Source organism: Algoriphagus confluentis (genome assembly GCF_036245625.1).
Classification (GTDB): Bacteria; Bacteroidota; Bacteroidia; order Cytophagales; family Cyclobacteriaceae; genus Algoriphagus; species Algoriphagus confluentis.
On sequence record NZ_BTPD01000019.1, the window covers coordinates 1 to 57671 of the forward strand.

Sequence of the window (57671 nt, forward strand, 5' to 3'; positions counted from 1 at the left end):
TAGGTCGTCTGGATGTACGGCTCCCCCTTGTAGCCCGCATATCCAGGATTCACATGCAGCCCGTTGAATATGTACTGGCTGAACTGAGGCAGCTGCTGGCCAAAACTACTCCCCCAAGACCAAATGCCTAACAAAAGGGTCATTGCTATGATTTTAAAAGTCGTTTTCATGTGCTTGTCTTTTACTTTTCTATGGCCACATGGAATCTCGCATGCGGTCTTACACATCACTTGGTTTGACATTCTTTCCATGCTCGATTTCATAATGCTTTCAATTATTCTTTGATTACCTGAATCCAGCCGGTGAACTCATGGACTCTTCCGCTTCGATCTGTGAGTTTCAAGACATAGAAGTAAGTACCTGCTACTTGACCCGGTGCATTCCAGTCATTTTGATAGTTTTCCTTCTCAAGTACATGGTCTCCATATCTGTTGAAGATCACAATCTCACTGGCTGTAAACTTGCCGAGTCCCTTGATCTCAAAGGTGTCATTGTCACCATCTCCATTTGGTGTGATCACATTCGGGATTCTGAATGGCAATACCTGATTTACATCTGTATCTCGGTTGTCTTGCTCATTCATATCGTCCTCTTCAGAGTCCACCGTTACCACATTCTGGATCTGGCCTGCATCACCAGCTTGGACACGAATTCTCAGAGTAATCACACCATCAGAAGGAATGAACGGCACATTCCAAGTCACCGTGCTTCCACTCACTGTAGGAGTTCCTACCTGAATCTGAGGATTGCTCACACTCACCACTCGGGAACTTAGATAGGTCACACCAGATGGCAGATTATCCACTATAGTCACACCGGTAGCTGGAGTACCTCCGACATTGCTTACGACTATCTCATACTCAAATTCATCCCCTTCGTAAATCTCAGCCTCGAAAGAGGTCTTGGTTACAGACAGATCTACATTGTCGTTGAGAATTCTGAAGAATACCAAGGCATCGTCGTTGTTGTCAGGGAAGGCAGTCTCTCTCAGTACATATCTGAGGGTGTAGTCCCTTACCTCATTTACATTCGGCACCAGACCCAACTCTCCGTTATCATTGATCAAGAGACCAATTATGCCATCCAATTCAGTGAATTCGAAGTCTACATCGGCAGGATCAGGTCGCTGACCTTCAAGTCGGTCGTTGTCCAGGATATTTCCTATCACTCCGCCAAAGCTGATGAAGTGTGAACCAAAGTCATCGTCATTGGCGATGATTTCCACATCTACATTCAAGCATCTCCAGCCGAAATCCATATCGTAATGCTGGGTGACTTGTGGAGTAACTTCTCTGGTGATTCCAGACTCAGTAGTCAGACCACAGCGTTCTTCCACTCGGGTACCATTGATGTCAGTTATTCTGCCTCCAGCATTTGGTAATATCTTAACCTTGCCAGTGGCTGCCATAAAGGAAGCCTGAGCTGCCATCAAATCATCCTCAATCAGTGTTGCGGTATACTCTCCGTAAGGATTCACTCCAGCAGGAGGAGCAAACTTACCATCTTCTTCAAATGGTCTAGTTCTCCAGTAACCAGCGATACCCACAATAATTGTCTCGTCGTATCCTCCAGGACCAGTCACCCGTACGTTTCCGCTGGTATTTTCTACTACTCCGAAGCCAGCCTTGTTCAATTCGCCCTCGTTCTCAGGACCATCATATCTACCGTCACCATTGAGGTCAAACCATTCCCAATCTTCGGCTCTTATCGGACCAGCGTTTGGATCATTCAGGGTAACCTGTCCGTCTTCGTTGGCATCAAACCATTCGTTTTGGATACCATCACCATTCAGATCGTACCAAACAAAGTCTCCCAGAACAATGCCCTCATAGGCCTCGTAGCCAAAGTTGCGAATGAAAGGTGCGCATGCTTCAATGGTAGGGAAGGCCAAGGAGCTACCTGTAGGGAACAATCCCTGTGCAAGGTTGAGATTCACGTCTCTAACCTGTACAGTGTAGGTACCTGGTACGAAATCCTTGAAGGTATATCGACCATCTGCCCCAGTCACTACCAACAGGGCATCACCTGGAGTTCCTGCTATTGGAATTAACACCACTGGTACATTGGCCAGTACTGTCTCCCCTAATTCCGGCTCATAAGTGTTATTTTGATTCAGATCTCTGAAGATGATACCTGTAGCTAAAGTATCGTCGATACATTCCACTGGAACTACCTCTTCTGCTTCTTCAGTTACCTCTTCTTCACTGATAGGGTCTGTGAATGTTGCTGTAGCCACGTTGACGATTGCTTCTTTGGAAGCGATATCCTCGATAGTTACAGTATAGCTAGTTTCAAAGGAAACTGACTCACCAGGATTAAGTATACCAATCACTTCTTCCAATCCGGTCAAAGGATCTTTAACCAATACTTCGGTAAGGGAAGTATTTCCGGAATTAGTCACCACGATGGTATAGTTGATTACTTCACCCTCATTTTGAACAGCTTCCACATCAGCCACTTTGGTGATGGTTATTGCAGAGTTTCTGTCAATAGGTGTTTCGATCTCAGTTTCATCCTCCGGATCTTCGCCGTCAGGGCTTTCACCGGTTGCTAGGGCCGTATTCAATACAAACCCTGTATCCACGTCTTCCTGAGTTACCACATATTCAGTATCTACCGAAGTTGAGGCTCCAGGTGCAAGAGTTCCCACATTCACATCCAGTCCGGTCAATGGGTCAGTAACCAATACATTACTTAAGGTCACATTGCCTGTATTGGTCACAGTCAAGGTATAGGTAATTGTATCACCTTCACCCTCAACCAGAGCTCCATTGTCAGACTTGGTGATCTGGATAGACGGAGTTCGATCAATTGGAGTCTCAATATCTGTTTCATCCTCTGGATCATCTCCATCAGGACTTTCTCCTTTGGTCAAGGCAGTGTTAACCACCAAACCTGCATCCACATCTGCTTGAGTGACTACATATTCAGTGTTCACCGATGTTGAAGCTCCAGGCGCAAGGGAACCTACATTCACATCTAATCCCGTCAATGGATCTTCGATGGTCACATTTGTCAAGATTACATTTCCTGTGTTGGTCACAGTCAATGTATAGGTTATCACATCACCTGCAGAATTGACCTGTGCCCCATTATCAGATTTTACAACTTGGATTGATGCATTGCGATCAACAGGAGTTTCAATCTCTGTTTCATCTTCCGGATCCTCTCCATCAGGACTTTCCCCTTTGGTCAGGGCAGTGTTAAGAACCACACCTGCATTGACATCTGCAAGCGTAACCACATACTCTGTATTCACTGATGTAGAAGCAGCAGGCGCAAGGGTACCCACATTAAAATCCAGACCAGTCAATGGATCCTCGATAATTACATTCGTCAAGGTCACATTTCCTGTATTGGTCACAGTCAGGGTGTAGGTAATCACATCACCCGCACCATCAACTTGTGCACCATTATCAGATTTTATAATCTGAATTGCTGGATTACGATCGACAGGAGTTTCAATCTCCGTATCATCTTCAGGATCTTCTCCGTCAGGGCTTTCCCCTTTGGTCAGAGCGGTATTGACAACAAATCCCGCATCCACATCCGCTTGAGTTACTACGTACTCAGTATTTACCGAGGTAGAAACTCCAGGAGAAAGAGTACCCACATTCACATCCAAACCAGTCAAAGGATCCTCGATAGTTACATTTGTCAAGGTCACGTTTCCAGTGTTGGTCACAGTCAATGTGTAGGTAATCACATCACCCGCACCATCAACCTGTGCTCCGTTATCAGATTTTACAACCTGGATAGCAGGATTCTGAGGAATCACTGTCTCGGTACAGGTCTCACACTCTGTGCTAGAATTCTCTACCGGAGTAGGATCGGAAGACTCGTCTTCTACTTCCACTCCATTTGGTGAAGTTCCTTTGGCCAAGGCGGTATTCACCACGTAGCCATTATCAATATCCTCCTGAGTCAGGACATAAGTCGCCGTGAAGGTGGTGTTGTCGCTTGCTCCAGGTGCCAGGCTGATCGGCCCGCCATTCACCGTTACCAGTGGATCAGTTACCGTGATGTCACTCAAGGTCACGTTTCCGGTATTGGTCACCGTGAAGGTGTAAGTCACAGTCTCACCCACATTGCCGAAGCCATCCTGATTTTCATCCATGAAGACCCCGTCTTTGAGCAACTCAATGGCCGGATTCTGAGGAATCACTGTCTCGGTACAGGTCTCACACTCTGTGCTAGGATTCTCTACCGGAGTAGGATCGGAAGACTCGTCTTCTACTTCCACTCCTTTTGGTGAAGTTCCTTTGGCCAAGGCGGTATTCACCACGTAGCCATTATCAATATCCTCCTGAGTCAGGACATAAGTCGCCGTGAAGGTGGTGTTGTCGCTTGCTCCAGGTGCCAGGCTGATCGGCCCGCCATTCACCGTTACCAGTGGATCAGTTACCGTGATGTTACTCAAGGTCACGTTTCCGGTATTGGTCACCTTGAAGGTGTAAGTCACAGTCTCACCCACATTGCCGAAGCCATCCTGATTTTCATCCATGAAGACCCCGTCTTTGAGCAACTCAATGGCCGGATTCTGAGGAATCACTGTCTCGGTACAGGTCTCACACTCTGTGCTAGGATTCTCCACCGGAGTGGGATCGGAAGACTCGTCTTCTACTTCCACTCCTTTTGGTGAAGTTCCTTTGGCCAAGGCGGTATTTACCACGTAGCCATTATCAATATCCTCCTGAGTCAGGACATAAGTCGCCGTGAAGGTGGTGTTGTCGCTTGCTCCAGGTGCCAGGCTGATCGGCCCGCCATTCACCGTTACCAGTGGATCAGTTACCGTGATGTCACTCAAGGTCACGTTTCCGGTATTGGTCACCGTGAAGGTGTAAGTCACAGTCTCACCCACATTGCCGAAGCCATCCTGATTTTCATCCATGAAGACCCCGTCTTTGAGCAACTCAATGGCCGGATTCTGAGGAATCACTGTCTCGGTACAGGACTCACACTCTGTGCTAGGATTCTCCACCGGAGTGGGATCGGAAGACTCGTCTTCTACTTCTTCCTCATTAGGTGCGGTACCTTTAGCCAAGGCGGTATTTACCACGTAGCCATTATCAATATCCTCCTGAGTCAGGACATAAGTCGCCGTGAAGGTGGTGTTGTCGCTTGCTCCAGGTGCCAGGCTGATCGGCCCGCCATTCACCGTTACCAGTGGATCAGTTACCGTGATGTCACTCAAGGTCACGTTTCCGGTATTGGTCACCGTGAAGGTGTAAGTCACAGTCTCACCCACATTGCCGAAGCCATCCTGATTTTCATCCATGAAGACCCCGTCTTTGAGCAACTCAATGGCCGGGTTGATTTCGAAGCATTCTTCAATAGAATCTTCATCCCTTACTAGGATTCTTCTTTCCCCATCAAGAACTCTGAACGTTTCATAGTATTCAAATTCATCTGCATAAACGGTTGCAATAGCTGTGTTAGTTACACAAAGACCATCAAGCAGCTCCTGAGTGATCTCCAATTGAGTGGTCTCAGTCCATACTTCTTGAGGTGCCAAAGATTGAATTGTCCACATATCGCCAGTCAAGTCATCCTTCACCTCTATGTTGAACAATTCAACATCTCCAGTATTGGTGACTTTGATTTCGTAGGTAATAAAACCTTCAACATCATTGTCAATTTCCGTAACTGATTTCTCAATCGAGATACCTGGAGAGACTACTCTTACTGTAACAATTGCTGTATCACAATTGGTAGGGTTCGGGTTGGTACAGATTCTATATTCCAGCGTATAAATACCTGGAGCAAGTCCTGGCGCAACGCTTACCAAACCTGTATTTGTATCCAAAATCAAGGCACCTGGGGTTGACTGAGTAACCTCAGTAACTGTTACCAGGGTGGTGTTCAATGGTGAAGTACCATCTTGCAGCCTATCGTTATCCAAGACATTGACAATATTGATAAATCCAAAGTCAGGATATACTGGAATCGCAGTCATATCATCATCCACCGCGATTGGAGGATTCGGATTTGGATTACAAGCTTCTGTTGCTCCAGGATAGGATATTTCTACCTGAACAGAAGGGTTCAATTCAAAGATAACGTAAGCGCCGGCTTCTCTTACCTGATGGAAATTGAACTCACCAGATACCCATTGCATATTTTCAAATTTCCAACCTGGCCATGCGCTACCAAAACCACCTGGAATCGTATCAGCACCTGGGAAGAGCATAAAGCCTTCCAATGGTATATCCTCATATACAATCAATGGATTACCGTCTTTGTCATACCAAGTCATTGTCAACGGAGTATCATCACCAGGAGCTAGATCAGCAAGCTGGAAGTTAACTGGGTTCAACAACCATCTCAGGTAAGGTGCATCCAATTCACAATATTCGCCAACCTCAATGACGCCAAGTAAAGGATCAACAGTAACTGTAATAATCGCTTCATCGAAGTTGAGCGGATTACCCACTTCAGTGATTCTATAGGTCAACTGGTAGTCACCTGCCTGTGGATTGGCTGCTATGGTAATTACACCATTTGCGTCCACTGTCAACGTTCCTGTTGGATCTGGAGTCAAAGTAGTCAAGATCACATTTGCAGAAGTTGCCGGACCGCCTTTCAATTGATCGTTATCCAAAGCATTGATTGCAGCAATCTGAGCAGACGTGCTATACTGGAATGTACCCGCATTATCGTCTACCGCAAGAATGTCGTTGAAGCTTGCATCGGCAGTCTCTGTGTCTGGATCAGACTCTATAGGTTCTTCTACCTCACCATCTGTAAAGAAGCCTTTACCTATAGCTACGTTAGTGACAGAACCTTCTTCAAGATCATTTTCATTTATGGTGTAAGAAGCAGTGAAAACAATCTGGTCGCCTGGTTTCAACTCAAGGGTACTATTTGCATCATCAATAGTCCCAATTTTATCGTCTCCCACTGTAAACGGACCAGATAAGGTCACATTTCCAGTATTGGTCAAAGTGTATTTGTAGTCCACTTCATCCCCTACCAAGCTATATGGATCACCACCTGTGATTTCTTTCAAGATGGATAGCTCAGGAGTCTGTGTGAAACAAGCATCTGCAAACGCTTCATCTCTCAGAATGACCTGATATGGTAATTGCTCACCTTGTCCTGGCACTACTCTGGCATCGATGAAGTACTCTCGAATCTCAGCCGTGGCTGTGTTAAAGTAACACTTGTCGTCGATCATTTCCTGAGTGATAGTCACCAGTACCTCTCTTGTGTCAGTATCTCCAGGAGCCAATTCATTGATAATCCAATTATCACCAGTTTCAATGTCTTGGACATAGATATCAAACAGGGTGACATTTCCTGTGTTGGTTACGGTGATGTCGAATGTCACTTGACCATTGACAATATCATTATTTGAAGTTCGAACCTTCTCGATCATCAGGCTCGGACGCTGGGCCGCATTCACGGTCTCATCGTCGCTCACCTCGATCTCCTCTTCATTATAGGTCGTGCTCGCTGTGGCGGTGTTGGTGAAGCTGCCGTTGTCCACGTCTGCCTGCTGCACCTCGTACTCTGCCGTCACGACCGCAGAAGCGCCAGGGGCCAGACTCGCAATCGGACTTCCGCCCGTAATCGTCGCCTGTGGATCGCTTACCACGATGTTGGTCAAGGTCACGTTACCGTTGTTGGTCACCGTGATCTCATAGGTCAATACATCGCCTTCGGAAGCATAGCTGCTCTGGTCGGCTACCTTCTCGATCATCAGGCTCGGACGCTGGGCCGCATTCACGGTCTCATCGTCGCTCACCTCGATCTCCTCTTCATTATAGGTCGTGCTCGCTGTGGCGGTGTTGGTGAAGCTGCCGTTGTCCACGTCTGCCTGCTGCACCTCGTACTCTGCCGTCACGACCGCAGAAGCGCCAGGGGCCAGACTCGCAATCGGACTTCCGCCCGTAATCGTCGCCTGTGGATCGCTTACCACGATGTTGGTCAAGGTCACGTTGCCGTTGTTGGTCACCGTGATCTCATAGGTCAATACATCGCCTTCGGAAGCATAGCTGCTCTGGTCGGCTACCTTCTCGATCATCAGGCTCGGAACGCCACTCACCGGCGTCACTGCTTCGGCAGGTGCCGGATCTGGCAACTGATCACTGGTTACTTCTACCCTATTAACTAGCTGAGAAGGATTAAGCGCAGCTGCATTATCAATATCTGTCTGAATTACATTGTAGGTAAACTGATAAGTCCAAGTCTCTCCTACATCCAATTTGCCATTGGCCGGTAAAATAGACTCTACCACTCCAGTCAAATTAGCAACACTTCCGTCAGGGAAGGTATCTTCAGCTTCAATACCCGTGATTGTGGTATTTCCAATGTTTGTAATTACAACTTCATAGTTGATTACTCCCGGAGAACTTATTGATGTTTGGCCTTGTGCAGGTATCCAGTTTTTCTCAACAGAATAATTAAATTCTCTGCAATACTCCACAATGGTTTTCTCTCCATCAGTTTCAAAAGTCTCACTTACATATTCAGCTCCAGAAAGAGCTTCAAGTGGAGTAGTACCAGCCAAGGCTGTAACCTTGGCTTGGTTTTCGATAAAGCCGGCATCATCAATGTCAGATTGCAAAAGAGTATAGGTAGCAGTAAAGGTCGAACTGCCATTTACCAACAGCTCGGTGGCAGTACTGCCAGGAGTCGCCTCAACAAACTGAATAGAAGGAAATGCCCCGTTCCCCGTAAAGGAAGAAGCTACATCCATCAAAGAAATATTGGTCAGGTTTGCATCACCTGTGTTGGTAACAACAAACGTATAAACGATTTCATCTCCTGCTCTAGGACATCCCCCGATTTGTTCAGTAGAAAGCTCTCCTGTTTTTAAAAGGGAAATGGCACAATTATTAATCGTTAATGTAACTGGAGTTCTTGTCGCACTAAAACAACCTGTGGTTGGGTTGAAGGATTCAGCGTAGTAGATCTTAGTACCGATGGTATTCCATGTTGGATTAGGAACAGCATTTCCACCTGTAGCTGCGTCAAACCATCTTACCTGGAACCCTTGTGGCGCAGTGGCTGAAGCTGTAAGGGTTTGAATAGGATCTGTAGCACAAACTACTTGATTTCCTCCTGAGTTTGGTGCAGCAGGAATCTGGGGCTGGGCAGCAACACTGTATGGAGAGAATGATACGCAGGTCGTTCCTATGGTTCTTGCATACAGGAAACCGCTGCTTCCAGCCTCAAGGCCTATAACTGAATTTCCTGGTGCCGGGATGATCGAAGAAAAGTTTGATGAAAGTGAATATTCAACCCCGGATATACGGTTGAAGGTAAATCCTCCAGTAGCTACCTCGCAGGTTGGGGCTATCGGGGTAATCACTGGCGCAGCAGGAGCCTGGGGCTGGGCAGCAACACTGTATGGAGAGAATGACACGCAGGTCGTTCCTATGGTTCTTGCATAAAGGAAACCGCTGCTTCCAGCTGCAAGGCCTGTAACTGAATTTCCTGGTGCCGGGATGATCGAAGAAAAGTTTGATGAAAGTGAATATTCCACCCCGGATATACGGTCGAAGGTAAATCCTCCAGTAGCTACCTCGCAGGTAGGAGGTATGGGTGTAATCACAGGATTTGCAGGCAACGCATTCACCGTAATCTTCGCCGTATTAGATGTAGCTGGCTTACAGTTACCAGTTACAACTACAAAATAATAAACCTCACCCACAACTGAAGTGGATGGTTTGTAGGTAGAAGAAGTAGCATCAGGGATCAGGGTTGCTGTTGCAATATTATTGCTATTAGTAGTATTACTATACCACTGATAAGTAAGACTTCCTGGGTTTGGATTATTAAAGGAACCTGTAGCTGCTACACTCAAATTGGCCACATTATCAGCTGGTGTATTCTGACAATAAATTGCTCCTTGCGGCTGGGTTGTAATGCTAACAGGGGTTAAATTATTGGTGTCGGTAATTGTGATTTTATAATCCTCTACCTCACCGTTCAAAGCTCCTCCGATTGGGGGAAGGTCTTGAGTAGTACTTACACGGACTCTGAGATAGCTAATACCAGGTACTGCATCGCAAGGCACACTTATAGTGGGAGTAATATTCCCATTATTCCCTGTGGTAAGTCCTTGATTAATGATAACCCGTTCTCCCTGATCTAAAAAGTCTCCATCTCTATTCCAATCAATCCAAGCATTGACATAGGCCTTCTGTGAGGTATTATTTGCTTGCCTAATATTGATTGTAATTTGCTTAGAATCACCTGCATTGAATGCTCCCGCAGGGATGGTCACACCATCTTCATCGTTTACAACACCTGGACCAGTACCTGTTGGGGGATTGGATAAATCCGCCGAAGATATATCATCCCCATTTGCATCCACTGAAGGAAGGGCTCCCGGCTCCCGGTCTACGATATTTCCTAAGCGAGGAAGAGAGTTAACATTGGTGCTATTTGGTACAGCATGATTGGGAGACCCATAGCTAGCTGGAGCATCGCTGTAGTCTCCATCAGCAGGGACAAAACCTGGAATACAAAGAACATAAAACGAAAAAAGCCGAGTATTTCCCTGAGTAGATCTATAGTTGACTCCGAATTTCCATTTAAAATTTTGAACATTAGTAAATTCTACCCTCACCATCCGGTCAAAAACATTGATTGGAATTCCATCTGCACTAGATCCGGTATTGTCTTGATAACGAGTAATAAAAGTTGCATCATCACTGATCGCTGTGATATTTGAGGCTGCACCTTGACCAAAAGTAACGGTACCTCCTCCCGTAACAGCTTGAAATTCACTCACTGCAGATATTCCATCAATATCGACCAAGTAGGCATTAAAAGCGGGTATCTGTATTGGGTTTTGATTGGTAATTTGTCCAGTTGTAGAATTGTATGTTCCTGTTACAAATTGGAAATCAAAAATCCCAAATCCAAGACCACTTGAAAAACTGCCAGAACGAAACGACGGCTGTAGCGCCGAAGGATAACCATCTGATGTATTATCAAATAATGCAATATCTCCCCTTGTCTCATCTTCAATAGTAATAATCGCATGAACCACCGTATTTCCAGGCAGTGTGACCACATTCTCAAAGGTGTACACATCACCAATCTGATATTGATTTGCAACATTCGAACTTGAGGGATTTCCAGGACCTGCAATTTTTTTCGGATTTTGGAAATTCAGGTTATAAATACCTTCGCAAAAATTTGGAAACGAATTCTGAACCCTAGCATTTAACGGTGAGGACAGCCTTCTTGCACCCTGGTTCTCAGAACCAGTGTTTTGGAAATCCACAAATGGTATTTTATCTGGTAAACTATTTGAACTGCTAGAATTGGTTTGTGAATACCCTGATAATGCAGTAAACATCCAACCAACCAAAGCGAGCCATGAAAAAAGAACTAGTTTAGATTGAATTTTACTAGTAGCCCTTTGGAAAAATCCACCTTTTAGTGTTCGGGCATTTAGTTGACAATTGGAAAACCTGTCCATATCGTTAGTTTTTAAAATTTTTCGAGTCCGTAATTGTGTTTCTATATTCACTGATTTTCAGTGGATTAAATTTCCTTTAGCTCTATTCCGAAGGTCCTTTTCTTCACTTTTTTTTAATACCCTTTGGAGCAGAAATCGAGTTTGATCAATACATCTCCATTATTTTGTCATAAAAATACACTTTATTGTTTTTCATATCCAAGCCTTTTCAAAAATATTTTGGTACGTAATACAAATTTTTTGGTATGAAATGGATTTTTCAATCTCCGAATTACATTTTTGTTTAATCTTTTTTGTATTTTGTTAAACATTTGCAAGAAAAGTGAACCTGTTTTTATTTTTAAGCAAATGCTTCCTGCCGGTCTCATCTTCCATTATCTTACCCTATTAAAAAAATCGCAATGGAAACCCTTCTCGACTCTTTGAAAACCGAACTAAGAAGCCAACTTAAGAAAATGAACCAAACCGCTTTGTCCTGGAGATCTTCCTCAGCTGAGGAACGGATCCTCAGACTCAAAAAAATCAGGGGATGGATAAAAAACCACCAAACTGAAATAAGACAAGCATTATGGCAAGACTTTCAAAAACCGAATGTGGAAACCGACCTGTCTGAAATTTACCCTGTGACTTCAGAGATCAATCATACCATTAAACATCTTAAGGCTTGGATGAAAACGAAGTCTCTTCCTTCTCCAATCGCCATGCTGGGTACCAAAGCCAAAGTGCAGTTTGAGCCAAAAGGAGTTGCCCTGATCATTTCTCCTTGGAACTACCCGTTCAACTTGGCACTGGGACCTTTGGTCTCAGCTTTGGCAGCAGGCTGCCCCGTAATTCTCAAACCCTCCGAGCTTACACCTCACACTTCAGATTTGATTCAAAAAATGATATCAGCGCTCTTTAGCCAAGAAGAGGTTCAGGTAATTCAAGGAGACGCTTCAGTAGCTCAGGCCCTTTTGGCTTTACCTTTTGATCATGTTTTTTTTACGGGCAGTCCCCAAATTGGTAAGGTTGTGATGGAAAATGCATCCAAGCACCTCAGTTCAGTCACTTTAGAATTGGGAGGTAAATCTCCTGCTATAATCACAGAAAATGCAGACTTGGAGGATGCCGCGCAAAAGATAGTCTATGGAAAATTGGTAAATTGTGGACAAACCTGTGTGGCGCCAGACTACATCCTAGTTCATGAAGCCAGTTTTGAAAGGTTGCTCGACCATCTGAAAGTAGGCATTCAACAGATGTATGATGCAGACTTCAAAGGGATAGAGCATTCAAAGGACTTGGCCAGAATAGTCAATGACCGACACTTTACCAGATTAAAATCCTATCTTGATGACGCAATAGAGAAAGGTGCTAATGTGGTCTTTGGCGGAAAAACCAATCCTCACCATCGCTATTTTGAACCTACCTTATTGACTCAAATTACAGAGGACATGGAGATTGCCCAGGAAGAGATTTTTGGTCCAATTCTGCCAATTCTTACCTATACTGGCTTGGAAGAGGCAATTTCATATGTTAACAGTAAGCCAAAACCCCTGGCGCTTTATGTCTTTGATAACTCAAAGAGTTATGAGCAGATTCTGAAGCAAACCAGCTCGGGAAATGCAGTTATCAACGATTGCGTCATCCATTTTATTCATAATGAACTCCCATTCGGTGGGGTAAATTCCAGCGGAATCGGAAAAGCCCATGGCTATTATGGCTTTTTGGCTTTCAGCAATGAAAAAGGAGTCTTAAAGCAACGAATCGGGTACAACAACGTTACCCTATTGAGGCCACCCTATGGACTTAAGGCCAAAAAAATTGTAGAATCCCTCATCAAATGGTTTTGAAATGAATTCGAAAATGGGCCTCATAAAATCCTTTAAATCCATTTTTTTCTTAAGCCTTTTATGGGCCTGTAGCTCTGATCCTGAGCCAAATGTCGATTTTCTTCCTGCCAGAGAAATAATTGACCAAGCATACGGGACAGATGTACGCCAAAAAATGGATGTTTATCTTCCAGCTGGAAGAAGCAGAGAAAATACGCCTTTGCTGGTATATATCCACGGCGGGGCTTGGATTGATGGAGACAAAAGTGAGTTTCTACAATTCAAACCAGTCCTAGATAACTTATTCCCTGAATATGCTTTGGTTTCGGTCAATTATCGCCTTTTCGATTTCATTACAGGAAACAATAAGTTTCCAACCCAAGAGGCGGACATCATCTCCGTATTTGATTTCATCAATGAAAATCTTGCCGATTGGAACATTTCCGACCGCATCGTCATTTCCGGTGCCAGTGCCGGTGGACACCTAGCCCTGCAGCATGCTTACCGCAATGACTTCTCCGACATCGAAGCAGTGGTAGCCTTTTTTCCTCCGACAGACTTAAAGGAACTTCATGGATTCAATACGATTACTGCCTTGGGTCTGGAAAGCATTCTTGGTGGAAAGCCCGACCAAATTCCTCAAGCCTATCTGGATTCCAGCCCTCTAAGTCATTTGGATCCAAATGATCCACCTACCATATTTTTCCATGGGGATATAGATACAGTAGTTCCGATTTCCCAAAGTGAGCTTCTGGAAGAGAACCTAAATTCGAATGGGATAATCCATCAATTCACCCGTGTTCCCAATCAGGGGCATGGATTTACAGACGAGACCTATCGAAACCTGCTACAGCAAGCAAGGGATTTTATAGACGCATTATAAAAGAAAACCCCGCAAATGCGGGGTTACCGGTTCTTTAGACTTTTTGTAGTCCCGTAGAATGGGCCAGTGATTTGATGGCTTTCACTACTTTTTCCGAAGGCTTCAGAGTTAACTGATTTAAGTTCTCTATCGTGCTCAGCAGATCCAAATATTCTTGCATCAGAGATTCATCGCTGTGCAAGGCTTGCATTAAGAGTTCTTGTTCACCCTCGGTCATTTCCCGGTAGATATATCTTACCAGGTCATTTGGGGTAAAAGGTTTTGTCATAGGCAATATTTAGTTGTTTCATTTTTTTTCTGAGATGGATTAGTGCATAGCGCATTCTTCCCAAAGCCGTATTGATACTTACACCTGTCTTTTCGGCAATTTCCTGAAAACTCATATCCATGTAATGCCTCATCACCAACACCTCTTTTTGAGCTTCCGGCAATTCTTCAATCAGTCTTTTGACCAACTCAATGGTATCTTCCTTGATCCTCAGATCCTCAATGGTGGATTCAGCAAATTTCAAGGAGTTGAATACATTGCTGCCATCTTCCATTAATATGGTAGGATATCGCTTACTTTTTCTAAAATAGTCAATGGCAAGATTATGAGCTATTCTCATTATCCAAGGCTGAAATTTACCCTCCTCTGTATATCGGTCCGACTGCAAGGTCTGAACTACCTTTACAAATACATCCTGCAAAAGGTCTTCCGCTACCTTTTGGTCTTTTACAATGAGAAAGATGGTAGTAAATACCCGGCTTTGATATCGGTCCACCAAGAGATCAAATGCTGCTTCACTTCCGTTGCGATACTGAGCGATCAACTCACTGTCCAAAGGACCTTTTCGCTTATTCATATGTAGTTGGTTTTTGTACAACGTAGAAGTCTAAGCCATAGTATCTTATTAGCGGGTAAAGAAAAATTATTTAACGTAATTTCAATTTGGCCTTTAATCTAATTTGAATTTTTTGAAATAATCAAGTCTCTGGGCAAATTCGATAGGAAATTCTATTTTTTTCTTATTGATGAAATTTTATCTCAAAAAATATCAAACGGAACGATTCGTAATAACCATTAAATAAAAAAATATTGAATTTTTGAAAACCGGAACAGTTATCCCCACTTTTTAAGCCCGAAAAATCCGACTCAATTCTTACCTTCGTGTAAGAGAAAAAGAAAATAACGATGGAATTAAGCGGAAAAATTATCAATCAGCTTCAGGAAGTAAGTGGAAACTCAAAAAGCGGAAACGCCTGGAGGAAACAAGAATTTATAGTGGAAACAGGCGGTCAATACCCCAAAAAGGTCTGCGTGGCCCTATGGGGAGATAAAATCGATCAGTTTGCCCTGAAGGTAGGTGAACAAGTGACTTTAGGAATAGACGTGGAAAGCAGAGAATACAACGGAAGATGGTACACGGAGGTAAAAGCTTACAAGGTGGACCGTGCAGGTTCTTCGAATGGCCCGGGCACTTCTATGCCTGAAGTAGACTCTTTCTACAGCGAAAGCGAGGAAGACAAGCTTCCATTTTAAACAGACTCCTTTCCGGCACTTTTTAAATTGATTTTTACGATGTGGGATGACTTTGACAAAAACGATGATTGGGATGATGAGGAAGAATTTGATCCGAAATCCATGCGGGATCAGATTTTTTCTCATCCTTTGATGAAAAAGGGGAACGAGATTGTATCCCTGACCCATGCGCTGGTTGGGAGCCTTGATGAGGCCCGAAAGGAACTTTACGGGGGAATGATGATGGAGGATGCAACCGTCATCTGCTCCAAGTTTGCCGGTGCAGAGGCAGTCAGTGACTTCGTCCTGAAGATGGAATACGCCACCATCATGAAAGTGCATGCAAGACATCTCAACTCCATGACTTATCAACTCGCCATGGAAGAAACCCATGCAGAAGAGCATCTAAATTTACTTCGGGAGCTTATTGCTGAATTTAAAGTACTTTTTGTCGAGTGGGTGAAGGGATTTGACCCGACCGAGAGATATGATGATGGTTGGGGCTTGTTTATAGATTAGGTTTTTGACTAAGTCATTTTTTTTACTTTTAGAAAAATGATCTGTACGGATGAAGTACCTAATCTATTTCTATTTTTCACTTTTCCTCTTTGCTTGCACTTCTTCTGAAAACTCCAGGGAAATCCAATTTCTTCAACTTTCTGATTTGATTGTTGATACCCTTTATCTCGAAAAAGATACACTTACCAAAAATCTGGGCATCAATTTCACTCACTTCCAAACTGACTCAGGGGAAGTTCTTTTAACCTTTAATCAATATCGACTCCTCACCTACAGCTTTCCGGAAGGGAAACTACTCAACTCAGTTAAATTTGAAAAAGAAGGCCCTGACGGAATAGGAGGGTTTGTGACCGGAGATTTTATTGATCAGAACTCCATTTATTTCCTTTCCCAGCAAAAGGAGCTTATAAAAGCAAATCTTGAGGGGAAAGTAATCCAAAGATGGGATTTTCCCGAAGTTCCTGAAGGGAGATTGTACCACAATTACGGAACCTACCTTTTTAATAGGATCCAAAAGTCAGGGAATAAGCTTTTTTTCATGGATGTGCCTTACGTTTTCAAAGAGGAGCTCTTTGACTATGATAAATGGGGAATTATTTTCGATCTCCAAAAAGAAGAGTTCGACTACTTCCAATTTAGCTACCCAAAAGAAATCTTAAACTTCTTGGAAGATGATCAATTGGGCCTTTTCAGTCATGTGTATAATGAAGGGACTGATGAGCATCTGATTTCCTTTTCCATATCCGATTCACTACTTAAAATTAAAGACAAATTACAGACATGGCATCCAGCCGGAACGGTGGAAAAACTAAATTTTTTAAAGGGAACGACTTCAGAGCGAGGGGAATATATCGTCTTTCAACCCAATCACGAGAGTAGCAAATACGAAGCCTTGGATCTTGCCACTCAATCCCAAAAACTGATACGACGGGTAAGAGTGAAAGGGCCGACAATAGAGAATCCCGAACAGGAAAGAAAAAAATTAATCGTGTTTGATTACTATTTGGATAAAGAGGCAGAATTGGATTTGAATCCAGTTGAGATGGACTCCTATGGATTCAATACCCCCTTAGGATACGTAGTCACCCTTCATACAAAGACTACGGATGATTTAGTATCTTTTGCTGTTTTGGACTTTTCAAAAATCAACCCATAAAAAAAGCGGGGCTTATTCCGCCTCGCTTTTTGTTTTTAGTTCGATTTCTTCTCCAGATTCATCAAGGAATCTGTATTCCGTCACAGGTAGGGAAGAATCTTTGATCAGTTTTATCCATTTGTAATACTTGAAAAACCACTTCACCCTTCGGCTAATCAGGCCATTGGTGAAGTATGCGTGCAGATAAGGATGCAGCCCAATGTGTATTTTTTCCACGTTTTGGATGGTAGCCATGTGCTCGAGATCATTTTCGAGCTTATCTGCCACCAAAATTGAAGCTTGTATTTTTCCAGTACCATTACAGGCTGGACAGACTTCTTTGGTCACAATGTTTACTTCAGGACGTACCCGCTGCCGGGTGATTTGCATCAATCCGAATTTGCTCAATGGCAACACGGTATGCTTGGACCGGTCAGACTTCATTTCCTGCTGCATGGCTTCATAGATGGCTTTTTTATTCTCAGCCCTTTTCATATCAATGAAGTCCACTACAATGATTCCCCCCATATCCCGGAGGCGAAGTTGTCTGGCAATCTCTTTCGCAGCTACCAAATTGGTCTTTAAGGCAGTGGATTCCTGATCGCTTTCCTGATTGGACTTGTTTCCGCTGTTCACGTCTATGACGTGAAGGGCTTCGGTATGCTCTATGATTACATACCCTCCCTGAGGTAAGCTGACTGTCTGTCCAAAGAGGCTTTTGATTTGCTTCTCTATTCCAAAACTTTCAAATAGCTTGGCTTTACCGTTGTAAAGCTTGACAATTTTTTCTTTTTCAGGCGCTATGGTCCTGATGTAGGATTTAATCTGATCGTAGGTAGATTCTTCTTCTACGGTGATTGCGTCGAATGATTCATTGAGCAGGTCTCTGATAAGTGAGGAGGCCATGCTCATCTCTCCGATGATTTTGTCCCGGCTTTTGGCTTTCAGCAGCTTTTTCATGCCTTCTTCCCAACTGGTGAGAAGGTTTCGAAGGTCTTTGTCGAGTTCCGTCACGGACTGTCCTTCGGCCACGGTTCGGATGATTACTCCGAAATTGGCAGGCTTGATTGAGTTGATGAGTCTGAGAAGCCTTTTTCGCTCTTCGCTGCTTCTGATTTTCTTGGATACATTCACTGTATCGGAGAAAGGGACCAGCACTAGATAACGACCGGGCAGAGAGAGCTCACAGGATAGTCGAGGGCCTTTGGTTGATATCGGTTCTTTGACTACCTGAACCAGCACTTGATTGGTCTTGGAAAGAATCTTATCGATTTTTCCGACTTTTTCTATTTCAGGTTCATTGTCAAAGCCTTTGAGTAGGTAGCTGTTGTAGTTATTGTTTCTCACCATTTTGGTAAACTTCAACAGGCTGTTGACATTCGGGCCCAGGTCTTGATAATGCAGAAAAGCATCTTTTTCGTATCCTACGTCGATGAAGGCTGCATTTAGCCCATTGACGATTTTTCGGACAGTACCCAAGTAAATGTCACCTACTTTAAACTGATTCTCCATTCCTTCGGAATGGAGTTCGACCAGTTGTTTATCGTTCAGTAGGGCAATTCGACTTCCGTTTTGAGCAGAATCGATTAACAATTCCGTACTCAAAATCTCTAATTTATACTATGTAAATGAACGTTGATGATTACTCAAACAGGCAAGTGAAGTCAATTACTTCTTCTTGTGTCTGTTTTTTCTCAGTCTTTTCTTACGCTTGTGAGTAGCAATTTTATGTCTTTTTCTTTTTTTACCGCAAGGCATAGTCTTAAAGGTTTAGATGTGAAATACTGATTTTATAGCCTGTCGAGGTAGCTCTGAATACTGCTAAGGATCATGGGATCCTCTGTCATTTTCTTCACCGCCTCAAACTGTGCTTTCGCTTTATTTTTTTCTTTGGATTCAAAGTAGCTTACTCCCAAATAAAATTGCCCCTGCAAATTGTCAGGGTGATATTTGATCAGCTCTTCAAATCGCTCCACTGCTTTATTGTACTGTCCGGACTGCATGGAGAGAATACCTATATTGAATAACCCATCCTCATTTTGAGGGTCCTGTTCCAATATTTCCCTCAGCATACTAATTCCCTGCATGGGATTGGAGGAGGAGATATAGGTCATCGCGATTTTTGTCTTCAGATCCAGACGGGAGGGATTCTTAGCCAATACCTTATTCAGGTAAGCCCTGGTACTTTCGGCCAGCTTCTCTACTTTGGCCTTATCCAGCGCAAAACTGAATGCCTCATAACTTGCTTTTCCTGCCTCTTCAGCCAAAAAGAGGTTGGAAGGCAATAAATCGGCTGCTTCACTCCAATAGTAAGCTGCACTGTCAAACAATCCTTCTCCTTTATACAATTCCGCCAAAACTTGGGCCGCAGCCACCTTTTCTTCTTTTTCAGCTGCATTCGCATACATCTGCTTGAGTTGGTCTGCTTGCTTTCTGTTTTCGGCAGAAAGCTCATTCCCATGCAGCGCTGTGATTCCTGGGGCTTGGGGATCTTCCGATTCCTCCTCTGTGGCACTTTCCATTTTGGCGCCGGTAGCTTCGTTATCCACCACTACCTTTGGGAGTGCATAAAGGCCCACTACTGCCAGAATTCCTGCTACGATGAGAATGAGCTGTGATTTTTTCATGTCAAAGTCGCCTCAGACTTAGTCCTGAGGAGCCAATTCCTTGATTTTTTTGCTGGTTTTGATTTTCTCAATGAACACTTTTGAAGGCTTGAATGCCGGAATGTAATGCTCATCGATCACGATTGCCGTGTTTTTAGAAATGTTTCTGGCGATTTTCTTCGCTCTTTTCTTGTTGATGAAACTTCCAAAGCCTCTTACGTAGATATTTTCTCCCTCGGCCATGGAATCTTTTACTACTTTGAAGAACGCCTCGATGGCTTGTGTCACATCATCCTTTTGGATCCCGGTTTTGTCGGAAATCTTGGTGATTACTTCTGCTTTTGTCACAGTGATTTTAATTTAGAAATTATGAAATAAGCTTAACAACCTATTAACCAAGTGTTTTTGGGACTGCAAATGTACGAGAACCAACGCAATTAAAAAACAAATTGAAAAAAATTACCTTGGTTTGTATCAGAAATATTTGAACCGAATGAATACCAAATCTGCTGAATTTCAGGCCTTTCCCAACCAAATCATCCTTTGGTACAGACAAAATCCAAGAGAACTTCCCTGGCGAGGAACCACCGACCCTTACCTGATCTGGCTCTCAGAAATCATTTTACAGCAGACCCGAGTTGCTCAGGGGTTACCCTATTATTATGCATTTGCCCAAGCCTATCCCACGGTAAAAGAGCTTGCCCTGGCTCCCGAGTCCGAGGTCCTGAGACTATGGCAGGGGCTTGGCTATTATTCCCGGGCCAGAAATCTTCACGCCTGCGCCAAATGGATATGGTTGGAGAATGGAGGAGTATTTCCCGATACGTATGAGCAACTTCTATTATTAAAAGGTGTAGGGAGCTATACAGCCGCTGCTATAGCCAGTTTTGCCTTTGGGGAGGCCAAGGCAGTAGTGGATGGCAATGTATTCCGAGTCATGGCCAGATATTTTGGTTTGGATTCGGACATTAATTCCTCCCGGACCAAAAGGGAATTTGAAGCGCTGGCCAACCAATTGATCCCCAAAGAAAATCCTGCGGAGTTTAATCAAGCCATGATGGACTTTGGCTCCCGGCAATGCACCCCAAAAAATCCTTCCTGCGAAGTATGCCCCTTAATGAAAACCTGCTTTGCGCATACCCATGCACTGATCAATCAGCTTCCTGTGAAAGTCAACAAAGTCAAAGTCAAAGACCGCAAGCTCAATTATCTGGTCATTAAGTGTGGGTCCGAATGGGTGTGGAACAAAAGAAGCTCGGGAGATATTTGGGAGGGATTGCATGATTTCCCGCTTCAGGATAAAACCACCAATCTCCCAGCAGAAGTAGCCCATGCCAAACCCATACCGAAAAGTTACAAACACCTCCTGTCCCATCAGCGCCTGCAGGCCGAGTTTTCTGAGGTGGAAATCCCGAAAGAGAATCGAGAGGCCCTGTATCAATGGTGTCAGCAAGAAGGGTATTTTCTCGTAGCAGAAAAGGAAATAGACGAATTAGCCAAACCCAAATTGATCGTCAATTTTTTGAACGATCAGGGGATTTAAGTAACTTCAAGTTTATTTTTAACCAATAAAACAGAAAAGAAATGGCTGGAGTCAATAAAGTAATTTTGATCGGAAATCTCGGGGCAGATCCCGAAGTCAAATACCTCGAAGGGGACAAAGTTGTGGCAAACATCAGTTTGGCTACCACTGAAGCATACAAAGACCGTAGCGGAAATCGGGTCGAACAAACGGAATGGCATGATCTGGAGCTTTGGGATCAGCAAGCAAAAATAGCCGAGCAGTACCTGAAGAAGGGCTCACAAATCTACGTAGAGGGAAAAATCAAGTCAGACAAGTGGCAGGACGAACAAGGGCAAAACCGAAAAAAAATCCGGATTCGTGTCCTCAGCTTTACCATGCTGGGAGGAAGACCTGAAGGCAGTGGAGGAATGCCTCAATCCAATGAAATGTCCAATCCTTCTGCTACCCCGACCAAAACTTCCCAACCTGCTCCCGAGATGAAAGAAATAGAAGACGATGATCTTCCATTCTAAAAACCAACCAATTCCTCCGAAGTTTACATTCGGAGGAATTACTTATTTTTGCAAAAACATTTCGTATCCCCGATGGACGACCCCTACCCGAGTTATCTTGTCATCGCACAGATTGCCGAGCTTTCTCCCAACTATTTCCTGATCAACGGGTTAGTTCTTATTTTTTTGTTGATCTGTTCTGCCTTGGTTTCCGGGTCTGAAGTCGCCTTCTTCTCCTTGACCAATGATGAAATAGAAGGCCTGCGAGAAAGCAATCCTACCAAGGGAAGAAAAATCAGTGCGCTGCTCGCCCAACCCAAAACGCTGCTCAGCACTATTCTTATACTCAATAACCTGATCAATATTGGGATAGTCACCCTGACGACTTTCCTTACTTGGTCCATATTTGGAAATAACGCCTCAGGGATCGTTATCCTCTTGGTTCAGACCATAGGCGTCACTTTTGCCATTGTATTTTTTGGAGAGATCGTCCCAAAAGTCTACGCCAATCAAGCCAAGCTTCAGTTTTCCCTATCCATGGCTTCTGTCCTTTCTTTTTTCACATCCATACTCAAGCCCTTTTCTTATCTCCTGCTTGGTTTCGGCAACTTGATCGAAAAAAGAATCCAGCATAAAGGCTATTCTCTCTCGGTAGATGAACTGAATCAGGCTTTGGAAATCACCACAGAAGACACTCCTGAGGAAGAAAAAGAGATTCTCCGAGGGATTGTGAACTTTGGAACCCTCTCTGTCAAGCAGGTGATGAAAAGCCGGTTGGAAATCACGGCGGTGGATGTGGAAATGGACTTTCACGAACTCATGGACCGGATCAATAAAAGCGGCTATTCCCGAATTCCTGTTTATGAAGAGACCATTGACAATATCCTTGGAGTCCTGTACATCAAAGACCTTCTTCCTCATATCGAAAAAGACGAAAACTTTGACTGGAAGTCCCTTACCCGAAAATGCTTTTTTATCCCTGAAAACAAAAAAGTAGATGCTCTGCTCAAGGATTTTCAGAAAATGCGGGTACATATGGCCATAGTCGTAGACGAGTATGGAGGCACTTCCGGCTTGGTGACCTTAGAAGACCTGATTGAAGAAATCATCGGTGAAATCAACGACGAATTTGACGATGCAGAGGATTTCTTTTTCCAGGAAATTGATCAGGATACCTTTGTTTTTGAAGGAAAAGTCTCCCTTAACGATTTCTGTAAAAAACTGGAGGTGGATTCGCAGATTTTCGACGAGGTCAAAGGAGAAAGCGAATCCTTGGGTGGCCTACTCCTCGAGATCAATTCCAAGCTTCCGAAAAACGGCACAAAAATCAATTACCTAGATTTTGAATTTACCGTGCTCGCAGTGGATGCGAGAAAAATCAAAAAAGTAAAGGTCCATCTGAAAAATCAAGGGACTAAAGAGGATGATAAATTCATGGATTGAGCTTTTAGGGATTGACTAGGATTAGGAAGGCTACAAACGGAATTTTATTTGCCAGAGAAACCTTTTTCGGATCGTCTGATCTGAAATACTGCTGTTAGTATTTTTTTGAGATAGTACCCTTCATGTCCTCTAATCGTCATTTCTTCTATAGATGCCCCTGCAATCTCGCCAAACAATAAACTTTGGCTGAAAAATTCTTAATTTTTATTTAATACCGATCTTCCAAATATAATTTTTAAATTATAACCACAATTGATGATTTGTTTCCCCTAATGAGTAATTGGGAGGAGAAAAAAATTTCTGCTTGAATAATTTTTTTTTGAAAAAACCAATTTTTTTTAAAATTCAATTTTTCATGAACAAAGAATACATTTTTAGACCCGCCTATTGAAAAATTTACATTGTTTTTTAAAATATCAGGTAAAAAACAAGGTCATTTTGTGATTATTAAATAATCAACCATTTCTAATTTTAGCAGATAATCCTTCATTTACAAGGCCGTATCATTGCTTAAATTTTAACAAAGGGAATTTTTTTTGTATTTTTTGGAAATTTTGAACCTATAAAAACCTAAAAAATAATGCAGCAAGGAATGTATCGGCCGGAATTTGAGCATGACTCATGCGGCATTGGTGCAGTGGTAGATTTGAGCAATACCCCAACCCACGAGACAATCAGCGATGCTTTGTATATGCTGAGCAATATGGAGCACCGGGGAGGAAGAGGCGCGGATCCCAAAACAGGAGATGGAGCTGGAATTTCAATTCAAGTCCCACATGAATTTTTGAAAGATGTGACCGCCCGAACGGAAATTTCTCTTCCCGAGCCCGGTTCATATGGCGTGGGAATGACTTTTTTCCCTAAAAACAAACAGCTCTTTCTCAAATCTAAAGAGCTTTTGAATCAACTCATCGACCAATTGGGATTTGAGCTTATTGGCTACCGTACGGTGCCGGTAGACGAAACCATCCCAGGCTCAGGGGCCTTGGATGTGATGCCCAATATTGAGCAGCTATTTGTAAGGCATAAAGAAGGCCTCAGAGATGTAGAGCTGGAAAGAAAGCTTTACATCCTGAGAAACTATGCTACTTCCGAGATCAACTCCAAGATAGCGGGAGTCAACCGCTCCTTTTATTTTGCAAGCTTGAGCAGCCGCACCTTGATATATAAAGGTCAGCTCAGAACAGATCAGGTATTGCCCTTTTATAAGGACTTGCAAAATCCAAGGATCGAATCTGCTTTTGCTATCGTTCACTCCCGGTTTTCTACCAACACCTTCCCCAATTGGAGGCTGGCGCAGCCTTTCCGCTTCTTGTCCCACAACGGGGAAATCAACACTATTCGGGGCAACCTGAACAAAATGAAGTCAAAAGAGGCCTTGATGAAATCCAAGCTTTTCACTGAGGAGGAATTGGCCATGCTCTTGCCGATCACGGACAAGCACAATTCTGACTCCGCCAATTTGGATGCCATGGTGGAGCTTCTCACTCTAAGCGGACGGTCTCTTCCCCACTCCATGATGATGCTCGTGCCTGAAGCCTGGCAGGATAATGAAGTGATGGATCGGGACCGAAAAGCCTTCTATAAGTTTCATGCCTCCTTAGTGGAGCCTTGGGACGGGCCTGCAGCCTTACTCTTTACCGATGGAAAATCCGTGGGAGCTACCTTGGACCGAAATGGTCTCAGGCCCCTTCGCTATTTCATCACGCGGGATCAGCGACTTGTTCTTTCTTCGGAAGCCGGTGCACTTCCTATCCGGGAAGCCACTATCACCGAAAAGGGCCGAATAAGTCCAGGGAAAATGATTTGGGCTGACTTGGAAAAAGGCAGAGTTTTATTTGATGAAGAAGTGAAAGGGGAAATCTGCCGACAGCAGCCCTATGAGAAATGGGTCAATGAGAAGCGGACCAAGCTACGCTTTGTGCCGGACCCGGAAGAAATGGCTTTTCCTTACCAAAATGACAAGCTTAAAAAGTGTCAGACCGTATTCGGCTATACTTCTGAGGAGCTTAAAGTGATCCTAAGCCCCATGGGGGACACTGGCTACGAACCGGTTGGATCTATGGGAGCAGATACTCCGCTTGCGGTACTCTCCAAGCAGAGCCAGCATATTTCCAATTATTTCAAGCAGCTCTTTGCTCAAGTCAGCAATCCTCCCATCGATCCTATCCGGGAGCGATTGGTAATGTCTTTATTCACCAGAATCGGTGAGGGCCACAATATCCTCGAAGAATCCCCAGAGCACACCAAGCAGATACATATTTCCCAGCCGGTACTGCTTAATGAGGATTTGGAGAAAATCACCCTCATGGAGCACCTAGGCTATCGATCTCAGCGTCTCTTTGGTCATTTCAGAGCTGATCATCAGCCGGGACGCCTGTTGGAAGCCATAGACAAGCTTTGCCAAGAAGCGGAAGATGCCATTCATGAAGGAAAAAATGTGCTGATCATTTCCGATAGAAAAAGCTCGGAAGATTGGGCCCCAATCCCTTCCCTTTTAGCTATTGGAGCTGTTCATCAGCATTTGGTCAGAAAGAAAATCCGAACCCGTGCGGGATTGGTATTGGAATCAGGAGATATCCGGGAAGTCCATCATTTCGCCACTGCCATAGGCTATGGTGTATCCGCAATCAACCCCTACCTAGCCTTGGAATCCCTTCTCCAACTCATGGAAAGCGGACAGCTGCCTAAGGTGAAAGATCAAAAAACACTTTTTGCCAACTATCAGGCGGCAATCGGAAAGGGTTTGCTCAAAGTTCTTTCCAAAATGGGAATATCCACCCTTCAGTCTTATCAGGGCTCTCAGATTTTTGAGGCCATTGGATTGGGACCCGAGGTCATTGACCGCTGCTTCACCGGTACGGTATCCAGAATCAGTGGGGTATCCTTTGATGAATTGGCGGAGGAAGTGCTAGCCAGACATCGGGCAGCTTACGAAACCCATAGCCCTGTTTTGGAGACAGGTGGAGTCTATCAGTGGAAAAGACGTGGAGAGAAGCACATGTTCAATCCCGAAACCATCCATCTCCTTCAGAAATCCACCCGATTGGGCGACTACGAACTTTATAAAAAGTTTGCATCCAAAATCAATGAGCAAACTACAGACGCACTGACTCTCCGGGGACTTTTTGAATTCAAGAAAAGAATCAGCATCCCCTTGGACGAAGTAGAGCCTGAAGAGAACATCCTCCGGCGATTTGCAACTGGAGCTATGTCTTTCGGTTCTATTTCACATGAGGCGCATACTACCTTAGCCATCGCCATGAACCGGATCGGTGCCAAAAGCAATTCCGGCGAGGGGGGTGAAGACGAAATCCGCTATCAGAAAAAAGAAAACGGGGATTGGGAGCGATCAGCCATTAAGCAAGTAGCTTCTGGTCGATTTGGAGTGACCTCCCACTACCTCACCAACGCCGATGAAATCCAAATCAAAATGGCCCAAGGTGCCAAGCCAGGAGAAGGCGGACAGCTACCGGGCCACAAAGTGGACGAATGGATTGGAAGAGTCCGGCATTCTACGCCGGGCGTTGGGCTAATTTCTCCTCCTCCACACCATGACATTTATTCGATTGAGGATCTAGCTCAGCTGATATTTGACTTGAAAAATGCCAACCGTCAGGCTCGCATCAATGTAAAACTGGTATCCCAAGCCGGTGTAGGCACTGTAGCCGCAGGAGTGGCCAAAGCCATGGCGGATGTCATTTTGATCTCAGGTGCTGATGGTGGCACAGGCGCTTCTCCTCTCAGTTCGATCCGTCATGCAGGTCTTCCTTGGGAATTGGGTCTTTCGGAAGCGCATCAGACTTTGGTCAAAAACAACCTCAGAAGCCGCGTAGTCCTACAGACCGACGGGCAAATCCGAACCGGAAGGGACATTGCTATTGCCACTCTGTTAGGAGCGGAAGAGTGGGGAGTAGCAACCGGGGCCTTGGTAGTAGAGGGATGCATCATGATGAGAAAGTGCCACCTGAACACTTGCCCTGTAGGAATTGCCACTCAAAATCCAGAACTGAGAAGACTTTTTACCGGTGATCCGGATCATGTGGTCAATTATTTCAGGTTCCTGGCACAGGACCTGCGTGAAATCATGGCATCACTTGGCTTCCGCACCATCGATGAAATGGTGGGGCAAAGTCATGTCCTACAATCCACAGGACACCTCAATCACTGGAAATGGGACAAGGTGGACCTTTCACCGATTTTCCACCGAGTAGAAGTGCCCGACCACGTGGGAATTCACAAGCAAATCGATCAGGACTTTGAGCTTAACCAAGTCCTTGACCGTCAACTGATTCAGGTAGCCACCCCGGCTTTGGAACAAGCCATCCAAGTAGAAGCCAACTTTCAGATCAAAAACACAGACCGATCTGTGGGAGCGATGCTTTCAAACGAAATCTCAAAAATCTATGGAGGAGTAGGCCTACCCGAGGACACCGTTCATTTCAAGTTTTCCGGCTCAGCGGGCCAAACTTTCGGAGGATTCCTGGCCAAAGGAGTCAACTTTGAACTGGAAGGGGAAGCCAATGACTATTTCGGAAAAGGGCTTTCCGGAGGAAAACTTATCGTATATCCAAGCAGAAATGCACGTTTTGCTGCGGAAGAAAACATCATCATCGGCAATGTGGCCTTCTATGGTGCCACCTCAGGAGAAAGCTATATCAATGGAAAAGGAGGAGAACGCTTCTGCGTCAGAAATTCTGGAGTAAAAGCTGTGATCGAAGGAATCGGGGATCACGGATGTGAATACATGACCGGAGGATTGGTGATCAATTTGGGAGAAATCGGCCGCAATTTCGCGGCAGGTATGAGCGGTGGAATTGCCTACATTCTCAAAGAATACATCACTGAGATCAACACCGAAATGGTGGATCTGGACTTGATGGATGAGGAAGACCTTTCCACTATGAAAATTTATCTCAAAAGGCATGTCAAGCTGACTAACAGTAAACTGGGTCAGAAATTCCTTGACCATTGGGAGACCGTCCAAGACCTCTTTATCAAGGTCATCCCGAGAGATTACAAGGCGGTACTACAGAAAAGAGCAGAAGAACAAGCAAAATCATTGGTTTAAGATGGGAGCGAAAGAAGGATTTATTCAATTTAAGAGAGAAACCCCTGTCACACGTGATCCCCAAGAAAGGATAGGTGACTACAAGGAAATCTATGAGCCCTTTTCAGGGGAAAAATTAAATCATCAAGCGGCCCGATGCATGGACTGTGGAGTCCCGTTTTGCCATCATGGTTGCCCATTGGGTAATGTGATTCCGGAATTCAACGACGCGGTATATCAACAGGAGTGGGAACAGGCCATCCGCATATTAAAAAGTACAAATAACTTCCCTGAATTTACGGGAAGAATCTGTCCGGCACCCTGTGAGGCCAGCTGCGTGCTAGGGATCAATAAGGATCCGGTAGCGATTGAACTGATAGAGAAAAACATTGCCGAAAAGGCCTACGAGCTAGGCTTGATCCAAGCGAATCCGCCAGCAGCACGAACGAGCAAAAAAGTGGCAGTCATTGGCTCCGGACCAGCCGGATTGGCGGCTGCCGACCAGCTGAATCAGGCAGGCCATGAGGTGACTCTTTTTGAAAAAGACGCCAAAGTAGGAGGTCTGCTTCGCTATGGTATTCCCGATTTCAAATTGGAGAAATGGGTCATTGACCGAAGAATTGAAATCATGGAAAAAGAAGGAGTCATCTTTTCCACCCAAACCGAAATCGGATTTAATGTCAAAGCTGAAAACATTCTCAAAAACTTTGATGCGGTGGTTTTGGCCACCGGAGCAGCTCAGCCTAGAGGACTGAACATCCAAGGAGATCATTTGAAGGGTGTTCATTTTGCCATGGAATTCCTGGGTAAACAAAATCAGGTCATTGGTGGGGAAATCCCCGAAAACCCGATTCAGGCCAAAGGAAAGCATGTCCTGGTAATTGGTGGAGGAGATACCGGAAGCGATTGTATTGGCACCTCCAATCGCCATGGAGCTGCTTCGGTCACCCAATTGGAGTTGTTGCCTAAGCCTCCCAAAGAGCGAACTCAGGTGAATCCTTGGCCGGAGTGGCCCATGACCTTGAAGACTTCGAGTTCTCATGAAGAAGGAGCCGAGCGCATTTTTTCTGTATTGACCAAGGAATTTATCGGAAACGAAAAAGGAGAAGTCACCGGTCTCAAAGTGGCCGACATCGAATGGATTGAAAAAGGAGGCAGAATGACCTTCGTTGAGATTCAGGGGTCGGAGCGAATTATACCCTGTGATTTAGCCTTCATTGCTATCGGCTATCTGGGGCCTGCTCAAAATGGCCTTTTAGAAGCTTTTGGGGTAGAAAAAATCGAAAATCAAACCCTTCCAAAATCCAAAAATTTTCAAAGTACCAATTCGAAAGTGTTTCTGGCAGGGGACATGAGAAGAGGGCAGTCCTTAGTAGTTTGGGCAATTTCTGAAGGAAGGGAAGCGGCTGTGAAGGTAGATGAATTCCTGATGGGAAGTTCCAGTCTCCCGAGAAAAGACGAGTCCTATTTTCGGGTTGACGAGCACATCGCAGGTTAAAATCCTCGCTGAATTGCTTCAGTATGGGATTGTATTTTGAGTATCCTGTTTAGTTGACTCCCTGCGATACAGAAAGCCGCCCGAAAGGCGGCTTTCTTCATTTTTCAGTTGTCTCCACGAGGACCTCTTCGTATCTCACTTCGGTCGTGAATCTGGCCCTCAGGTCTCCTTCTGCCTCGGTTTTCTTCCTTTAATTCTTCCCAGGCTTTGCGTTGCTCTTCGTTCAATATTTGTTTGATCCGCTCATCCTGAGCTTTCAATTCCGCCCTTTTTTCGGCTGATTCGGCTTTTCTAACTTCCACCTCCAGTTCTCTTTTTTTGGCGTTTTCCAAATTGATGGAAAAGATTTCAGCTTTTTGGTCTTCTGTGAGTGCCAGTTTTTCGGCCATTCGTTCTGTCATCTTCTGAGCTCTTTCTTCAGGACTTGGAGGAGTTCTTTTTCCTTCTTGTGCAGTTACACTTAGGCTGGCAAATACCATAAGGACTGCACCGATTATCCACTTTTTCATGTTGTTATTGGTTTTGTTTCAGGATTTAGACCCTGCTCCTCGCATCAGGTTTAATTCCTTTCTCCTCCCGGATGTTAACAAATGCTAATTGATGGATTTTTCTTCGATCAGTCCCTTCCTCTCGGATGCCCGGACATATTTAGGTTTGATCAGAAGGCGGAGACTGGGATCAAAACTCAGGTAGTTCCAAGACCAATCCAAGAAGATAAACAGCTTATTTTTCACTCCCAGAATAGCCATCAAATGCACAAACAACCAAGTCAACCAAGCCAATACTCCCTGAAACTTTACAAAAGGCAAATCCACCACGGCAAGTTTTCTTCCCACTGTGGCCATAGACCCCAAGTCTTTGTACCGGAAAGGAATGAGGGGCTTGCCAGTGATTGTATTTTTGAGATTTACTGAGAGGTTTTTGGCTTGTTGTATGGCGACCTGTGCTACCTGAGGATGACCTTTAGGTTGACTTTCTTCGGCCATTAGACACTGATCCCCCAATACGAAAATTCTTTCCGAGCCGATCAGCTGATTGTATGTATTGACCAGCATTCGCCGATTACCGGAGTACTGCTCTGGATGGAACCCCTCAATTGCATTGGGTTTGATTCCTGCTGCCCAAAGCAGCGTTTCGGTTTTGATGGGTTCCTTTCCTTCGATCTGAACTTCTTTTCCGTCGTAGTCCAAAACTCGGGTACTAAGGTAAACCTCCACCCCTAATTGCTGAAGATATTGTAATGCATGACTTTGGGACTCCTGACTCATCGCTCCCAGCAAGCTGGGACCTGCCTCGATCAAGACCACTTTCATGTTTTTGAAGCTTAGCTCGGGATAGTCCTTTGGAAATACATTATTTCTCAGCTCAGCCATGGCTCCGGCAAGCTCTACTCCGGTAGGTCCGCCACCGACGATGACGACATTCATGAGTGTTTTTCTCTCCTCCACTTTTTCGATGGAAATCGCCCGCTCGTAGTTGGAGATGATTTTATTCCGAATGTATAGCGCCTCAGATACTGTCTTCATGGGCGAGGCAAAATATTCGATGTTTTTAGCTCCGAAATAATTGGTATCCGCACCCATCGCAAGCACTAGAAAATCATAATCCAAATAGCCGATGTCCGTGAACAGTCGGTTTTTCTTTTGGTCCACGCTCACTACTTCTGCCATACGAAAGGTAACATTACGAGTAGACTGAAAAATCTTACGGATGGGGAATGAAATGGCAGAAGGTTCAAGCCCGGCTGTAGCCACTTGATAAAAAAGCGGCTGAAACTGGTGAAAGTTGTTTTTGTCCAAAAGAATTACCTGAAATGGCCCGCCTTTAAGGCTTCGGGCAAGCTTCAAGCCGGCAAATCCGGCTCCTACGATGACTACTTTGGGCAGGTTGAGTTGAGGCAAGTTGGGTATGGGAAAGGAGGCAGAGGTCATAGCATGTGGGTTGATTCTAGTCTTTACACGGATTTTATCTGGTCAAGATTGAAGATTTGACTGCTGTTTTCTTTTTTCTCCAGTTCTTTTCCTCTTTCCCCCAAGTAAAAAGAATTGTTATTTTTGCCCACCTCAAATATGAAAATCCATGGGAAGAGCATTTGAATTCAGGAAAGAACGGAAGTTCAAGCGATGGGACAAGATGTCCAAGGTATTTACCCGATTGGGAAAAGAAATCGTGATGGCTGTCAAAGCCGGTGGACCTGACCCTACTTCTAATGCCAAGCTGAGAACAGTAATTCAAAATGCTAAGGGTGCCCAAATGCCCAAGGACCGGATTGAAGCTGCCATAAAGCGAGCATCAAATAAGGATGAAAAAGACTACGAAGAGATTGTTTACGAGGGTTATGGCCCCTATGGAATTGCAGTCATCGTAGAAACCTCCACAGATAATACCAACCGCACCGTAGCCAATATCCGATCCTACTTCACCAAAGCAGGAGGTTCATTGGGCACCTCGGGTTCAGTCAGCTTTATGTTTGACCGCAAAGCAGTATTCCGCTTTGCCAAGGGAGGTTTTGATATGGAAGAGCTGGAGTTGGAACTGATTGATTTTGGCTTGACCGATATTGACGAAAACGAAGGGGAACTATTCGTTTACACTGAATTTGAAGACTTCGGAGCTATGCAAAAGGCCTTGGAAGACAAGGGAATCGATATCATCTCGGCGGATTTTCAGCGATTCCCAACCACACTCACCGAACTTACTGAAGAGCAAGAAGAAGTCATCAACAAGCTGATCGATCGTCTGGAAGAAGACGATGATGTAAATCAGGTATTCACCAATATGGCCTAAATCATACACCGGCCTTAATTCATGCAGTTTAAACGTAGAGAAAATCTTAAGCCTTCCGAAAAACTTTTGGTTTTGGTAGGAAGCAAAAACCCTGTAAAAATTTCCTGTACAGAGGATGCTTTTACTCAGGCCTTCAATAGGTCCTTTCTGGTAGAGGGCATTCATGCATTTTCCGGAGTACCAGATCAGCCCATAGGGGATGAACAAACCCTACTGGGTGCAAAAAATCGGGCACAAAACTCCAGGGATGTATTTCCTGAAGCAAATTTTTGGGTTGGCATCGAAGGAGGAGTAGATGAAGATGCACATGGAATGTTTGCCTTTGCCTGGATTTACATTTTGGGAAAAAATGGAAAGAAAGGACAAGCTAAAACGGGTTGCTTTTACCTACCCAAAAAAGTGGCAGATTTAGTCAAAGACGGGATGGAATTGGGAAAAGCAGATGATTTGATCTTCGAAAAAGAAAACTCCAAACAAAGCGGAGGATCTGTGGGGATATTGACTAAAGGAGTAATCAATCGGTCAGCCTATTATGAACAGGCGATCATCCTTGCACTGATTCCTTTCCTTAATGAAAATATTTATTAAAGAGTAGGAAATCATAAATAAAATTGATTATTAATTTTTTATTTAGAAATTATTAAAAATAATTGCAAAAGTGAAGATTAATCTCTTCTTTTAAGAAATAAGCGATTGATATCAAGTTTTCTGCTTTTGGTCCCCCTTTTAAGTAAAAGTTGCTCTAATCACCCCATAGTCAATTTTACTTCAAAGCCTCCTCCGGGAGGCTTTTTCATGCAGGCTTTTGCAAGTTTTTTAGAAATTGTGTCAATGCCACTTTCCAATCCGGGTCGGCGTCCCACTCCGGTCCTATATAAAGTTCATCTCTGACCAAAAACTTGATGTAAAATTTTACCACAGTTTGAGCCCCCTCTTCACCCCCAAGCGGCTCCAAACCCATACTTTCCATCAAGTCAGCTTGTCTACCTTCTACTCTGACAAGCAAAAATTGGACACGATCCCGAATCAACTCCTGATTCGTCTTGGCCTCTGTCAGCCACTCGATTTGATGAGGATACAGATTTTCAAAAATTGATTGAATCTGGCTTTTCTGAGCTGCCTGCTCAGCAAGGATAGCTTCCTGGCTTTTCCCCAAAAGATCATATCGGAAATAGCTCATTAAGCCCGTCTCTGCGGAAGATCCTTCCAGAGGGATTCCCAATTTGAAAACTTCCAGGTTGAGTGGATTTCGAGGCAGAAATCGTTGGACCGATTGGGCTGTCTCTTGGGTACTGATCTGAGGAAATTCAGCTACGTCCAAAACCAGATAATTTTTGGAAGTATTTCCCTTGGCCACCTCTACCAATTGGCTTCCCGCCTCATCCCAATCCTTCCCTGAAACTCCATATAAACCTGTAGTGGGGATGATTTTTCCATCCCCACTAAAAGGTCCAATATGAATGCTCAGCTTTTGCTTTTGCCGGGTTACGAAAATTATATTTTTCACTTGGCGTTGCAAAAAGGCCCTGGCATAGTCTGCCTGCCTAGCTTCGGAGAGGACTACCTGCTCCAGCTCAAAATAGGCGATAGGATCTGCCCCCGCCTCTACCAAATGAAGATGCACGCTGTCTGCCAGCTCTCGCCAGGATAATACGGGTCTGGCACCGGGATCTGAGGATACGACTACAACGGATTTCCCGTTGAAAAAACTTTCAGGCAAGGCCCCCTGCGAAAACACAGCCATCGAAAAAGAAAAAAACAAAAGAAAAGAGCCGATATATTTCATTGAATCAGGTGGCAGAGATGTTTAGCTTAGTATTTTTACGAATATACACAACGCTCAAAATATCGACAGATGCTGAAACAAAACCTGAAAATTCTTCTGTTTATTTCTTTCTTCTCCCTGAATTTTCCTGTCCTTTCCCAGAAAGTAGATTCTGAGCAGCTACTCAAGCATATCCAATACCTCTCCTCAGATCAATTAATGGGCAGAAAGCCATTGACTGAGGGAAACTTGGCCGCTCAAAAGTATATTTTGGATTATTACAAAAGCTTGGCCCTTCCGGAACCCATCTATCCTGATTTTATCCAGCGCTTTTCCTTTGAAAACAGGAGAGAAAAGAAAACTTATGAAGATGCAGCCAACTTGGTGGCGCTCATTCCTGGAAGTGAATCCAAAAAAGTGATCGTCATCACTGCACACTACGACCACGTAGGTGTAGGCAGACCTGATTCCAGCGGAGATTCCATCTACAATGGGGCCGATGACAATGCCTCCGGGACAGCTGCTTTGCTGGCTTTGGCCGATTACTTTTCCGAAAATCGTCCCAAACATGCGATCCTATTTGCGGCTTTGGATGCCGAAGAGATGGGCCTACAGGGCGCCAAAGCTTTGGTCAGGGACTTCCCCTATCCTCTGGAGCAGATCGTGGTTAATATCAATATGGATATGATTTCCAGAAATGACCAAAATGAACTCTATGCCTCAGGCACTTACCACAATCCTCAATTCAGACCTATTTTGGAAAAAGCCTCTGCGTCTCTTTCTCCAACGCTCAGATTCGGCCACGACCAACCGGGAACCGGCAGGGAAGATTGGACACAGTCGTCCGATCATGGTCCGTTTTTTGAAAAGAAGGTACCACACCTCTATTTCGGAGTAGAAGATCACAAAGACTACCATCGTCCTTCCGATGAGTTCGAAAACATTCAGGAAGAATTTTACATCAACGCGACCAATTTGATTCTCCGATGCATTCTGGCTCTTGATGAACAACTTCCCCAATAAACGATGGCTCAGCCGTAAATCACCTAAAATTTGGCAAAAACTGATCTCATAACAAGACTGCTCGTTTGGAGGCTCAAGCACATGAGCAATCAAGCCTTTGTGCTCATTCTCAGTGGATTGATTGGGATTTTGTCAGGGATCGCAGCGGTGATCCTTAAAGAGGCCGTACATGCAATTCAGAAATTTCTTACCGAGGATTTCTATACTGAATACGCCAATTTCCTCTATATTCTCTATCCCCTCATCGGCATTGGCGTCGCTTACTTTGCGGGAAAATACCTGCTCAAAGACGTGGGCGGACATGGCATCCCTGACGTACTTTTTAATATTTCAAAAAACTCCGCCTTGATTCCACGAGTGAAAATGTACAGTCGGGTGATCACTTCGGCACTGACCGTGGGATTTGGCGGTTCGGTGGGATTGGAAGCACCCATGGTAGTGACAGGCTCGGCGATCGGATCAAATGTGGGCCTTCTGATGCATCTCAATGCCAAAAAGAGAGCCTTGCTGATAGGTTGTGGTGCAGCCGGGGCCATTTCAGCCATATTTGGAGCCCCCATTGGGGCTGTGATTTTTGCAGTGGAAGTGATCCTCTTAGAGGTCAGTTCTGCCAGCTTTATTCCGCTATTGATCGCCTCAGTGATGGGGTCCCTGACATCCATGATCCTTATGGGCAAGGAATCCATTTTCAAATTCAATCTGACGGATTCCTTCAGTGCCAGTCACATGCCCTATTATTTTCTTTTGGGCATTGGATGCGGGCTTGTTTCCTTGTATTTCTCCCGGATGGTGAGAAAAACCGAGCGAGCCATGGAGGATTTGAATGATCAGTGGATGCGTCTTCTCTATGGCGGGGCATTTCTAGGATTCATTGTGTTTTTCTTTCCCCCCATTTATGGAGAAGGATACGAGACGCTAAATCTCCTCATCGAAGGTAAATCCGCTCAGATTCTTGAAAAAAGCCCTTTCTTTTCCTCATTTGAAAATCCCCTATTGATCATCGGGTTTTTGATTATGATCATCTTGCTCAAGCCGATTGCCTCTGCGATTACTTTAGGTGCCGGGGGAAGTGGAGGAATCTTTGCCCCTTCCCTGTATGTGGGAGGTATCTTGGGGTTTGTTTTTGCCTATACCAAAAACATGGTGGATTTTCATATTGAGCTGCCTTTGGCACATTTCACTTTGGTGGCCATGTGTGGAGTCATGGCTGGAGTGCAGCACTCACCTCTCTCCGCAATTTTCCTTATTGCAGAGATTACGGGAGGCTACGAGCTGTTTATTCCCTTGATGTTTGTCTCCGCTATTTCATTTACCACCACCACTTATTTTCAAAAGGACAGCCTGTACAAGCTACAACTTCGAGATCAAGGAAAATCCCTTCCTGAAACCAAAGATCAGGAGCTCTTGGATACAATCACCCTATCTCATGTAATTGAACGGGATCTTTTGCCAATTCACCACGAAGCCAGGCTTCTGGATTTGATTAACTTGGTCAAAGTCTCAAAAAGGAATATTTTCCCTGTAGTAGATGACCAAAAACGCCTTTTGGGGATCATTACTCTGGATGATATCCGAGACATCATGTTTGATCCGGAAAAACAAAAAAGCCTCTTGGTAAAGCAACTTATGCACAGTCCCCCTGAAGTCCTATCCATTACTGAAAATATGCAAACAGCCATGGAAAAGTTTGAGCGCTCAGGGGCTTGGAATCTGCCTGTTTTGGAAGAAGAACGATACATCGGCTTTGTTTCCAAGTCAAGAATTTTCAACGCCTACCGCAAAAGATTACTCAGACAAAAGCACGATTAAAGCCCATTTAGAATAAAATTTGGATTTCTGATTTATCCACTTTTTTGAAAAAATCAGCCCAAGCAAATTTTCTACTTAGCAAACTTTATCCACAAAATTGCTTGCAGGAATTTTTTGTATATTCTTGTTTTTCAGTTATTTATGACAATGTTCAAAGGACATGTGGATAAATAATTGATTTTGTGGATAAATTTTTCTTGTTTTTTTTTTATACCTCTCAGAGCATTTGAAGGCAATTTTTCAAAAAATCTCAAACATTTTCCTACTGAAAAAAGATGTTCAATTTACACCCGGAAAAATTCCCGTTTTAGAATAAAATTTGGTTCAATCTACCCTTGTTTTTTGAGCTTACCGATAAGAAAAAATTTGTGACTAAGCATTCCAAGAGATTCTGGAAAATTTGAAATTTTAATAGGAATAGTTCAATTTTTATTTTCCGTACCCCACAGGCTCTAGATTGTTCATTTGCCTCAATATCCAAGCCTGCCTTCCTTTGATGTAACTAGTCGGCCTTTTTGGATTCCATTGAAGAGGATTGGGCAAAACAGCCGCAATCAAAGCCGCCTGACTCCGGTTGACTTTTGCGGCCGGAATCTTGTAATAATGCTGAGCAGCCGCCTCGATGCCATAGATCCCATCTCCCATCTCGATGATGTTCAGATAGACTTCCATGATTCGCTCTTTGCCCCAAATCAGCTCCACCAATACGGTAAAATAGGCTTCCAGCCCTTTTCTGATGTAGCTCCTGCTTGGCCACAGAAAAGCATTCTTCACAGTCTGCTGGGTGATGGTACTTGCTCCCTTGATTCTTTTTCCCTTTTTATTGCCTTCCCATGCTTTCTCCATAGCTTCAAAATCAAAGCCGTTATGATCCGGGAATTTTTGGTCTTCAGCAGCTACCACAGCCTGAGGCACATGTCGGGAAATAGAAGAAATAGGCTCCCAATCTTTATACAACCTCATTTCTCTTTTTGAATCGGTCGCCTGCTCAAAAAGCCGAATCACCATCAAAGGGGTAATTGGAATTGGGACAAATCGATACAGAATTACCAATCCGATGGAAAGCCCAAAAAACCAGAGGGTTAATTTCCAAATGAAGCGAAAGACCCAACGAATTATTTTCATAGAGAATCAGACAGTAGCAAATGCCTGAACAAATTGAATAAAAAAAACGGCATTTTCATTCGCAGGTAATTTTTGGTATTCTTCTTCCATTTTCCTCACCTCCTCTTCTGTAATCAGGCCTGCTTTAATCAAATGCCCAGCACCGCTTTTCATCAATTTCACCCAAAAAGATACCATAATTTTTAGCTCCTCCGGGTGGGTTTGATCTAAGTGGAACCCGCCTAACCAATGCGAAATTTGGGTAAATCCCGCCTGCTGAAGGAGATTACCAAGACTTGCTCCGATGTTGGGATGCCCACCGATCCGACTCTGAAAATCATTGTAGGCCTTATAGTATTTCTGAGCGAACGGCAGGCTTGGAAAGGTGTAATGGGTGGAATTAAATACCTCAGTCAGGAATACTTTAGCTCCCGGCAAAAGATGTCTCTGTATTTTCTCCAATACTATCCTGGGCTCCGCAATATGCTCAAGAACCCAACAAATGTATACGGAGTCAAATTTTTGATCCAGATCCAAATCCATCGCATTCTGAACTGAAAAGGTGACCCTATCCTCAAATCCTCTAAGATTCTCCTTGGCCTTATCAACTTGAGCCTCAGAATAATCTACACAGGTGATTTTCAGCTGAGGAAAAAGACTAAGCAAAACTTGTGTTTGAGCCCCAACTCCGGAACCAATCTCCAGCAGGTGCTTACATCCCGAAAAATCAATCTTTTTGAAGATCTTAGGTGCCAAAAAACCCGCCTGATCGATCAGCCGCTGCTGCTCTTCGGGAATAAAACCATGAAGATAATTGGACATAGATAAATGGACTATTCGATCGGAAAGTTACAGGTGTTTAGCAAATTTTTTTCTCCCCTATTCTCAAATAAGTCCTCTATTCCAAGTTGCTGTGTTTTAGGGATTAGGAAAAGTAATCTTTTTCAAGATCACGGGAGATTTCAGCTTAGAAGAAACAGTCTCCATTAAAACCTTTAAATCACCATATTCGGAAACCGGAATCACTGAAGTACTGAATTCTAATCTGGATGATATTTTTAACTCATCATCTACCTTATTTATCAGATAACTAAACCGGATCGTCTTACTTGGATTGGTGATGGAAACAGACTCAGGATAATCCTCCAATTCAAATCCTTTAGGGATAGGAATGCTGGCATTAATATTTTCAAAAAACGGATAATTAAATTCAACTGGCAGCACTCGATCATTCTGCACAAAAGGATTTTCGAAAAATCTGGAAAAAGCAAAGGGAGTCAAATACAAAAGCTCATCTTTAGGTTCTTCCAACTTGGCATCAAAAAAAATGGAAAATGAACGTTGGCTTTCCACCTGATCCAAGCTTGTAAGGTTAGAAATTTCAAATCGATCAAACCTCTGATCTTTCTTTAGTAATTCAACCGAATCCTTAATTCCCTTCTGGTACTGACTCATCGCAAGGGCTTCCTGATCCAAAAATTTAATCTGACTCTTAAAGCCCATACTTCCATCCGAAAGACTTTCGAAGCTAACCATTTGTATACTTCCTGATCTATGAGTATAGGTCAAGTCCTCCAATCTTCCCTTATCAAACTCCAGTATAAATCCCCTATCCCTCACTTTTTCGATTGGTAGCATCCCAAACGGAACATTTGGATCACTGGCATCCACCAAAATATTATTCCCTTCTAAATTCAAAAGGACCACACAATCATGAAACTGATTAATAAAAGGAACCGGAATCAGCTGTGTCCTCCCTCGATATCTTTCATTGATCAAGACCAAATTTGCCTCAAATCCACTCCTCCTGAGCAGATGTAGAAACAAAAGGTTTTTATCAAAACTATTCCCCTCTTTTTTCTTCAATAGAATATCCAGTGGATAAATGGGCTCTATCCAAGAAGACTCTAAATACTTGATTTCATTGACTACATAGCGATAGATCTTCTTTGCCTGTTCCACCTTTGTCAAGCTGTCGAGTTTTATGGTGGGATAGTCTGGGATGGATTCTGGAGATTGGAAATAGTAGGAATTCATATCCGGGACCTGAAGCCAGGCATTCGCCAATTGACTCCAAGAAGAATACACGATTTCTGAATTTTCCGACTGGTTTGGACTTACATACTGACTGGAAAATAAATATCCATCCACCCGCTCCTGATAATCCAATAAATTACCAATAAATGGCTCATTTGGAAGGGAGGGAATATCCCTCCTAAGCCATGAGTATTGATTTTTTCGTTCGGAAATTTCAGCAGCTTCAGCCACTTGCTTTCCCTGCATGATCATTTGATACTGAAAAAAATCAGGGGCCTTAAAGCTGTACTTACTAAACAGGGCAGGGTACTTCTTTTGAAAGGCCCAGCCTTCTAAAATACCATATTCCTGATCTAGTTTCCGGTATTTCAATTCAAGAATACTCCCTTTTTTGACATGCGGAAATACCAAAACGTATTGAAATTCTCCTCCTCCAAGATTCACCTCCTTAATTTCATTTTTTGTAAGTACAAAGGTTTTCCGACTTCCATTTTCCAGATAGGAAACCTGAGCTTGGATTTTGGAAATGTCCTCAGTATTGTACTTACCCCTATAGTAAGGAATCAGGATGTCTCCAAAATTTTCATGATTATCATCGAGCACCTTAAACCGATAATGGTAATCTGTCGAAAGACCATTAATTACGAAATAGCTATTTGCCTCCTCCCACAAGGTCACCACTTTGGCATCAGGTTGAAATGGAACCTCTTCCAATACCAACTCCATTTCTGAATATTTCCCAAAATCAGCCTGACCCAAGCAAAACCCTACATTAAGTAAGGTTATAACCAAGATTAAAAGACTCTTTCTGATCATAAAATCATGGGCGCACGGTCTTTTTCAAAATCACTGGTGTTTTCAGCTTATTGGCGATACTTTCCATCAGAAACTTCAAATCCACATACTGCTCTGAAGAGATCAAAGGCTGCTTTACCTCGATCTTGGCATTGACCTTGAATAACTGACCGATCTGCTCTGTTTTGAAAGTAAAAATCAATGGCGCACCATCAATGGTCAAAAGCTCATCCGTGGGATAGTCTTCAATCTCGAATCCCTCCGGAATATGAATATTGGCCACAAGAGATTGCTGAAAGGCATAGCCGAAGTCCACAGGAAACACCCGGAAATCCTGGGTAAATGGATTCTTGGAAAAGCTCGAGAACTTGAAAGGATTAAACACCAGCATATCCTGGTCCGCTGCACCTGCTATTGCCAATTGGAATTTGGTGTTGAGGTAGTTTTTCTCCTCAAGAAGATTTTCAACCTCCACATTCCTCAACTCCATTTCCAATTCCTCCATGTCAAACATATCGGTCAGCGGTTTTTCGGCTTTTTTCAGATTGTCCACTTGGTGAAATTGGTCCAAGCCTTCATAATAAGAGCTCCTTACATTGTAATTCATCTGAAGCTCACCACTTTCTGGATCAAGAATCACATCCGAGAAAATCATCTCTGATGAATTGTGTTTGATTTCCAGATTGATCAATTGACTTTGGTTTTTCTTCAGCAATAGTCCACCAGAAACGTGCTTATCCAAATCCACGTAGCCGAATGGGGCCAAGGGATCACTCAAATCCAAAAACTGGGGCTTGCCATCCAAAGTAGCCAGTAGAAGAATCTCATCAAACTGATTGAGGAATGGGTAGGGAACAATAGAACTGCGCCCGTATCCTTTACTTCCGATCAATACCGGCTCACAGGAGATTCCCATGGACTTCAATAGACCCATGTAGGCCAAAATCAGCTCTCCCGGAGTCCCCTGCTTGGATTTCAAAAGCTGAGGGAGCGTTTGATTGGTGTAGATCCAATCCACACCTTCATTGGTAAAATTATCCCGAATATAGTAGTAGGCCTTTCTTGCTTTTTCGGTTTCATTTGCACCGGAAAGATCAATAGAAAGGGCATCCTTTTCGATGGGGTTGGTCCGGTAGAATCCCTTCATGGAATAGTACTCGATCATTTCATTACCTAGCTTTTCCCAAGTGCTGAGGAAGTCCTTCCATTCAGCCCCCGAAGTGGTTGCCGCTACCTGATAGCGATACAACTGAAACTCTACCCGGTCTAAGTAATCGCGGTAATTTTTCATGTAGGGCTCTTCCTTGAGAGAATATAGATTTCTCAGCGTCCAGGAATAGGTCCCGTTATTGGATTCTCTTTCTGCTTTGGTGAAAAAATTAGATCCCTGGCCTATGGTCTTGTATTCCAATTGAGGAATCATAGTCACCTGATATTTGGAATAGAGTGTAGGCATGGCATTTTGAAAGGTCCAGCCATCCAAAAACTCCAGGTTTTTATCAGCCTTTCGAAAGGTGTATTCCAAAATAGATCCAACTTGGGCATCAGGAAAAACGAATCTCTTTTCCCGATATCCGTCACCCAAGTCCACATCGAAGATGTTTTCTTTTCCCAGCTTGGTGATGACCGGCTTGCCATCCACAAAGTTGATAATCTGGGCTTTTTCTCCGTAGATCTCTTCGGTTCCTTTATCTCCCCGATAGTACCTGATTTTGATATCCGCATATTCTTTGCCTGCTTCGGTCAGGATTTTGATTCTGCGAAAGTGGAGGGTCTCAAATATCTGGGAGAAAAACTTGGAGTCAGCCGTAGCCACAAGCATAATGGCTGAAGAACCCGGTTCGTAGGCTACTTCAGTGTAGGCAATCTCTTCGGGAGACAGATCTCCCATTTTTTGACTTTGTGCATTAGCAAATCCCGCTAAAAGGGCCAAAAAAGCAAGGAAAAACAGTTTCTTCATGGGTTAATTATAGTGCTTGGGGAAGGGGTTTTTAAGAACAATAAAGAGTAATCAAAGGTCGAATTGATGCGCTTTACCAGATTCGTTTTTTCTTCAGCTGAAAACTCCTCGGGAAGCCGGACCTGTAGCAAAATGCTAATGGAAAGCCGATCTCTATCCAAACGACTATGAAGGGATGCGGTAAAATGCTCCTCTTTAAGGTCAACTTGGGGAAGTTGGGATTCGGATTGCCAAGGCTCTGGGAGCTGGATTTCGTATTCTTCGGTTTTAAATAGGTTGGAAAAAGCCAGTTGATCTTCGGTGATTTTTCCTAAAAAGGATTTCAGTACATGCCGTTTGGCTGTGCTTTGAACAAATTTGATAATGGCTCCGTCATAAGCCAATTTAGCCTTGGGCAAGGAGTCTTCCTGATGCAAATCAATCTGAAAGTCATTGACCAGAAGTCCTGATACGCCTGAATTTCGATTGAGAAAATCGCGCTGCTGTCGCGTATCCAAATGGAATTTGACATCAGTCAGGGTCACGGCAAAATTTCCCTGGGCAGATACTTCGGACTCAATAGCAGCATTTCCCTGTTGATCAATTTTGATTTTATTTTTGCTGCTCAAGGTATTCCAACTTTCAGTAGTATAGCTTGGCGTTTGGGTCAAATACCCACCCTTTTCTCGGACCACCAATACATGCCTTCCCTTGGTAAACTCTCCCAAATAGCCCGCCGGTAGCGTACTCGAAGTACACTCCAGCCAGATAGGGCCTGTTTCCGAAGGTACTTGAAGGATGACATGATTAAACTGATTGGAGGGAAGGTCTACCTCGATATCATCGGCATTGGATCCTGCATATACCAATGTGTAGTACGACTCAATCCCCACCTCTGCCAGCATGGCTTTCATCAAATTGGTGAGTCCTTTGCAATCCCCAAACTTATTCTGATAGACTTCCGCTGCCAGTTGGGTTTGCCAGCCACCGATGCCGAGTTGGATACTTACATAGCGATAGTTTTTCTGAAGGTACTGATACAAAATCTGGATCTTCTTAAAATCTGAATCTGCATCCTTGACCATTTCCAAGATTTGGGTTTTAAAGGCATCCGGAAGTTTGTCCCTGTTTTTATTGAGTTGGTACTGCCAAGATGCCAAACCGGTCCAATCGCTCATTTCTCCTACCACACCTTCCAGTCCAAACCGAACAGGCGCAAGCAGGAGTCTATGGTCATCTTCTTTTTTGAAGTCTTTGCCCTGGACCTCCAGGTCAGCTACTATCCAAGAGATGGTTTTCAAACCAGCCTCCAAGCTCTCTTTCTTCTCAGCCGTCAGATTTACTTCCTTGTACTTCAACCCCAGCTGATCGGGAAATCCTACAGAAAAAGCTGCCTCTTTGACCTTTTGATTATAATTCGGAATAGGTACCCAAGTTGGAAGGGCAAAGTTGGTTTTGGACTTCATTACATACCTGATTTTCACTTTTACAGGAAAAATCGAGGAGGTAGGTTCGTAAATCTTCAGCCGATTGTCATCGAAAATATTGACTTGAGAAAATTGGGCAACATCCCGAAGATCTTTCAATTTGGTTTTCAGTATCGATTTCTGGGTAATGGGATGGATCATCTCGGCTTCAAAGGCTTCAATACTTCTCAGCTTATCGTAGCCCAACACGACCCGAGCATGGTCAAGTCCCTCTCTTGACAAAATCAAAATCTCCTTAATGACCTCATGACTGACCGAAAAATCAGCTTGGATGGTGACTACTTGGCGTTCTGCCAATTGAGAATAAACAGGAGGGGTAGTTGCAGAAAAGCCTTTAATAGCTCCTACTAAAAAAAGACAGAAAAAGCAGACAAAACCTTGATAATTCAACATCGATAAGGGAAAATTATAGCAAGTATAAATGAAGGTGAACTTATTAAAAATTTTTTAGGTAAAAATTTATAAAAAAATTTTCATGATTCTACGATATTCAAATTCTATTCTTTCAAGGCCGTTTTTGGGTGGATGAATTTTTGCAAAAAAAAACCGATTCCCTATTTTGAGCCCCCAAACCAAAAAACCACCAATGCAACCCATTTCTATCGGAAGTTTTGAAGAATTTGAGCACTATATCGCGCAGGAACTAGGAGCCTCTGACTACTTCAGGATTACTCAGGATCAAATCCAACTTTTTGCCGACGCTACGAACGATCATCAGTGGATTCATTGTGACCCGGAACGAGCCAAGAAAGAAGGAGCATTTGGCAATACCATCGCCCACGGATATCTGACCCTGAGTATAGTCCCCTTCCTCTGGGAGCAAATTGTGCAGGTCAATAACCTGAAAATGATGATCAATTACGGAATCGAAAATTTCCGCTTTGCACAAGCTGTCACTGTTGACAGCGAGGTGAGATTGGTCGCCCGGCTTAAAAATGTGGCCAACCTTCGTGGCACAGTGAAAGCAGAAGTAGAAGTCAAATTGGAGATCAAAGACCAAAAAAAACCTGCTTTCACAGGTCTCTTGATTTTCCTTTACCATTTCAATTGATCAACTGGCCAAGAGGTCATTGACCACGGTAGCAGCACAGGCACAGCCAAAGGCTGCGGGCAGAAAGGACATGGTACCATAGGCAGATTTCTTGAAATTGCTCCCGTCGGTGAGCATCAGGCTTTCCTTGATCACCTCCTCCGAAGAAAAGACGGCTTTGAACCCGCCATAAATCGCGCGCTTTTTCAGGCGCTTTCTCAGCATCTTGGCTAGTTTGCACTGATAGGTATCTGCAAAGTCCACCACTTTGATCTGTGTAGGATCTACTTTGCCTCCTGCACCCATACTGCTGACGAGGCGGAAGCCCCGTTTTCTTGCCCCTTCGATCAGATGCATCTTTGGAGTGAAGCTATCAATGCAATCCACCACGTAATCAAACTCATGGGCTTCCAAAAGAGCAGTCATCTCATGGGGATTTAGAAATTGTCGAATCGACTGAATCTTCATCTTGGGATTGATGGCCTGCAAGCGCTCCTCCATCCATTCCGCTTTGGATTGCCCCACATTCAGCTGAGTCGCCGGCAGCTGCCGGTTGACATTGGAGATATCCACGGTATCTCCGTCGATGATGGTCATTTGCCCTATGCCGGATCTAGCGATAAATTCCGCTGCAAAAGAACCTACTCCACCCAAACCTACCACCAACACATGCTTTTGGGCTAGCCTTTCCAAGCCCTCACGCCCGGTGATTAGCTCTGTTCTACTGAGCCAAGCAAAATCATTCATTGTATTTTTCTACTGCTTATCTGATTCCAATTTGAGATCAACCCCTGAGCGAGCTCCGCCGGAGAACGGCCCAAAATTAGGGAAGCAGCCTGATAAATCTGAGAAATTTCCACATTGGAATTGTCAGTCTCCAAAAACATGCGATCGGTAGGACAGGCTTTTAGCCAAGCTTGGGCATGGCTACCTTCTTTTTCCAAATGGTGCCCAAAGGAGAAAAATACTGGATAATCCAATAGCCGGATAGCCAAATCAGGCTTTAAATTCCATCCGTGCCAAATGATTGACGGGGGATTTTTTTCTTTTTTCAGGTATTCCAGGAGCAAATCGTGCCCTTTGACACAATGCAAAATAACGGGAATACCCAACTCAAAAGCTAGCCTGGTCTGGGCATGAAAAGCTGCTTTCTGTAGCTCCAAATCGGGTCCTTTGATCCGGTCAAAGCCACATTCTCCGATGGCTAGCACGGAAGCGGAATCTTTCACCTGCTTGGAAATATCATCCCATTTTTTCTCCCAAAACTGATCTAAAGTCCAAGGATGTATTCCCAAGGAACGATACCTGCTTTCTTCGGGATTTTCCTCTCCATTGAAGATCGAATGGTCCTTCCCTTTTTGGTGCGTATGAAAATCCCAGAGATTCATCAGGCTAAGCTTCATTTTTTTCCATAAAAAAGCAAAGCCCCTTCCGGAAGAAGAGGCTCTGGTTTTTTGGTCAAAAAAGAGAAATTAATCCAGACGGTTTCTTTCTTCAGAACTGCCTGTGCTGGATTTGACCCGGAAGCTTTCTCCTTTGGCGAAATTGTATCGCAGAGTAAACCGAATTCCCTGATTGCTTCTATACTGTCTGAAGGAGGTATCGATATCCGCAAAGTCGACTGTGGCTTTGATGACCTGAGTGCGGAAAAGGTCCGTTCCATTCACGGAAAGCGACAACTTATCCTTCATCAGGGACTTGGTCACGCCCAAATCCAACCATCCGAATCCTTCAATACTTCCCTGACCCCAAATCTGGGGCCCCAGATACATCGCCATCAACTCCAGCTTGAATCCTTTGGGGAGAGTGAAGTTTTGCTGGGTCCGTACCATGTAGGATACCTGATCTACATCCAGGACATCTTCCCCGATTTGGGACTGAAACTGATTGTAATTCACCTGCACCATGTTGGAGGTATTCCACCATTTTTTGATTTCAAAAGGAAGAATCGCACGGAAGTTGGCATTTCTGGTCTTATCGAAATTATCGGTAAAGGTGGTCGTAGAACGGGATTCCTGATCCTGCTCAAACACCTGCATGAATGCATCCTCAGTCACGCTATAGCCCAAAGTGAACTGGTAGGCTCCTTTTAGGATGTGGTTCATTTCAAAATTGGTAGAATACTGGGGTCTGAGATTAGGATTGCCCTGCTCAGAGGTCAGTGGATCGATGTAGTATACAAAGGGATTGAGCAGACGGTAGTTGGGACGGGTAATTCTCCGGTTGGCATTGTACACGATCTGGTACTTATCGCTCACCTTTTGCTGTAGAAATAAGCTTGGGAATAGATTGAAATAGTTTTGCTTATTCACCTGCTCCAGGGTGACTGAATTGCCTGTGATGTCCGAATATTCCCCTCTCAGACCTGCCTGATAGCTGAATTTTTCATTGAAAGAACCTTTGAGCATGGCATAGGCTGCCAGAACATTTTCATTGTAGATGAATCGGTTGGAATTGGGATCCGGCTCATAAGGACCTTCACCCACAGCACGGCTCAAGTCCAAATCGTTGTCAGATTCCACCCAGCTTCCTTTTACGCCGGTTTCCAGAGTTTTGCCTCCCTTCAGTGGCTTGATGAAATCCACTTTGGCAGTCAGAATGGTGTAAAACATGTCATTGATCGTCAATACCCGGTCCGAGAAGCCTCCCTCAGGATCATTTCCAGCCCAATAACTATTGTCCAAAAGAGAGCTGTTTTCAGAATCCATCAAGGTGAAATCCACGTCGGCCGAAATCTTGGTACCCACTGTATCCAGCTTGGCATCGTAGTGAAGGTTCGTGAAAACCCGGTTTCTTGTTCCTTCGGAGTCATTGAAAGATTCAATGTAGTTGTTGAACTCCTGACCGGGATTGGTCACTACAGTCGTTGATGAGCTGGTATTAATGTCTCTGGAATTCGATGCTTGAAGGTTGATTCCCAAGTTTTGATTTTCATTGATCTCATAGTTGGCAGAGCCTACAAAGGATGGGGTTTTGTACCGGGAAGTGATTCTGGAATCCTGATTGAAGTTGGATACACCCTCTTCCAAGATAAAATTCCTGTTGATATCCAAGTCATTGTAGACTGCATACTCGTTGTAGTTCAGGGTTCCGTTGGTGGACCACTTTCCTTTTTTCACATTGAGTGTAGCACCGGCATTGGGAGCATATTGTCCATTGTATTGGCTTCCTACCATGACATTTCCAAACACGCCATCCACAGTGTTCTTTTTGAGCTGAATATTAATCACTCCGGCGGAGCCTTCCGCATCAAAGCGAGAAGAAGGATTGTTGATCACTTCAATGCTTTTGATATTGTCAGCAGGCATAGACCGGAGAAAGTTGGCCAAATCGGTGGCACTCATGTAGGTCGGGCGATCGTTGATCATCACAGTAGCGCCAGTGCGGCCATTCAGGTTGATATTACCGTCCTGATCTACATATATACCCGGAGATCTTCCTACCACATCCAGCGCATTGGATCCCTCGGCCATCACTGTACCTTCTACATTGACGATAGTTTTGTCGGGTTCGATGATGATTTCTGGTCGGGATGCTTTTACGGTCACCTCATCCAATCCCGTCATTTCATCTTGGATGACCAGTTTGCCAAAGTCCTTGGACATTCCCGGAACCAATTCAAAAGCTTCCGAGGAATAGGTAGCATATCCGATCGAGGAGATGACCAATTTGACTTTGGCTGCTTTCACAGATTCGATGGTGAAGGAACCGTTTTCATCCGATACAGCACCATCCACCAATCCCCCATCCACAGCAATTAGGGCTACATTGGCATAAGGAACGGCTTGACCGGATTGATCCTCAACCTTTCCGGAGATTTTTGAAATCTCTTTGGGTCCGGCGGCCAGATTGCTTATCCCAAGGAGATAGGTCAAAATGGTGAGAAAAATAAAGTTGGTCGTTTTCATTGTTTTGTTGGCTTAGTCTTATGCCACTCTATAGGAAAATGAAATGCCAACAGAAGGAAATCCCCCTAAATGAGCTGAAAAAGCATGTTTCCCCTTTTTCAAGAAAAAAACCTGTCTCATATTCGGACAATATTTTATTCGGTTTAGGACAAAAAAAATCCCGAACCATAAAGTTCGGGATCCTTCTTTTGACGGACAACGCTTATAGCGCTGCCTTGTATCTTCTATCTACTTCTGCCCAATTGATGACATTCCAAAATGCAGAAACGTAGTCAGGTCTTCTGTTTTGGTAATTGAGATAATAAGCATGTTCCCAAACATCAAGACCCAAAATAGGAGTACCCTTGATCTCTGCCACATCCATCAGCGGGTTATCCTGATTAGCCGTACTTACCACTTCCAGCTGTCCGGATGTCGTGACGATCAACCAAGCCCAGCCTGAACCAAACCGAGTAGCTGCTGCCTTATTGAATACTTCCTTAAATGAATCAAAATTGCCGAATTTTGCATTGATGGCACCGGAAAGATCTCCTGTGGGCTCTCCGCCTCCGGTAGGGGAAAGTACTTGCCAAAACAAGCTGTGATTCCAGTGACCACCTCCATTGTTTCTTACTGCCACATTAGAACCGGCCACTTGCATGAGATCTTCCAGGGATTTGCCTTCCAAATCAGTACCAGCAATAGCATTGTTTAGGTTAGTGACATATCCATTGTGGTGCTTGCCATGATGGATTTCCATCGTTTTGGCATCGATGTGCGGCTCAAGCGCGTCAAAAGAATAAGGTAAAGATGGGAGAGTAAAAGCCATTTTATTGAATTTTTGGGTTAAACATTGATTTAAAGTGTCCTAAAATAAGTATTACTCTTTCAACCCCACATTTCACAAAAAGGTTCTTTTCACAAAGAAAAAGCCTTATTCTCTCAGTTTTCGGAAAAAATCAAGAACTAAAGTCTCGGATTCTTCTTTTAGGATACCGGAGAATACTTTGGTTTTTGGATGAAGCATGTGAGAATTGTACTGATGAAAACCTCTCTTGGAATCAGCGGCAGCAAAATAAACTTCCCCCATTTGCGCCCAGAACAATGCACCCGCACACATGGCACAGGGCTCCAAGGTGACATACATTCTGCACTCCGCCAAGTATTTGCTCCCCAGGTAATTGGCCGCTGAGGTGATCGCCAGCATTTCTGCATGCGCAGTGACGTCCTGAAGCTTCTCCGTCTGATTATATCCCCTCCCAATGATTCGATTTTTGGATACCACCACTGCCCCGACCGGAATTTCCCCTTCTTCAAAAGCCATTTTGGCTTGCTTCAGGGCTTCATTCATAAAGTACTCGTGCGTGTATAGCTCCAAACCAGAGGGGAATTAGAATAGATCCATGATTTCTTTTCGTACACCTTCATTGATAATGATGGCTAAAATCAAAGATACAACCAGCCCAAACAGGGCCTTGAACACATCTTTTCTTCCCAACCGAAAGGCTCTGAAAAGCCAAGCTTTTCTCTTGGTGGATTTCCCGTGTTTACCCAGAGCGATGGCCAACTCCCTTCCCGCCAAAAGGCCGATAAATACCCAAGTGGTGCTCATGGGCACTTTGCTGTACATTTTGAAGTAGACAAGAATGACGGAGTAGACCAAATCCACTATAGTCGCCGCGCGTACATCTGTCACATTGGACTTTTCATTGACAATATCCTGGATTTTATCCCCTTTGAGGTAAAAAAGAAACCCTAAGCCAAAGAAGATAAAGCCAGTGTAGACCAAAAACTCATACAAATTGAGCTGACGGGGCAAAAACACTGCGATATTGGCGGCATCCTGCATAATCCAAACTGCCCAAAGCAGACCTGAGGTGATCCACTGCAAATAGATCCAGTAGGGAGCTGGCTTTCCTTTTAGGTAGTTTTTGACAAATCGCTCCAAAACAAACCAAACCATAATGGCCAAAACAAAGGCCAAGAGATAGCCCAAGAAACTTTTGGTCATCACGTCTACGATCGTTCCCGCCTTGTAGGTGAAGACATTGAGTAAAAGGAAAGTGGTAGAAACCGGCATTCTAAACCGGGTCATAATCAACAGAACGATAGGGGCAGCCAACTGAAGAAAAACAAAGCTTTCAGGAGCTTTTTCCAGACCAGGCACACTCAATCGCTCATAACTCACATCACCACCATAAGTCATCCAGCTGTAAGTGACCGTACCCACGAAAATCAGTCCCATAAACAGCCATAACAGGTACCATGGACGCTGACTGTTGGATGCTATGAAGGTACCGATGGTCTGAATACTGTCATTGGCAATAGCAGAATAAGCGGCAAGAGCAAAACCAAACCACATGGCCGCATAGTGGTAGGGAGTAATCAGACCTGCGATAGAGATTAAAATACATACCGTAATCAGAAAGGGGCGCTCACTTTTGGTGAAATCAAACAGGGCATAGGCTGTTTTGGAAAGCTTGTCCTGATTGATATTCTGATCTAATTTTTTCTGCTTCATAGCCGGGTGGCTTAATTTTCGCGCCAAATTACTGAAGATAATCCTGAGGTCATGTTAACAAATTGTTAACTAGCCAAAAAACCTTCTTTATCAACCCTAGTTTAGCTGGTTATTCTGAAAAAATATTCAACTTTTGCTCAATAATTGATTAAAAATTCTGCTCATCACATCCCTACACAGGGTAATCCAAAAATTAATTCATTGTCTAGGGAATGGAAAGTGAGGAACTAAGTAAATCCAATGTCTCAAAAAACCTAAAAAACTACATTCAGGTAGGGCTTGGCCTTCTGCTTTTTATTTTTTCCATTGACTTGCTCACCGTAGCCATGGGAGCGATCAATGACACGGTGGCCAATGAGATTCTCCTCGCTACACGCAATCCCTTCATCAGCTTGTTTATCGGTCTTTTGGTTACTGCCTTGATTCAGAGCAGTTCTACTGTGACCGCAAGTATTGTAGCCATTGTGGCCTCGGGAAATATGACCCTTCAGCAGGCGGTTCCCATGGTTTTGGGAGCCAATATCGGTACCACACTTACCTCGACTTTAGTCTCTTTTTCCTTTATCATGAAGAAAAAGGAGTTTCGGAGAGCCCTCTCCGCAGGGATTCTCCACGATTTGTTCAATATCCTGAGTGTGATTATTCTTCTGCCTTTGGAAATCTATTTCGGTTTCCTCAGCAAAATCGCGGTGCAGATTGCCTCATTATTTGCCACAGACGATGCCTTTGAAGGGCCCATTGTGTACAATAAGATTTTCACTCGACCACTGACCCAATGGATCACAGATCATATCAGCATTCCCTTTGTGACCATGATCTTGGCAGTTTTCTTGGTCTTCGGTGGGATCAAAGTTCTGTCCTCCACGATGTACAAGACCTTTGTCCTGGATAATTTTAATCGGATCAATGATCTCATTTTCAAAAAATCAGGGCTTTCTTTCATTTACGGCACTTTTTTTACCGCACTAGTCCAGTCCAGTACGGTGACCACTTCTCTTGTGGTACCGCTTGTGGCCAATCGAAAAGTAAGTTTGGCTAAGTCTTTCCCATTTATCGTCGGAGCCAATCTGGGGACCACAATTACGGCAGTAATTGCCTCGGTCTACAAAACAGAAGCAGCGATCGCCTTAGCCATTGTCCATATTTTGTTTAATGGATTTGGTGCGCTGATCTTTTTGCCTTTCCCCAGACTCAGAAACATCCCGGTACAAATCGCCCGATTTATGGGGAAAAGTGCGGTAAAAAATCGGGTTATCGGATTTGCCTACATCCTGCTTACCTTCTTTATCATCCCATTTTTGCTGATTTTCTTCAGCAGAGACTAGCTTTCCCGAGCCCTTACTTCCTTCATCAGACCCAAAGCTGAACTGGTCCCTATTCGATCTGCACCTGCTGCTATCAATTCCAAAGCGAAATCGAGCGTTTTGATCCCTCCACTGGCTTTGATCCCCACTCCTGATCCCAAGGTGCTTCTCATCAGCTTGATATCTTCGGTCTTTGCTCCAGTTGGCGCATATCCAGTGGATGTCTTCACGTAATCTGCTCCGGCATCCTGACAGATCAAACATGCTTCACGAATCTGCTCAGGAGAAAGGTAAGCCGTCTCAATGATCACTTTGAGTATTCGCTCTTCTTCGTGACAGATTTTGGCGATCTGGGAAATTTCAATCTTCGGCCAATTCATCCCGGAATGAAATGCTGTCTGTGACCAAACCAAATCCAATTCATCCGCTCCCTGACGAATCGCTTCCTGAGTTTGGGCCAACTTGCTGGCTGTATCTTCAAATCCAAAAGGAAAACCAATGACAGTCACCAACTGAATATCCTCCTGCTGAAGTTCTCTTTTTACTTTTTTGACCCAAAAAGAAGGAACACATACCCCGACAAACTGCTCCTGAATGGCATCGCGGACCAAAACATCCACATCCGATCCGGTCATGGTCGGCTTAAGAAGGGTAGACTCTAAAAAGCGGTTAAGATTCTTCATTGAACTCACGGACATAATCACTCAAATACATAAACTCCAAAGTCAAATCCCCATCTCGGGCTACGGTGGCACGTTCCAAAATGCCTGAATTTTCTTCAAACAGAGCGGGAATCACCCATTGAGAAAGCTGACGCCCAAACTCCGCACTGGCCTCCCGGGGAAGCTCGCAGGGAAGATTGTCAATGGCCATCACGGAAATACTGGTCTGACTTCCAAAAGCGGGAATCTCCAGGCCGGAATCTCTTTCTACGTCATAAACCGGCGATTGAATAGTAGAGGCCCGCAAAGTAGTAGGGATCGAGCCCCCGATATCACAGGTGATATCCGCGATCACCGAAAGGGCAAAATCCGGGCTTTGGATATCCTCCAAGCGGAAAAGCCTGGGAGCACCCTTGGCCCAATAGGCAGCGGCAATGAGCAACTCACCTGCCTCTGCGAATTTCTGAAAATGACTTTCGTATTTCTCAGGATGGGCATAAAACTCCTCCCTATCGTATCCTCCGTCGGATTTTCTACGGTTGTAATCCGATGAACCCAATACCACGTAAACCGGCTCTTCGAAATAGTGGTGGAGAAATTCCTGCGTAGTCACCCGCCGAAGACCCAGAGAATCCAAAACCTCCTTGACCCCGCTTCCCACTCTTCCGGAGCCTGTGACCACGATCTTGATGGGAGGTAGCTGCACTTTGCGAAGCTCCTGATGCATTTCTTCCAAATCCCGGAGACTTCGCGCTCTTCTGATTTCATACAAGGCGGTCTTCTGTCCGTAGGTCCAAAACGCATTGTAGGCACCGACTATGCCTGCCCATCGGCCAAATGCCACCACCCGCTTTCCCTCTTCATCCTTGAGCACCTCATAATCGATGAGACGGATGTTTTTCTTCAAAACAGCCTGTAAAAGCGGGCGATTGTAGACTTGCTCCTTGATGGTATGGGAAAAGAAAAAATAGGTCTTTTCGGGAATCAATTGACTGACCGGCACTTCCTTGACACCAAATAGAATCTCCGCTTCGGAAATGTCCTCCACCACAGCAATCCCCGCTTCCTGATATTCCTGATCGCTGAAACAACGATTGGGGCTGGACTCAACCAAAAATTCCAGCTGATCTCCAAACTTGGCTTTGAGCTGGCTTAGCTGCTCCGGAGTAAAGGGCGTTCGGTCGTCGGGTGGATTTTTTCCTTCGCGGATTATTCCGATTTTCATACTTTGGGTAAAAGTCTAGGATTAGAATTAACAATTTTCGAATGGTGCCCTACCTTCTGATGGCCTTAAGCTGGGCTGCATTTTATACGATTCATTCTGCACTTGCTGCGTCCAAGTTAAAAAGAATTTTAAAGGCGAAGTGGCCAAACTTTTACAAAAACTACCGACTCCTTTACTCTTTGCTTTCTTTGGTTTTGTTTTTTCTTCTTTTAGTTCAGGCCTCTCTTTTGCCTCCGCTACTTCTTTTTCCTCCCATCCAAATCCTCAGCCATTTGGGCTACTTGGTCGCCACCCTGGGAGTGATTGTGCTGCTGAGATCGATACGGGAGATATCAGTGAGAAAATTTCTGATCGAATCCGAACCTAAAACTAATGACCTGATTATCCAAGGTATCTATTCCAAAGTCAGGCACCCCCTCTACTTGGGACTATTACTGATTTTTGGGGGCTATTTTATGGTTTCCGGTACTTTGGGGGCAGGGATTCACTTGGCATGCCTGATGGTGTATTTGCCCTTTGGGATTTATTTTGAAGAGCAAAATCTGTTGGAATTTTTTGGTGACGCTTATCGGGAGTATCAAAGAAAGGTCCCTGCTTTTTTTCCACGACTGTTTAAATGAAAAAAGGCCCGAAGGCCTTTTTTATTAATCTATTCCTAAGAAATCAAAATCGAAAACCAAAATGGCATTCGCAGGAATTCTTTCTCCTACTGCCTGATCTCGATAGGCCCAAGGCGAAGGCAAAATCATTTGTCCCTTAGTCCCAGGCCTTATACGACTAAATCCTATATCAAACCCGGGCCTTACTTGGCCTGTATTCAATACAAAACGAAAGGTCACATAATCTCTGGATTCAGAAAATATTCCATTTTCACGGGCAATATCTTCATCAGTCGTATCGAATACTGTTCCATCAGTCATCAGGTATCCAGTATATTCGGTATAAACTACAGAATTGGTCACAGGCCGGGTTCCTACACCATCTTCTTGAACAATGATGACAACCCCAGAAGGATCATGAATTCTGTAAATACTGTCTATCCTTGCTGTATCCAAAAAGGAATCTATTTTTTCCCTGTCTATAGCCAGATTTCCTGCCGCATCATAGATCGGCCCTGTGACAAAAGGATTATTCGGCTCACAGGAAGCCAAATAAGCTAGGACAGAAAAGAAAAAGAGATTTCGGAATAATTTCATGGATTCAGGTGGTTAAGGCCCTCTTTTACTTGGACCAGTTCCAAATCAAACACTAAAGGAGAGTTGGGTGGTATGCCGGGCCTGGACTCGGATCCATAGCCCAGTCTGGAGGGGAAGATAACGGTTGCTTTTTCTCCTGGCCTCATCAAAGCCAAAGCGAATTCCACACCGGGTATAGCTCCAAATCTGGGGTCATTCATCACTATTTGAATGGGCTCATAAGTGTCGCTTTCCCGATATATATTATTGTCCCGGGCCACTTGCTCAATGGAAGTTCCAAAAACGGAATTAGACAACAATTTGCCGGTATAATTGAATCGGACGGTGTCAGCTACCAAAATAGTCTCGTTGTAGGTAGGATCCACTGACACTTCCCAAAACAGGTAAAATCCACTAAACTGATCTGTATATTCTTTAGCAGATGGAAGCGGATTCTCCAACAAATACTTTTCGATCGCCTCCTTGTCCCTTTCCAAAAGCACTTCTTGGGTCTGATCAGGATCCACGCAAGATAGGGCTGCGAAAGAGCCAATAAGGACAGTAAAAAGGGCTTTAAGTCTTGGATTCATAGATATTGGTTTAGTTATTTTTTGGCTTTATTTCTGAACGTCGACCACTTCTACGTCAAAAATCAAAATGGAGTTTCCGGGAATCATGGCACCTGCACCTGCTTCACCATAAGCTAGAGGAGAAGGGATCAGGAATTTGCCCTTGGATCCTTTTTTCAATAGCATCAAACCTTCGTCCCAACCTGGGATGACTTGGCCCATGCCTACATTGACAGGAAGTGGCTCATAAGGACGGCCTTCATTGAAAACATTGTTGGCTTTGGCGATTTCTTCCCAAGAGGTATCAAACAAAGTACCGTCCAATAGGTAACCCGCATAGTTCACATACATAGTAGTACCCGGAGTCACAGCATCGCCTGTTCCCTCTTGCTCGATCACGTAGTAGAGTCCGTTTTCAGTCTTTTGTGCATTCAGGCCCTTCTCAGCTGCATAAGCCTCGATCGTAGCTGCTTGCTCTACCATCAGGGATTTAGCTCTCTCGGCACTTTTAGCCTGCTCAGCCATCATCACCTCTTCGTAGTAGGATTGCATTTCTGCTTCCGTCTTAACGGCAAAAGCGCCCAACTTTACAGTCAACTGATCTTCTCCCTGAAGAAATGCAGGGAAATTACCGCTGAAGATGATGTTGGCAG

The 57671-nt window shown here is 44.2% G+C and carries 43 protein-coding genes (1 of these 43 running past the window's edge); 17 read left to right on the top strand and 26 right to left on the bottom strand.

Features of this window, described 5'->3' with window-relative positions:
• A partial coding sequence (locus AAA943_RS20285; protein ID WP_338226263.1) for a type IX secretion system membrane protein PorP/SprF occupies nt 1-170 on the bottom strand: 170 nt, incomplete at its 3' end.
• 104 nt (nt 171-274) lie between these two features.
• Nucleotides 275-11047 (bottom strand): DUF7507 domain-containing protein, encoded by a 10773-nt coding sequence (locus AAA943_RS20290; protein WP_338226204.1) that lies wholly within the window; start codon nt 11045-11047, stop codon nt 275-277.
• 779 nt (nt 11048-11826) lie between these two features.
• On the opposite strand from AAA943_RS20290, the gene AAA943_RS20295 reads away from it, so the two are divergent.
• Both AAA943_RS20295 and AAA943_RS20300 read left to right on the top strand, forming a co-directional pair.
• Nucleotides 11827-13269, top strand: coding sequence for an aldehyde dehydrogenase family protein (locus AAA943_RS20295; RefSeq protein WP_338226264.1), 1443 nt, complete (start codon nt 11827-11829; stop codon nt 13267-13269).
• Between the two features lie 154 nt (nt 13270-13423).
• Nucleotides 13424-14131 (top strand): prolyl oligopeptidase family serine peptidase, encoded by a 708-nt coding sequence (locus AAA943_RS20300; RefSeq protein ID WP_338226205.1) that lies wholly within the window; start codon nt 13424-13426, stop codon nt 14129-14131.
• Between the two features lie 34 nt (nt 14132-14165).
• Here the strand turns inward: AAA943_RS20300 and AAA943_RS20305 are convergent, their stop codons facing one another.
• Together AAA943_RS20305 and AAA943_RS20310 are read right to left on the bottom strand one after the other, a co-directional pair.
• Nucleotides 14166-14399, bottom strand: coding sequence for a hypothetical protein (locus AAA943_RS20305; RefSeq protein WP_338226206.1), 234 nt, complete (start codon nt 14397-14399; stop codon nt 14166-14168).
• The gene (locus AAA943_RS20310) at nt 14374-14976 is read right to left on the bottom strand and encodes an RNA polymerase sigma factor (protein WP_338226207.1); all 603 of its coding nucleotides are present in this window, start codon (nt 14974-14976) and stop codon (nt 14374-14376) included. The genes AAA943_RS20305 and AAA943_RS20310 overlap by 26 nt, the downstream gene beginning before the upstream one ends.
• Before the next feature lie 329 nt (nt 14977-15305).
• On the opposite strand from AAA943_RS20310, the gene AAA943_RS20315 reads away from it, so the two are divergent.
• Genes AAA943_RS20315 through AAA943_RS20325 form a run of 3 tightly spaced genes read left to right on the top strand, consistent with a single transcriptional unit; the run spans nt 15306 to nt 17307 of the window.
• The gene (locus AAA943_RS20315) at nt 15306-15653 is read left to right on the top strand and encodes a DUF3127 domain-containing protein (RefSeq protein WP_338226208.1); all 348 of its coding nucleotides are present in this window, start codon (nt 15306-15308) and stop codon (nt 15651-15653) included.
• A 39-nt stretch (nt 15654-15692) separates the two neighbouring features.
• Complete coding sequence (locus tag AAA943_RS20320; RefSeq protein WP_338226210.1) at nt 15693-16151, top strand: hypothetical protein; 459 nt, start codon at nt 15693-15695, stop codon at nt 16149-16151.
• A gap of 49 nt (nt 16152-16200) precedes the next feature.
• On the top strand, nt 16201-17307 hold the full coding sequence (locus tag AAA943_RS20325) for a DUF4221 family protein (protein ID WP_338226211.1): 1107 nt from the start codon (nt 16201-16203) through the stop codon (nt 17305-17307).
• Between the two features lie 12 nt (nt 17308-17319).
• On the opposite strand, the gene AAA943_RS20330 is transcribed toward AAA943_RS20325, so the two are convergent.
• The 3 genes from AAA943_RS20330 to AAA943_RS20340 form a co-directional block, all read right to left on the bottom strand.
• On the bottom strand, nt 17320-18891 hold the full coding sequence (locus AAA943_RS20330) for an Rne/Rng family ribonuclease (RefSeq protein ID WP_338226212.1): 1572 nt from the start codon (nt 18889-18891) through the stop codon (nt 17320-17322).
• Between the two features lie 185 nt (nt 18892-19076).
• Nucleotides 19077-19913 carry a tetratricopeptide repeat protein gene (locus AAA943_RS20335; RefSeq protein WP_338226213.1) on the bottom strand — a complete coding sequence of 279 codons (837 nt, stop codon included), beginning with the start codon at nt 19911-19913 and terminating at the stop codon, nt 19077-19079.
• 18 nt (nt 19914-19931) lie between these two features.
• The gene (locus AAA943_RS20340) at nt 19932-20240 is read right to left on the bottom strand and encodes an HU family DNA-binding protein (RefSeq protein ID WP_338226214.1); all 309 of its coding nucleotides are present in this window, start codon (nt 20238-20240) and stop codon (nt 19932-19934) included.
• 145 nt (nt 20241-20385) lie between these two features.
• Here AAA943_RS20340 and mutY point away from each other — a divergent pair, with 145 nt between their 5' ends.
• The 5 genes from mutY (at nt 20386) to AAA943_RS20365 (ending at nt 29899) form a co-directional block, all read left to right on the top strand.
• Nucleotides 20386-21435, top strand: coding sequence for an A/G-specific adenine glycosylase (gene mutY, locus AAA943_RS20345; protein WP_338226215.1), 1050 nt, complete (start codon nt 20386-20388; stop codon nt 21433-21435).
• A gap of 41 nt (nt 21436-21476) precedes the next feature.
• The gene (locus AAA943_RS20350) at nt 21477-21929 is read left to right on the top strand and encodes a single-stranded DNA-binding protein (protein WP_338226216.1); all 453 of its coding nucleotides are present in this window, start codon (nt 21477-21479) and stop codon (nt 21927-21929) included.
• A 72-nt stretch (nt 21930-22001) separates the two neighbouring features.
• Nucleotides 22002-23351, top strand: a complete 1350-nt coding sequence (gene gldE / locus AAA943_RS20355; protein WP_338226217.1) for a gliding motility-associated protein GldE — start codon at nt 22002-22004, stop codon at nt 23349-23351.
• A gap of 580 nt (nt 23352-23931) precedes the next feature.
• Entirely contained in the window at nt 23932-28422 is a 4491-nt protein-coding gene (gltB, locus tag AAA943_RS20360; RefSeq protein ID WP_338226218.1) for a glutamate synthase large subunit, read from the top strand.
• A gap of 1 nt (nt 28423) precedes the next feature.
• The gene (locus AAA943_RS20365; protein WP_338226219.1) at nt 28424-29899 is read left to right on the top strand and encodes a glutamate synthase subunit beta; all 1476 of its coding nucleotides are present in this window, start codon (nt 28424-28426) and stop codon (nt 29897-29899) included.
• A gap of 104 nt (nt 29900-30003) precedes the next feature.
• Here the strand turns inward: AAA943_RS20365 and AAA943_RS20370 are convergent, their stop codons facing one another.
• On the bottom strand, nt 30004-30408 hold the full coding sequence (locus AAA943_RS20370) for a DUF4890 domain-containing protein (RefSeq protein WP_338226220.1): 405 nt from the start codon (nt 30406-30408) through the stop codon (nt 30004-30006).
• An 84-nt stretch (nt 30409-30492) separates the two neighbouring features.
• Nucleotides 30493-31830, bottom strand: a complete 1338-nt coding sequence (locus AAA943_RS20375; protein ID WP_338226221.1) for an NAD(P)/FAD-dependent oxidoreductase — start codon at nt 31828-31830, stop codon at nt 30493-30495.
• A 148-nt stretch (nt 31831-31978) separates the two neighbouring features.
• Between AAA943_RS20375 and AAA943_RS20380 the strand changes: the two genes are divergently transcribed.
• Together AAA943_RS20380 and yjjX are read left to right on the top strand one after the other, a co-directional pair.
• Complete coding sequence (locus AAA943_RS20380) at nt 31979-32686, top strand: YebC/PmpR family DNA-binding transcriptional regulator (RefSeq protein ID WP_338226222.1); 708 nt, start codon at nt 31979-31981, stop codon at nt 32684-32686.
• A gap of 21 nt (nt 32687-32707) precedes the next feature.
• The gene (gene yjjX / locus AAA943_RS20385; RefSeq protein ID WP_338226223.1) at nt 32708-33274 is read left to right on the top strand and encodes an inosine/xanthosine triphosphatase; all 567 of its coding nucleotides are present in this window, start codon (nt 32708-32710) and stop codon (nt 33272-33274) included.
• Between the two features lie 205 nt (nt 33275-33479).
• Here the strand turns inward: yjjX and AAA943_RS20390 are convergent, their stop codons facing one another.
• Nucleotides 33480-34472 (bottom strand): NTPase, encoded by a 993-nt coding sequence (locus AAA943_RS20390; protein WP_338226224.1) that lies wholly within the window; start codon nt 34470-34472, stop codon nt 33480-33482.
• 69 nt (nt 34473-34541) lie between these two features.
• Here AAA943_RS20390 and AAA943_RS20395 point away from each other — a divergent pair, with 69 nt between their 5' ends.
• Together AAA943_RS20395 and AAA943_RS20400 are read left to right on the top strand one after the other, a co-directional pair.
• Nucleotides 34542-35474 (top strand): M28 family peptidase, encoded by a 933-nt coding sequence (locus AAA943_RS20395; protein WP_338226225.1) that lies wholly within the window; start codon nt 34542-34544, stop codon nt 35472-35474.
• 30 nt (nt 35475-35504) lie between these two features.
• Nucleotides 35505-37283: a chloride channel protein gene (locus AAA943_RS20400; protein WP_338226226.1), complete on the top strand. Its 1779-nt coding sequence runs from the start codon at nt 35505-35507 to the stop codon at nt 37281-37283.
• A 429-nt stretch (nt 37284-37712) separates the two neighbouring features.
• On the opposite strand, the gene mtgA is transcribed toward AAA943_RS20400, so the two are convergent.
• The 5 genes from mtgA to AAA943_RS20425 all read right to left on the bottom strand — a co-directional run bounded on the left by mtgA (nt 37713) and on the right by AAA943_RS20425 (nt 45038).
• Entirely contained in the window at nt 37713-38408 is a 696-nt protein-coding gene (mtgA, locus tag AAA943_RS20405; RefSeq protein WP_338226228.1) for a monofunctional biosynthetic peptidoglycan transglycosylase, read from the bottom strand.
• A 6-nt stretch (nt 38409-38414) separates the two neighbouring features.
• A complete protein-coding gene (locus tag AAA943_RS20410) occupies nt 38415-39209 on the bottom strand; it encodes a class I SAM-dependent methyltransferase (RefSeq protein ID WP_338226229.1) in 795 nt (264 codons plus the stop codon).
• 96 nt (nt 39210-39305) lie between these two features.
• Nucleotides 39306-41216: a DUF3857 domain-containing protein gene (locus AAA943_RS20415; RefSeq protein ID WP_338226230.1), complete on the bottom strand. Its 1911-nt coding sequence runs from the start codon at nt 41214-41216 to the stop codon at nt 39306-39308.
• A gap of 28 nt (nt 41217-41244) precedes the next feature.
• Nucleotides 41245-43179: a DUF3857 domain-containing protein gene (locus tag AAA943_RS20420; protein WP_338226231.1), complete on the bottom strand. Its 1935-nt coding sequence runs from the start codon at nt 43177-43179 to the stop codon at nt 41245-41247.
• Nucleotides 43176-45038, bottom strand: a complete 1863-nt coding sequence (locus AAA943_RS20425) for a transglutaminase-like domain-containing protein (RefSeq protein WP_338226233.1) — start codon at nt 45036-45038, stop codon at nt 43176-43178. The genes AAA943_RS20420 and AAA943_RS20425 overlap by 4 nt, the downstream gene beginning before the upstream one ends.
• Before the next feature lie 193 nt (nt 45039-45231).
• Here AAA943_RS20425 and AAA943_RS20430 point away from each other — a divergent pair, with 193 nt between their 5' ends.
• A complete protein-coding gene (locus AAA943_RS20430; RefSeq protein WP_338226234.1) occupies nt 45232-45696 on the top strand; it encodes a MaoC family dehydratase in 465 nt (154 codons plus the stop codon).
• On the opposite strand, the gene AAA943_RS20435 is transcribed toward AAA943_RS20430, so the two are convergent.
• From AAA943_RS20435 to AAA943_RS20460, 6 genes are all read right to left on the bottom strand, one after another.
• A complete protein-coding gene (locus AAA943_RS20435; RefSeq protein ID WP_338226235.1) occupies nt 45697-46422 on the bottom strand; it encodes a tRNA threonylcarbamoyladenosine dehydratase in 726 nt (241 codons plus the stop codon).
• Entirely contained in the window at nt 46419-47078 is a 660-nt protein-coding gene (locus AAA943_RS20440; protein ID WP_338226236.1) for a TatD family hydrolase, read from the bottom strand. The genes AAA943_RS20435 and AAA943_RS20440 overlap by 4 nt, the downstream gene beginning before the upstream one ends.
• Before the next feature lie 69 nt (nt 47079-47147).
• The gene (locus tag AAA943_RS20445) at nt 47148-49583 is read right to left on the bottom strand and encodes a TonB-dependent receptor domain-containing protein (RefSeq protein ID WP_338226237.1); all 2436 of its coding nucleotides are present in this window, start codon (nt 49581-49583) and stop codon (nt 47148-47150) included.
• Nucleotides 49584-49785: 202 nt separating this feature from the next.
• Nucleotides 49786-50391: a superoxide dismutase gene (locus tag AAA943_RS20450; RefSeq protein ID WP_338226238.1), complete on the bottom strand. Its 606-nt coding sequence runs from the start codon at nt 50389-50391 to the stop codon at nt 49786-49788.
• A gap of 105 nt (nt 50392-50496) precedes the next feature.
• The gene (locus AAA943_RS20455) at nt 50497-50940 is read right to left on the bottom strand and encodes a nucleoside deaminase (RefSeq protein WP_338226239.1); all 444 of its coding nucleotides are present in this window, start codon (nt 50938-50940) and stop codon (nt 50497-50499) included.
• Nucleotides 50941-50952: 12 nt separating this feature from the next.
• Complete coding sequence (locus AAA943_RS20460) at nt 50953-52083, bottom strand: hypothetical protein (protein WP_338226240.1); 1131 nt, start codon at nt 52081-52083, stop codon at nt 50953-50955.
• A 212-nt stretch (nt 52084-52295) separates the two neighbouring features.
• Here AAA943_RS20460 and AAA943_RS20465 point away from each other — a divergent pair, with 212 nt between their 5' ends.
• Nucleotides 52296-53408 (top strand): Na/Pi symporter, encoded by a 1113-nt coding sequence (locus tag AAA943_RS20465; RefSeq protein WP_338226241.1) that lies wholly within the window; start codon nt 52296-52298, stop codon nt 53406-53408.
• Here the strand turns inward: AAA943_RS20465 and deoC are convergent.
• On the bottom strand, nt 53405-54070 hold the full coding sequence (gene deoC / locus AAA943_RS20470) for a deoxyribose-phosphate aldolase (protein ID WP_338226242.1): 666 nt from the start codon (nt 54068-54070) through the stop codon (nt 53405-53407). The genes AAA943_RS20465 and deoC overlap by 4 nt on opposite strands.
• Nucleotides 54057-55274: an NAD(P)-dependent oxidoreductase gene (locus AAA943_RS20475; RefSeq protein ID WP_338226243.1), complete on the bottom strand. Its 1218-nt coding sequence runs from the start codon at nt 55272-55274 to the stop codon at nt 54057-54059. Before AAA943_RS20475 ends, deoC begins: the two co-directional genes overlap by 14 nt.
• Before the next feature lie 41 nt (nt 55275-55315).
• On the opposite strand from AAA943_RS20475, the gene AAA943_RS20480 reads away from it, so the two are divergent.
• On the top strand, nt 55316-55894 hold the full coding sequence (locus AAA943_RS20480) for a methyltransferase family protein (protein WP_338226244.1): 579 nt from the start codon (nt 55316-55318) through the stop codon (nt 55892-55894).
• A 24-nt stretch (nt 55895-55918) separates the two neighbouring features.
• On the opposite strand, the gene AAA943_RS20485 is transcribed toward AAA943_RS20480, so the two are convergent.
• The 3 genes in view from AAA943_RS20485 to AAA943_RS20495 are tightly spaced (at most 27 nt apart) and all read right to left on the bottom strand, a layout consistent with a single transcriptional unit that may run on beyond the window.
• Nucleotides 55919-56470: an FKBP-type peptidyl-prolyl cis-trans isomerase gene (locus AAA943_RS20485; protein WP_338226245.1), complete on the bottom strand. Its 552-nt coding sequence runs from the start codon at nt 56468-56470 to the stop codon at nt 55919-55921.
• Nucleotides 56467-57039: an FKBP-type peptidyl-prolyl cis-trans isomerase gene (locus AAA943_RS20490; RefSeq protein ID WP_338226247.1), complete on the bottom strand. Its 573-nt coding sequence runs from the start codon at nt 57037-57039 to the stop codon at nt 56467-56469. The genes AAA943_RS20485 and AAA943_RS20490 overlap by 4 nt, the downstream gene beginning before the upstream one ends.
• A gap of 27 nt (nt 57040-57066) precedes the next feature.
• Nucleotides 57067-57671, bottom strand: the 3' portion of a protein-coding gene (locus AAA943_RS20495) for an FKBP-type peptidyl-prolyl cis-trans isomerase (protein ID WP_338226248.1). The gene runs 322 nt beyond the window's last position; 605 of the gene's 927 nt are visible here — the last part of the coding sequence; the start codon falls outside the window, past its right edge; it ends in the stop codon at nt 57067-57069.

Excerpts from the sequence above, each read along its gene's own strand:
- AAA943_RS20300 (WP_338226205.1), top strand. The coding sequence starts at position 13,424 with ATGGATGTTTATCTTCCAGCTGGAAGAAGCAGAGAAAATACGCCTTTG.
- AAA943_RS20305 (WP_338226206.1), bottom strand. The coding sequence starts at position 14,399 with ATGACAAAACCTTTTACCCCAAATGACCTGGTAAGATATATCTACCGG.
- AAA943_RS20310 (WP_338226207.1), bottom strand. The coding sequence starts at position 14,976 with ATGAATAAGCGAAAAGGTCCTTTGGACAGTGAGTTGATCGCTCAGTAT.
- AAA943_RS20315 (WP_338226208.1), top strand. The coding sequence starts at position 15,306 with ATGGAATTAAGCGGAAAAATTATCAATCAGCTTCAGGAAGTAAGTGGA.
- AAA943_RS20320 (WP_338226210.1), top strand. The coding sequence starts at position 15,693 with ATGTGGGATGACTTTGACAAAAACGATGATTGGGATGATGAGGAAGAA.
- AAA943_RS20325 (WP_338226211.1), top strand. The coding sequence starts at position 16,201 with ATGAAGTACCTAATCTATTTCTATTTTTCACTTTTCCTCTTTGCTTGC.
- AAA943_RS20335 (WP_338226213.1), bottom strand. The coding sequence starts at position 19,913 with ATGAAAAAATCACAGCTCATTCTCATCGTAGCAGGAATTCTGGCAGTA.
- mutY (WP_338226215.1), top strand. The coding sequence starts at position 20,386 with ATGAATACCAAATCTGCTGAATTTCAGGCCTTTCCCAACCAAATCATC.
- AAA943_RS20350 (WP_338226216.1), top strand. The coding sequence starts at position 21,477 with ATGGCTGGAGTCAATAAAGTAATTTTGATCGGAAATCTCGGGGCAGAT.
- gldE (WP_338226217.1), top strand. The coding sequence starts at position 22,002 with ATGGACGACCCCTACCCGAGTTATCTTGTCATCGCACAGATTGCCGAG.
- gltB (WP_338226218.1), top strand. The coding sequence starts at position 23,932 with ATGCAGCAAGGAATGTATCGGCCGGAATTTGAGCATGACTCATGCGGC.
- AAA943_RS20365 (WP_338226219.1), top strand. The coding sequence starts at position 28,424 with ATGGGAGCGAAAGAAGGATTTATTCAATTTAAGAGAGAAACCCCTGTC.
- AAA943_RS20370 (WP_338226220.1), bottom strand. The coding sequence starts at position 30,408 with ATGAAAAAGTGGATAATCGGTGCAGTCCTTATGGTATTTGCCAGCCTA.
- AAA943_RS20375 (WP_338226221.1), bottom strand. The coding sequence starts at position 31,830 with ATGACCTCTGCCTCCTTTCCCATACCCAACTTGCCTCAACTCAACCTG.
- AAA943_RS20380 (WP_338226222.1), top strand. The coding sequence starts at position 31,979 with ATGGGAAGAGCATTTGAATTCAGGAAAGAACGGAAGTTCAAGCGATGG.
- yjjX (WP_338226223.1), top strand. The coding sequence starts at position 32,708 with ATGCAGTTTAAACGTAGAGAAAATCTTAAGCCTTCCGAAAAACTTTTG.
- AAA943_RS20390 (WP_338226224.1), bottom strand. The coding sequence starts at position 34,472 with ATGAAATATATCGGCTCTTTTCTTTTGTTTTTTTCTTTTTCGATGGCT.
- AAA943_RS20395 (WP_338226225.1), top strand. The coding sequence starts at position 34,542 with ATGCTGAAACAAAACCTGAAAATTCTTCTGTTTATTTCTTTCTTCTCC.
- mtgA (WP_338226228.1), bottom strand. The coding sequence starts at position 38,408 with ATGAAAATAATTCGTTGGGTCTTTCGCTTCATTTGGAAATTAACCCTC.
- AAA943_RS20410 (WP_338226229.1), bottom strand. The coding sequence starts at position 39,209 with ATGTCCAATTATCTTCATGGTTTTATTCCCGAAGAGCAGCAGCGGCTG.
- AAA943_RS20420 (WP_338226231.1), bottom strand. The coding sequence starts at position 43,179 with ATGAAGAAACTGTTTTTCCTTGCTTTTTTGGCCCTTTTAGCGGGATTT.
- AAA943_RS20425 (WP_338226233.1), bottom strand. The coding sequence starts at position 45,038 with ATGTTGAATTATCAAGGTTTTGTCTGCTTTTTCTGTCTTTTTTTAGTA.
- AAA943_RS20430 (WP_338226234.1), top strand. The coding sequence starts at position 45,232 with ATGCAACCCATTTCTATCGGAAGTTTTGAAGAATTTGAGCACTATATC.
- AAA943_RS20435 (WP_338226235.1), bottom strand. The coding sequence starts at position 46,422 with ATGAATGATTTTGCTTGGCTCAGTAGAACAGAGCTAATCACCGGGCGT.
- AAA943_RS20440 (WP_338226236.1), bottom strand. The coding sequence starts at position 47,078 with ATGAAGCTTAGCCTGATGAATCTCTGGGATTTTCATACGCACCAAAAA.
- AAA943_RS20445 (WP_338226237.1), bottom strand. The coding sequence starts at position 49,583 with ATGAAAACGACCAACTTTATTTTTCTCACCATTTTGACCTATCTCCTT.
- AAA943_RS20450 (WP_338226238.1), bottom strand. The coding sequence starts at position 50,391 with ATGGCTTTTACTCTCCCATCTTTACCTTATTCTTTTGACGCGCTTGAG.
- AAA943_RS20460 (WP_338226240.1), bottom strand. The coding sequence starts at position 52,083 with ATGAAGCAGAAAAAATTAGATCAGAATATCAATCAGGACAAGCTTTCC.
- AAA943_RS20465 (WP_338226241.1), top strand. The coding sequence starts at position 52,296 with ATGGAAAGTGAGGAACTAAGTAAATCCAATGTCTCAAAAAACCTAAAA.
- deoC (WP_338226242.1), bottom strand. The coding sequence starts at position 54,070 with ATGAAGAATCTTAACCGCTTTTTAGAGTCTACCCTTCTTAAGCCGACC.
- AAA943_RS20475 (WP_338226243.1), bottom strand. The coding sequence starts at position 55,274 with ATGAAAATCGGAATAATCCGCGAAGGAAAAAATCCACCCGACGACCGA.
- AAA943_RS20480 (WP_338226244.1), top strand. The coding sequence starts at position 55,316 with ATGGTGCCCTACCTTCTGATGGCCTTAAGCTGGGCTGCATTTTATACG.
- AAA943_RS20485 (WP_338226245.1), bottom strand. The coding sequence starts at position 56,470 with ATGAAATTATTCCGAAATCTCTTTTTCTTTTCTGTCCTAGCTTATTTG.
- AAA943_RS20490 (WP_338226247.1), bottom strand. The coding sequence starts at position 57,039 with ATGAATCCAAGACTTAAAGCCCTTTTTACTGTCCTTATTGGCTCTTTC.